Genomic DNA, 57,671 nt, shown 5'->3' with positions numbered 1-57,671 from the left:
CGGTTGGTCATTTATTCAGCTCACCATTACTATCGTTTTAGTCTTTGTTGAATTTGCGGCGATGTCTTTTATTCCGCTGGCTTATCAGATGCCGCTGCGTATCGCGATTGCCGCTATCATTTGGTTGTTTTGGTCATTTATGGTGGCGCGCTGGACAGACGCTTATTACTACCGAATGGCAAGGCGTGAGATCGCCGATGCTTTAGACGATCATCCGCGTGATGAGACAGCGCAAAAAGCCATACTACGGCGTGAAGGCGGCGTCAGCTTATTTGGTTTAGGACTGGGATTCGCTATTTTTGTGTTTGCCTTAACGGTCATCAAGGTGCAGTTTTTACCTATTATCGCAAAGCCAAAAGAAAACGAAGTGCTATTCGATGCTTACGATATCACCAAAACCGCACAAAATCAGGTGGCTCTAGCTTATCAGCAAACAGGCGAGTGTCCTACTCAGCTGCCGATAGCGACTAGCAACCCAAAAATACAAGTGCGCATTGATACGCAAACGCCAAGCGTGCCAGAAACCGACTGTACCGTGACAGGTACTATCCAAAATGTCAGGTTTCCACTGCGCTATTTGAACGGTCAGACACTGGTGTTTTATCATCTACCAAATGAGGAGAATTGGCGCTGCACGAGCTCATTAAATGAAAAGCAAGCGCCGGCCTATTGCGTGGCTGATTAAGCATTAGTTTTTTGAATGGGGCAGAGGGTCTTGATCCTTATCAACTGGCGTGGCTTGGTTTTTAAGCTCTTCATAAAATTCGCTTAAGTCCATTTTGCGCGCTTTATCTATATCTTCATCGAAGAGACTCTCAAGCTCAGCCATCGCCGACTGCGCCGATTCGATAAGGCTTGCTTCATCATCATAGATGGCCTGCTGGCGTTCGATCAAATCATCGTCGTAATCGCGGAAAGTCTGCACCGTTTCGCGCGCTTTTTCAGGGGAGATGCCCAATAACTGCAAGGACTCACGCGACATATCTAAGGAGGATAAATAAGTCTCGCGCCATATATGACGAACCCCAACCTCACGCAGACGGTAGTAATGCTGCCTATCCCGCGCTCGCGCTAAAACAATCAAATCTGGATAATTCTTACGTAAATACTCAGCAGTGGTAATAGAGCGCTCTAGATCATCGATGGCCAAAATAAATAACCTCGCTTTATTGATGCCAGCGGCGCGCAGAATCTCAGGGTTTTTGGGATCGCCATAATAGACTTTATTACCAAATTTACGTACAAAATCCACGCGGTTCGCTGAGCGCTCAATGGCGGTAAATTCGATATTGTGCATGCGCAGTACCCGGCCAATAATCTGACCGATACGGCCGAAACCGGCGATAATGACTTGATGCTCGTGATCAGGAATAGTGTCGTAGTCGCGCTTGGGCTTACTTTTTGCAAATAAAGGTTCGCCTGCTTTTTCGAGTAATAAAAACGCAAATGGCGTAAGCGCCATAGAGATAGTCACTACCAGATTTAGCATATTGGCCAGCTCCGGCCTTAAGACATTCTGCGCACTTGCTACGCTAAAGAGTACAAAGGCAAACTCGCCGCCTTGCGCTAACGTCACCCCAAGCCGGATGCTCGTCGGTAAGCGGTTACCTGATACTTTGGCGATAGCCGTTACCACGCCGAATTTGATGACCATCAATGCCAAAGCACAGCCGACAATAAGCACCGGCTTAGCCAGGATAAGCTTGACATCTGTCAGCATGCCTACCGACATAAAGAACAGACCTAACAGCAGTCCTTTAAACGGCTCAATACTCGCCTCTAACTCGTGACGGTACTCTGAATCTGCTAGCAATACACCGGTCAAAAATGCACCTAAAGCCATGGAAAGACCGATCTGCTCCATTAAAATAGAGACGCCCATTACGATAAATAACGCTACCGCCGTTAACAGCTCGGCTGCGCCGCTAGAGGCCACGAACTTAAAGAAAGGTCTGACAATATAACGACTCGATAAAATCAAACCAGCAAAAACCATAAATACTTTAGCAAAATAAATTAAGTCATAGCTTTGTTCGCGTACCCCTGATAAAAAGGGGATGACAGCGAGCAGTGGAATAACGGCGATATCTTGAAACAGTAAGATAGTAAAGGCTTCGCGGCCATGCGTGCTTGAGAGCTGCTGCTTTTCGGTCAATATTTGCAGCACAAATGCGGTAGAGGAAAGCGCTAAACCAAAGCCAACGATAAAAGCTGTATCAAGCTGTAATGCAAAAAACTGATATAAAATCGCCATTAACACGATACCAGTCATGCCGACTTGCAAACCGCCTAACACAAAAATAGAGCGGCGTAGCGCCCACAGACGCGAAGGCTGTAGTTCTAGACCGATGATGAACAGTAGCATCACCACGCCAAATTCAGAAAAATGCAACAAACTCTCAGCGTCGCCTGCGACGTCTAGCGCGCTTGGGCCTAATATCAAACCAGTAATCAGGTAGCCCAAAACGGTTGCAATACCGAAGCGCTTACCAAGCGGCACAAACAGTAGCGCTGCCCCCAAAAAGATAGTCGCTTGTAGCATTAAGTTTGGAGAGCCGGCGGCGGCTGCGAACATAGTAAATCCTTATCAATCAGTCTCAAGCGTATAAGGTTAAGCACAATAGCAAAAAGGCGACTTATTTTTTGCGATAAATTTTCCAGACGTCATTATTGGCAATAGGATTGCTATAAGCATCATTGCGGCGTTTGCGCGGGGTCTGCCGACTATCCACAATTTTAAAATCAGGCAACGCATGCACAATCAGACCGGTACGATAAAAACGAACGCGCTCCGGCTCTAGCATCTCACCTTTATTATCGCGGCAGAACACATAAGCGCGCAAATCAATAAACTCTCGATGCGCAACCAACCTAGCTTCATCATCTGTCTCAAATACGGCAGTCATACGCTCAATCTCTTGCGCAGTATACTCACCGCATTTATTCATCAAGGCGCTGACTGAGCCAAAGCTTTTAGATTCTTTGGCGCGGGTTTTGGTCAGATGTAAGCGCTGCACATTAAAGATAAACTGCGGTATCTCTAGGCTGGCAGGTAGTGGCAGATGGTCAGGGGGCATATCTGCGGCAGGATAAAACTCCTTAGCACGGTCCAATAAGCTCTGCCAGCGCTGCTGATAAGCTTGCACCTCGCTAAGATTACCCTCAAAGATAGGCATATCGCGAATTTGCCGTAGAATATCAGGCGGAAACTGCTCATCACGGAAGCTGGCGATATCTTCTTGTAGCGTTGATAGCAGCACTTTGGCGTGCTTCTTACCGTCCTTTGAAGCAGGATCATCGATGTAGTCGGGAGCAACAAAAGGTGCTGAGCGTCTAGACATGGCAATAGCTCATTATTAAAAATTAATCGTTGATAAAGCTGCGATCTCTACTAAATAATAGCAAAAAGCGGCTCATTATAGATAAAATTATCGTCATTATAACCGCATAAGCGGCTACAGGTTTCATTTATCTACATTAAAACCTTTATAATGAATCATATAGTCATTTTACTTTTACTCTGAACTGACTATATTGCAAGATAACGTTTGTGAAGCGCTATGCCTAAAAAGAGGCTTTATTCAAACATCGACAACGCTACTCTGGTTTAGCAAGCGTTTCTGGTTTAGCAAGCGTTGGTAAAATCATCATGAATATCATCCGTATCATACTCATATCTATACTGGCATTCGCGTTTGGGTTTTGGCTCATTATGGTATCGAATATGGGGCCCGCTTATTGGCCACAAGTTATGAATGGAAGCTTAGATATTTGGATAAGGGGGCTCTTATTAGTATCTGGCTTATTTATTTGGCTAGCCATTATCATTTGGTGGTTAAGCATGATTTACCGCTATTTTTCAAATCCATAAAAATAATTGGACCCTTAAACTAAAATCTTTAGTTAATGATTGTGGCCGATATGTCCGCTATCACTGACGGCTCGCTCGGAGATATCACAAACAAGCGTATCACTGTGAGCCATCGTCTGCGGATGCGATAGGCTCTCCACCTGAATAGTGGCATGACTAATGCCTAAGTCTTGCAAGCGCTGTTCAAGCTCGCTAATCAGCACACTAGCCTCCGTAATACTCATCTCGCCATCGACCACCACGTGACAAGATAAAGCGTTTAGGCCACTAGTAATACTCCAAATATGGAGGTCATGAATCTTTTCGACTTGCTTATGATCGAGCAGACGCTCTTTGACTGCGTCTAATGAGATATCTTTTGGCGTGCCCTCCATCAAGACATGTACCGAATCACGTACAACGCGGTAACCACTTACTAAGATAAGTACCGCGACGATCACCGACGCTGCGGCATCGGCCCAAACCCAGCCAAACCCCATCATCAGTAAAGCGGCGACAATAGCGGCCACTGAGCCCATCAAGTCACTTAAGACATGTAGATAGGCGCTTTGCATATTGAGGTTAACAGGCTCTTTAGCGTCAGAGGAGTTTTGTTTTTCTCCATGACTGTGTCCGCTATCGCCACTACGGCTACCTCGGTGCATCAGCCAAGCCACTAGGATATTAATAAGCATGCCGATAGTAGCGATGATCAGCATACCTTGGGTAGCAATCTCAGGCGGTGAGTTAAGGCGTTTGATCGCTTCATAAAAAATCATCAAGGCGATAATTACTAGCGTCGCACCATTGACGGTGGCCACGATAATCTCAAAGCGTTTATAGCCAAAGGTCTTTTGATGGGTGGCGGCTTTTTCGCCGATTTTAAATGCCATCAACGTCGCACCAAGGGCGATGGCGTCGCTGAGCATGTGTCCTGCATCAGAGAGTAACGCCAAGCTGCCTGTCAGTAAGCCACCAATCGCCTCGATAAACATATAGCCTGTGATGATCACAAAGCTAATCAGTAACGTACGCTGATAGCCTTTGGTATCTCTCGGCGCGGTGTTTTGCTCTAGGTGAGAGTCATGATCATGAGCGTCTTGATTGCCAGCAGTATAGTTACTATCGTTGTTTTTATAGACATCAATAGGCTCACTTGGAGGCAAATGCTTATTTTGCTTATGACTGGGATCTTCTTGACTCATAACATTACTCAAATTTATTAAGACTTATGGTAAATAACTTCAAGGATTAATGATAAATCTAACATAGCCGAGTATTAGAAGCTGTAACGACGATGTAAAAATGCAGCCAGTAAGCTATAGTCGAGTCACTGCAAAAATGACATCGTGCTACTGGTATGAATTTTCCTTGCATGCTGTTATTACAGAGGCTGCGCAACATTCATTCCAGTAGCACTCTTCAATTTAGCACCATGTTATTTTGAACTGACTATACGTTTAGGAGCCTAAGAATAATAAGAGGAAACGGTGATAGGTTTGAGGTGTCAGCCTACCAGCCGACAGGGTCGATATCTAAAGTCAGTTTTAGATATTTAGCGCTGGGTAGCGCCAGTACGGGTTGCCACCAGTGGTTCAGTACTTGGTGGAGCTGTCCGCGCTCTTTGGCGATGAGGAGTAGCTGGGCATGGTAGCGGCTGTTTTTTTTGCTCATGGGCGCATCGATGGGCCCGAGCACGGCCAAATTGTGGTTAGTGGGCAAGATAGCGATGGCATCTTTGAGCGCTTGCATGGTGGCGGCTAGGGTTTTGCCTTCGCAGCGAATCAGCGCGGCATGGGTATGAGGCGGCAGTCCCATCATTTTGCGCTCTTGTAGTAGATCCCGCGCAAATGACAGGTAGCCGTCTTTTACCAGCTTTAGTAGTAGCGCGTTGTCAGGCTGTAGCGTCTGGATCAGCACGCGTCCTGCCTTGTCGCCGCGTCCAGCACGGCCCGCGACTTGAATCATCAGCTGCGCGGTATGCTCAGGCGAGCGAAAGTCTGCAGATAAAAAACCTCTATCAGCATTAGGCAAGCAGACGAGCGTGACATTAGGAAAGTGATGACCTTTAGCCACCATTTGCGTGCCGACTAGAATCGCCGGCTTACCTTCGTTAATACGCTGATAGATATTCTCCCAGCTGTCTTTACGCCTCGTGGTGTCGCGGTCAATCTGAATAATCGGGTATTGTATTTTACTGGTTTGCGGATTAGCAAACAGCGCATGTAAGTTTTCGCTAAGTCTTGTCGTCCCCATCCCTTTGGTATCTAAGTTTTGACTGGCGCAGTCCGGACAGCTATTTGGAATATAAGCTTGCCAATCACAGTGATGGCATTTTAAATAAGAGCTGCTTTGGTTTTGACGACTATAATGCACCGTTAGATGCGCATCGCAGCGTGGACAGTCTGCTTGCCAGCCACAAGCTTCGCAGAGTAATACCGGCGCATAGCCGCGACGATTTAGAAATATCAATACCTGCTCGCCGGCTTCGAGCGTTTGCCGAATAGCCTTGATGAGATCATCGGTCAGACCTGTGTCATAGTTTGCGCCATCGTCTGCAGTTTGTTGATGAGTGGTTTGCAGGCGGGCATCGATGAGCTGCATAGTCGCAGGCTTGGCACTGCCAGGACGCGTCGTTAGCTGGCACTCTATCAGCTTACCATCTGCTACAAGCTTTAGATGCTCAAGCGTTGGGGTCGCAGTTCCGAGCACGACGGGTATCTTATATTGCAGGCCGCGATATAGCGCCACGTCGCTTGCATGGTAGCGTAGGGTGTCTTGCTGCTTATAAGAGCTATCATGCGCCTCATCAACGATGATCAGACCTAAGTTAGCAAAAGGATACAGCACAGCTGAGCGGGTGCCGATGATGATTTGCGCGTGACCGGTACGGCAGTCTTGCCAACCTTGCAGACGGTAGGTGTTAGTCATACCTGAATGCAGTAGCACGATTTGCGCAGCAAAGCGGCTAGCAAAACGCGCTCGCGTCTGCGGCGTTAGGCCAATCTCTGGCACCAGTATGAGTACTTGCTTGCCAGCTTCTAATACCGCTTGCATCGCTTGCAAATAGACTTCCGTTTTACCACTACCGGTGATACCGTTGAGTAAAACACCTTTATACTGCTCAGCGCTATGAGCAGCAGTAATCGTCGCCACCGCCTGCTGCTGCTCGTCATTGAGATCAAGCGGCATCTTCGCTAAGCTCACAGGCTTAGGCGCTGATTTGTGCTCTATGTAGCGCTCAATTAAGCCCTTGTCTTCTAACGTCTTCAAAAAGCTGCGCTGCATTCCTTCGAGTAATAACACATCTTCGCTCGCACCGCGCTCGCCATGCAACTTGAGCATGTCGAACTGCTGTTTTTGCTTGACCGCATTGGCATGAAAGTCAGCATCGGTGACGTGCGGCAGGATGCGCCAATGAGTAATAAGCAAGTCGAGCGGTTTGCCTTGCCGCACAAGGCTTGGCAGCATCACAGCGAGTACATCGCCTAAAGGGTAATGATAATAACGCGCAAGCCAGTACGCAAGGCGAAGCATAGCGCTATCGACGATAGGTTCATCATCTAAGCACTGATTAATGGCTTTGAGCTTACCCATTGGAACATCGCTTGCGCTTGGCTCAATTTGGGCGATGACGATACCGATCAAAGTCTGCCTACCAAAAGAGACTTCGACGCGGCTACCGATTTTGGGCAAAGATAAGTCTGCAGGCACGCCATAATCAAATACTCGATAAAGCGGAACCGGTAGAGCAACTTGAACTAACATAAATGACGCTCGCAGCCTTATTAAAAGTTAAATTCGGTGATGTTTAAAGTGTAGAGAAACATATTAATAAGTGAAGCATACCAATAGATGAGGGTACTCGTTTTATTATGCGTAATATGAGTAGCACAAATAAGCAAGCCCAAATTGCCGTTATCGATAACCGCGCTTTGGGCTTAAGCTTTTGAGCTTGATAAAGTTGCCTTTGACTTCACGACTGTAGTCTTGAGCTATCAGATTCGATACTCTCAGACTTGACGCTATCCGTTATTCTATATACATAATTGACTCAATCTCTACCACGCCGCCTTTTGGCAAGGCTGCTACTTGTACCGCAGCGCGAGCAGGATACGGCTCACTTAGATTGGCTACAAATACCTCATTTAGTGCCGCAAAATCGCTCAAATCGGTCAAGGAGACGTTAAATTTAACCACATCATTGATAGTACCACCAGCGGCCGCGCAAATGGCTTTAATATTCTCAAATACTTGCTTGGCCTGCGCCTCAAAGCCTTCTTTTAGCTCCATAGTATCAGGATCAAAACCAAGCTGGCCTGAGATATAGACCGTATTACCAACCTTTACTGCTTGTGAGTAAGTGCCAACAGCGGCAGGAGCTTTATCGGTTTGAATAGTTTGACGACTCATAGTTATTCCTTTTAGGAAGTGAATAATAAATAAACAGGGGTTAAGTTATTTTGATAGTTTTATAGCTGATACAGACGCATAATATTGGGGAAGCCTAATAGCGATCTTAGCTCACGGATACCTTGGGCTAAGTGCACCCGGCTGCGAACGACTACATGAACGATCGTATCACTGTGACGTACATCGATCGTCTCTACACCGATATTTAACTGGCGCAGATGATAAACCACTTCGCTGATTTGCTCATCGCTTAGCGAGATGGAGAGTTTGAGATAAGCTGGAAAGCGTATCTTATTACCGGCATCATCAGAGTCGTTTTGTTTAACTGCTTTATCATCGCGCCACTGTAGCTGAATGATTTGGTAAGGATTGTCTTTACGAATATCATCGAGCGAAAAACACTTATGCCGGTGCACGACCAACCCATGCCGTGATAAGTGGCCAACGATTGGGTCGCCATAAATAGGATGACAACAATTGGCAAAATCAAGCTCAACACCCGCAGTATTGACGATGAGCTGCTGCGGCTGCGAGGCTTCACTGACATCCGCTTGCAGACTGCTCATCTCGTCGCTAAATAAGCGTGAAACAACGAGCTGCGGCAATAAAGTGCCAGAGCTTATTTGCTCAAACAGCACGTTTTTATCATCAACACCGCGCCACTCAAGTAGGTTGTTCCACTCAGAATCGTATAAGTCCGCTAGGCTTTTATGGTACGTTTTTAAAGCGCGATCTAGCGCTTGTTGACCATGACGCTGCTTTTCACTCGTAGGTAAGTCTTTAAACCAGCGCAAGATCTCCTTACGGGCTTTATTGGTGACCACAAAGCCAAGCCATTCCGCTTTGGGCTCAGAGTCGCTATCAATTTCAATCTCGACCAGCTGTCCGTTTTTGACAACCGTCCCAAGTTTGGCTTTTTCATTATCAATATTCGCGCCGACAGCGACATTACCCACCATAGGCCCAACCGCATAAGCGAAGTCGAGCGCCGTTGCGCCTTGCGGCAGCTCATAGGCACGGCCCTGCGGACTATAGCAGAGGATTTTGCTTGAATGCAGATAGTCCATCAGCTCGTTAATCGTAGACACCGCCGCGGTAAAGTCAGGACTATTTTCATCTAAGGTCTCTTCATCGACCAGCTCTTTCATATTGCGTAGTGAGGCTTGAATCACTGATTGGCTGACATCAGAGGCATGCTCAGCACCGATCACGCCGAGTCGCGCCGCCTTTTGCATCTTTTTGGTCATAATGACGACTTTGATACAATCATTGTCACGCTCATAAAGTAAAGTCAAAGATTGATTGCCGCCAGGTAGCGGCCGGCGAATATTGTCCTGAATATTCGCATCTTCGATTTGATATTTTTTGATGAAATAGTAAGCCAGCTTATCACAGGCCTCTACCGTATCGAGGACGATCTCAAAAGAGTAGTGACGAAGTAGGGCATTAATCTCGCCGCGGTTGCGAAAGAACTGACGGTACATAGCAACGCGGTTGTCTAAGATTTTAACGTGACCATTTAACTCTAAGTTGTTCAATACCACAATCAGATAGCGATGGATGGCTTCTTTTTGAAAGTTGCGTCCAAGGCCGTGCTGCAACAGCTTATCAGACAGCTTGTTATACATCTCAGAGTTAAGATTGCGGTAGCAGAGCACCTCTATGTAGTCAGCAATGTCATTGATGCCCATCAAGCGGGCGAAGGGCACATAAAAATCTAAAGTCTCTTGCGCGGTGGCGCGCTGCTTTTCAGTGCTGACCGCATCGAGCGTGGACATGTTATGCAGGCGGTCTGATAACTTGATAATCAACACGCGCGGATCTAACAAGGTTGCGGTAAGAATTTTATGAAAGGTTGCCGCTTTGTTTTGCTGCTTATTGTATTTTGAGGACTTAAGCTTGGTGACACCATCAACCAAGCGGGCGACGACTTTGCCATAACGCTGCTCAATCTGCTCGCCAGTGACTTCAGTATCTTCAACCGTATCATGCAAAATTGCGGCGATAATCGTATCACGGTCTAAACGAAAACCGGCCAAAATCTCAGCAACCGCGATAGGATGAGTAATATAGGGCTCACCTGATTTGCGCTTGTCTTTGATATGAGCGATATCACCAAACTCACATGCATCGATAATGTCGCGGCGATCGTCCCGACTTAAATACCCAACCGAGCGCAGCAAGTTATATTGGGCCTCGTCTACTAGACGATGACTGAGCTTAGGAAGGGTTTGGCTCATATAAGATTATCCTATGACTGAGCGCCTACTATGAGGCGCCTATAACTTGGCAATGGATTTAGCGGCTATTATTTAAAAAAACAAGCCAAAAGTAAATAAAATAGACTCTAATACGAGTTTGGTTTTCACTCTCTAATTAATCGTAAATAGCCTACAATGTCAACTACTAAGCACATTCAGTCTGTAAATAGCAAAAAACAGTTTTTTAAATCATAAAAACCACAGCTTAGAACTGTGGTTTTATCGCGCTACTTGAGTGCATCAGTAGCTATTTAAGCTATCTTTTTTTAGAAGCTATCTTTAAAAGCTATGATCACCTGATAGCGCTAAATCCAATGAGCTCGTTGCAAAACTATGCTCAGGCTGGTTTAGGATATCGCGGGTGATTTTACCATCAGCAATTTCGCGCAATGCTAAAACTGTTGGCTTGTCATTGTCAACTTCAACAAGTGGCTCAGCAATACCTTTTGCCAGTTGGCGAGCGCGTTTGCTAGCGACAAGTACCAGCTCAAAACGGTTGTCTACATTCTCTAAGCAATCTTCAATCGTGACACGTGCCATAGTTCATTACCTCAGTGATTTAGGATTAGCAGGTAGTGTGGAGGTGATAAATGATACACCAATAGGGTGCCTGCTAATGTATGGGAGCAAAAATATAGAAAGATATAGGGGGAATAACTGGCTATTATAGCATTTTTTCGCCAGTCGCGTCATGGCTTTTGTACTTGATTACTCAAGCCCCAAAGTCGCTATTAGCACTTTAATAACCCTTAAATGAGTAACGCTCAAGCCACCGATATTTAGAATGTATTTAGACTGTATTCAGACTATGAGCATTTGAGCGCTACTCAAAAGTGAATCTAAAGCTATTCTTCGCTCTCATTCGCCAGTAAAGCGTCGATAATACGGCGATGATGACGCTGCTGACGACTGAGCGTCTGTCTGTCAGCGACGATAATGGCTTTGAGCTCAGTCAGTGCCACCTCAAAGTTATCATTAATAATCACATAGTCGAAATGCACGTATTGCGCCATTTCAGTGACGGCGCCGGCCAGACGCTGCTCGATTACCTCGGCGCTGTCTTGGGCTCGGCCCGCTAAGCGCTGGCGCAACGTTGAGAGGCTAGGCGGCAAGATAAAAATCATAGTGGCATCAGTAAATATCTTTTTGACCTGCAGCGCCCCTTGCCAATCAATCTCCAAAATGACGTCGATACCTGCCTCTAGCTGCGCACGCACGCTAGCTTCTGCAGTACCATAGTAGTTGCCAAAGACCTCAGCGTGCTCTAAAAACTTGCCTTCGCCAATAGCAGAAACAAATACCTCTTTGTCGATAAAATGATAGTGATGACCATCAATCTCACCGGGACGAGGCGCACGAGTGGTGTGAGAGATGCTGACAGTCAAGTCATTAGTGGTCGCCAGTAGCTGCTTGACCAAAGAGGTCTTACCCGTACCAGAGGCCGCGGTAATGATAAACAATGAGCCCGTCATAAGTCTCCCAATAAAGTGATGATAATTGTTTTTTAATAAAGTCGCTGATAGTGCCGGCAATTATAATACTGATGCGATAGCATTTTAAAGCGTAATGAGAATATATTATGATAAAGTAGGGGCGAGGGCGTTGAATCTATGCATTTGTGCCCAGATAACTGATCTAAGCACTGAGTCTAAGTACTGAATTTTTCAGCATTGATTCTTTTAAATGCTGATGAGTAATCATTTAAGTTTAATAGCTCGTTTTTTAAGTACCCTTTTGTAAGTATTCGTTTTTGAGCACTGATCTAAGTATTAAGTGCTAAACTACTGATTCCAAATTATCTAATGATAGGCTGTCTTATGCAAATTTATCTTGCCAATCCACGCGGGTTTTGTGCTGGCGTGGATCGCGCCATTGCGATTGTCAACGAAGCGTTGACTCGTTTTGAGCCGCCCATTTATGTGCGCCATGAGGTGGTGCATAATAAGTTTGTGGTCTCAGACCTTGCCAATCGCGGTGCGGTATTTGTCGAAGAGCTGACCGAGGTGCCAGATGGCGCTATTGTGATATTTTCGGCGCACGGAGTGTCAAAAGCGGTCGAAGATGAAGCCAATCGCCGCGATCTCACCGTGTTTGATGCTACCTGTCCGCTAGTGACAAAAGTACATATCGAGGTGGCAAAGTTCGCCCACGAAGGCATGGATGCGGTACTGATTGGGCATGCCGGCCACCCAGAAGTTGAGGGTACGATGGGCCGTTTTAATCGAGGACATGGCGGCCATATTCATCTAGTAGAAAACGAAGAAGATGTCGCTAAACTTTCAGTAAGAGACGCTGAGCGCTTAGCCTTTGTTACCCAAACGACTCTGTCGATGGACGATACGGCTAAAGTGATAGACGCACTTCGTAGTAAATTCCCAAGCATCCAAGGGCCGCGAAAAGACGATATCTGCTATGCCACCCAAAACCGTCAAGACGCGGTCAAAGACTTGGCAGGTCGCTGTGAGGTGGTATTAGTCGTCGGCTCGCCAAACTCATCAAACTCCAATCGCTTGCGTGAGCTTGCCGAGCGCATGAACTGTAAGGCCTACCTCATTGATAATGCCAGCGAGATCCAGCAATCTTGGTTTGATGGTGTGGAGGCCGTAGGGGTCACAGCGGGCGCATCAGCCCCTGAGGTCCTCATCCAAGAAGTGCTGCAACAATTACAGGACTGGGGCGGCAAACAGCCTGATGAGCTCTCTGGAATTGAAGAGAATGTTACCTTTAGTCTGCCAAAAGCGCTACGTATTCCGGTGACTGAAGTGGGCAAGTAGCGTAGAACTATCTATCATAGGTAAAGTAAGATGAAAAAGCAGAGAAAAAGATTCGTACTAGCAGAGGCGAGTCTTAAGGAAATTGACAAACAATTAAATATCAATATGTTTGTCATTGGCGTATTGGTCATAATACTCTTCTTAGACCTAATGCATTTTATAAAAGAGTACAGCGTTTTTTATGGGGTACTTGTCGCTGTTATGATTGTTTTGCTCTTCTTTACTCTCAAAAGTCGTAGGCTTCTCAAGTTAAGAAAACAACAGCTTAGTCAATAAGGCACTGTCATAGGCATTAAGGGTACTGTAATAGTCACTAAAATACAGGTACCATAATAGCCAAGCAAACTTTAGATAAAATACAAATAAAAATATAGGACCGCTATGTTAGCGTATTATCAGTTTAACAAACGCGAGCAGCAGCCCGATGGCAGTTGTATCGCTTATTATCAGCCTACCAGCAATGTTCAAGGCGCTTGGAACGAGCATGAGCAGCATATGGCGCCAGCGACAGGGCTGCTCACATACGAGCTCAGCCAGTTCGCGCCGCAAGACAATATGCGTATTGCCCGTATTAGTCTTGATATTTTGGGATTAATTCCGCTGAGCGACTTTACCATTACCACACGCTGTATTCGACCTGGCAGAACCATTGAGCTTATCGAAGCGGTGATGACTAGTCGTGGCCGCGACTGTATTATTGCGCGCGCTTGGCGACTGATGACCCAAGACACTAGCGAGATCGCAGGTCTTGAGGATACGCCTGCCAAGCATCAACCCGAAGCGCTGCCAGTTTGGGAAGGCATGAAACAATGGCCGGGCGGGTTTATTGAGTCTGTTCATTTAGTTGCCGAAGCGGATCGACGTTCTGGAAAAGGTATGGTGTGGATCAGTAATGACGTGGACATGATCGAAGGCGAGGCGACCAGCGATCTAGTGAAGCTATTAGGGATGGTCGATACGGCGAATGGCGTGGTACAAAGACTGGGTCTTGGGCTGACAAAGCTTGAGTGGATGTTCCCTAACACTGACTTGCAAATCCATATGCACCGAGCGCCAAAAGGACAGTGGCTTGGTATTGAAGCGGTACAACAGTATGGCAGCGATGGTATTGGCTTAACGAGCGCGGTGCTGCATGATGTGCACGGCCCGTTTGGTCGTAGTGAGCAAATTCTGACCATTCGTCCAATGCCCAGCTAATTTAGCAAATGAGCTACTATTTTTCGCTCTTATTTTTACTCTATTAATACCTTAAAGGACAGCTGTTACGCTGTCCTTTTTTATGCGTTGAAGTAAATGAGTGTTGATACTCATTAGCAAACGATCTCATGTTATGATTATTAAAACAAAACTAAAAGATACAATTAATTTATTATACAAATGAAAGTAGTTCAGGTGTAATAGGCACTAGCAACGAGATCTTAAGCAAGCATGGGAAAGCGCAAGAGCGCTTATACTTCGACTAACTATTTATTTAATTGACCATTTAAAGGAATAACCCGATGAGTGATAATATGAATGACAAGAAATGCCCCTATAGTGCAACGCCGCTGACGATGAGCAATGGCGCGCCTGTTGTTGATAACGAAAATAGCAAAACCGCTGGCAAGCGTGGTCCACTACTAGCAGAAGACTTGTGGCTGAACGAAAAGCTTGCTGATCTCAACCGTGAAATTATTCCTGAACGCCGTATGCATGCCAAAGGTTCGGGCGCGTTTGGTACCTTTACCGTGACCAATGACATCACTCGATATACACGCGCTGGAATCTTTGATGAAGTCGGTAAACAGACTCAGATGTTTGCGCGCTTTAGTACCGTCGCAGGCGAGCGCGGCGCAGCTGACGCGGAGCGCGATATTCGCGGTTTTGCCTTAAAGTTCTATACGGAACAAGGTATCTGGGACTTAGTTGGTAATAATACGCCGGTATTCTTCGTCCGTGATCCGCGTAAGTTCCCTGATCTGAATAAAGCGGTAAAACGTGATCCGCGTACTAATATGCGTTCAGCGACCAATAACTGGGACTTTTGGACACTACTGCCAGAGTCTTTGCATCAAGTGACCATCACCATGAGCGAGCGTGGTATTCCCGCCTCGTATAGACATATGCATGGTTTTGGCTCGCACACTTATAGCTTTATCAATAGTGATAATGAGCGTTTTTGGGTCAAGTTTCACTTTGTCACTCAGCAAGGTATCAAAAACTTAACCGATCAAGAGGCCGCTGATATCATCGCAAGCAATCGTGAAAGCCATCAAGAAGATCTGCTCAATGCTATCGATAATGGCGACTTCCCAAAGTGGAAAATGTACGTGCAAATCATGCCAGAAACAGAGGCCGATAATGTACCGTATCATCCATTTGATTTGACCAAAGTCTGGCCAAAAGGTGACTATCCACTAATCGAAGTTGGCGAGTTTGAGCTTAACAGAAACGCTGAAAACTACCATCTCGATGTTGAGCAAGCGGCGTTTGCTCCGAATAATCTTGTGCCTGGTATCAGCGCCTCTCCAGATCGCATGCTCCAAGCACGTCTGTTTAGCTACGCTGATGCCCAGCGTTACCGCGTTGGCGTCAACCACAAGCAGATACCAGTCAATAAAGCGACTTGCCCTGTGCATAGCAATCACCGTGATGGTCTCATGCGCGTCGGTGACAACTATGGCGGTCGTCCGCACTATACGCCAAACAGCTTTGAGCAGTGGCAAGAGCAGCCGCAGTATGCTGAGCCGCCACTAAAGATCGATGGCTACGCTGAGCATTATGACTTCCGTGAAGATGATAATGACTACTTTAGCCAGCCGCGTGCGCTGTTTAACTTGATGAATGATGAGCAAAAGCAGGCTCTGTTCGATAATACGGCAAGAGCGATGGGCGATGCGCTAGACTTTATTAAGTATCGTCATATCCGTAACTGTCACTGGTGTGAGCCGGCTTACGGTGAAGGCGTGGCCAAAGCGCTAGGCTTGAGCGTCGAAGATGCGATGGCCGCTCGCGATAGCGATCCGGCTCGTGACTTGCCGAGCTGTTTGTAACTTATCATTCGATTCTGACATAAAACATGTAATACGTCACGATACCGCTTAAGGAAACTTAAGCGGTTTTTTTGTTTAACTTTTTATAGGGCTTTTAAACTTGAAATATTTGACCGCGACCCTATTAGTATAAACAGCCTAGCACTAATTGAGACTCTTAGTTTGAGGCGCTCAGTTAGTGCTACTGTTTTACGTTAATCTCAACTTTCCAATGAAGGAGTTCTTTATGAGTGACAACAACAACCCAGAATTAAAAAAACATAGTTTTGAGGCGGAAGTGGCGCAGTTGCTGCATTTAGTGACCCACTCTTTGTACTCTAATGCCGATATCTTTGTCCGTGAGCTGGTTTCAAACGCCTCTGATGCTTGTGACAAATTGCGTTTTGAAGCGACTAATGATGACAGCTTATATGAAGATGATGGCGAGTTAAAAATCCGTATTGCCGTTGATAGTGATGCCAAAACCATCACCTTTATCGATAACGGTATCGGCATGAATGAAGCCGATGCTATCGAAAATCTAGGTACTATTGCCAAGTCTGGCACTAAAGCCTTCTTGGATAAATTATCTGAATCACAAAAGCAAGACGGTCAATTAATTGGTCAGTTCGGTGTTGGCTTTTACTCTGGGTTTATCGTGGCCGACACCATTACGGTTGAGTCGCGTAAAGCTGGTGAGCCTGCGGAGCAAGGCGTACGCTGGATATCTGATGGCAGCGGTAGCTTCACGGTTGAGACGATCACCAAAGAAACTCGCGGCACATCCATCACCTTGCACCTAAAAGAAGAATACACCGAAGGCGAGGATAACTACCTCGACCGTGCTAAGATTAAGCGCTTAGTCAATAAATACTCAGACCATATCAGCCTGCCGATTCAGATGCGTAAAGAAGTCTGGCAAGAAGATGTTAAAGATGAGAACGACGACAGTGATACGCCTGCGGGCGGCGAGATGGTACTCACCGATGAGTGGGAAACTATCAATAAAGCCAGTGCGCTATGGACACGCTCAGCATCCGAGATCGAAGATGAAGAGTATGTCGATTTTTATAAAAACATCAGCTACGACATGGATGAGCCGCTGACGTGGACGCATAACCGCGTGGAAGGCCGCGTACAGTACACTCAGCTATTATATGTACCCAAAAAAGCGCCGATGGATCTATATACTCGTGAGCAGCAGCATGGGCTTAAGCTGTATGTCAAACGTGTATTTATCATGGATGACGCCGAGCAACTACTGCCTATGTACTTGCGTTTCGTCAAAGGCGTGATTGATTCAGCTGATTTGCCACTCAATGTCAGCCGAGAGTTATTGCAAGAGTCGCGTGATGTCAAATCCATCCGTGATGGTAATGCGCGCCGTATCTTGACTATGCTGGCAAGCCTAGCCAATAGTGAAGACAGCGACAAGCAAGACAAATTCGCGCAGTTTTATAGCGAGTTTGGCGATGTCATCAAAGAAGGTCTTGGCGAGGACATGGGTAACCAAGAGCGTATCGCTAAGCTGCTGCGTTATGCCACTAGCACTAATGACAAAGTTGAGACTAGCTTTGAAGACTACAAAAGCCGCATGATTGAGGGTCAAAAAGCCATCTACTATCTCACCGCGGACAATCTTGCAGCGGCCAAAAACAGCCCGCAGCTTGAACTATTTAAGAAAAAAGGCATCGAGGTCATCTTAATGACCAGCCGTGTTGATGAGTGGGCGATGAACTTCTTAACCTCATTCGATGAGACCCCACTACAAAATATCGCGAAAGGCGCGGTGGACTTAGGCGACTTGCAGGACGAGGAAGAAAAGGCGGAAGCTGAAAAGGCGCAAGAGTCTATGAAGCCTGTGGTTGAAAAGCTAAAGACCGCCCTAGATACACGCGCTAAAGACGTACGCGTATCGAACCGCTTAGTCGATAGTCCTGCGATACTCGTTACTGCAGAGGGTGAGCTGTCACCGCAGATGATTCAGATGCTCAAGCAAATGGGTCAAGAAGTACCAGAGACGCAGCCTATCTTGGAGGTCAACCCAGAGCATCCGCTGATTAAAAAGTTAGAGTCCAGCGAGCAGTTCGACGACCTTGCTCAAGTGATCTTTGATCAAGCGCTGCTGGCAGATGGTGGTCAACTCGATGATCCAGCCGCTTATCTCAAACGCGTTAATGAGTTATTGATGCGCTAGTATAAGATTGCTTGAATCTATAGTGTTAAGCTACAGAGGAGATCTAGTAATAGGTCTCCTTTTTTTAGGTATAAATCGGAGCAGCGACTTATTGTATAGCGGTTTTACAAATCAGCCTTATCGCCTGAAGCGACAATCCGTTACAATTGTTTTAGTTTAACGGGCAAAACGAATAGACTTTGATTTTGCTTACTATGGTCTTGCTTGCCTTTTATTTAGTATATTTTTATTCAATACTGTTTTATTTAATATGGTTTTGCTAATGATTAGCTGCTAGTACACCATGCCTTCATTTTCTTGGCTCGATAGAGGTTTAAGTCTTTGTCACTCTCGTCCCTAAAAACCGTCTCCCTTCAGCGCTTCTCTCTTAATTTTGCAGCCAATATCATTGCCGCTATTTGGATGCTGATTGGCTCTACGCGTGCCTTTTCTTGGGTAAAGCCTACCTTTGTACAGTTTGCTTGTTTTGCTCTAATAGCGCTTGGAAGCAATGTACTTTTTTCTTGGCTAGCGGCAGAAAGTGGTAGCGTTTTTAATGAGCAAGGCTTAGTCAGTTACCTGATATGGCCGGTGATTATTCTGCTAGCAGGTATTATTCTAGCGCGGCGATCTGGCAATCAAAGCTTATTGTTTGTGCCAGCGGTATTATGGTTAGTGGCAGATAGTATCTCGGCGTTACTACAAAGCTTAGTGCAGTTTTTTGGCACTCAAAACTGGCTGCCAGATTGGAGTTACTCGTTTTTACCGGTATTATTTTTAGTACTGTTTTTATGGCAAACTCTCGCACTGTTATGGATCTTCTCGCAGCGCTTGCGAACGCCTTGGTGGGAGCGCATTATCGTGCTGATAGGAGCTGTGGCCCTGCTGACTATTTGGCAAAAAAACGTCGCCGATCAGCCTATTTTCAAACCCATACCCGTAGAGCCAATACTAGAAGAAGCGGCTATTTATAAGCAGCCTGAGCTGCTACAAAACGCCTTAGCGAGTATTGATGCTAGCATCTTAGGTAAGACGGAATGGTACTTTATGGGCGTTGCAGGGTTCGCCGGGCAAGAGGTTTTTCGCTCTGAGATCAATCATGCTCGCGAGCTGTTTGATGTGCGTTTTGGTATAAGTGGGCGCTCGTTGTCTTTAATTAATAACCGCTATAGCTGGCTGGATGAGCCGATAGCGACGAAGACCAGTATTTTACGAGGGCTAAAAAAGATCGGTGAGCAAATGAATAGCGATGAAGATGTGTTGCTGCTCACCTTATCGTCACACGGTAACGAAGATATTCTGCAATTGGCAAACGCACCTGTAGCAATGGATAATTTAGAGTCGGCGTGGCTGCGCGAGGCTTTGGACGAGGCCGGTATTCGCTGGCGGGTTATTATCGTATCGGCTTGCTATTCAGGCTCTTTTATTGACGAGCTGACCTCACCAACCACAGTCGTTATTACCGCATCTGCAGCGGATAAGATGTCATTTGGCTGTACCAATAGCGCTGAGATGACTTATTTTGGTCAAGCGTTCTTCGCGGAGAGCCTACGTAAAAACACCAGCTTTGCCGCTGCCTTTAAAGATGCAAGCTTACGCATACAAGAGCGCGAAAGTATGATGGGGTTTGAGCCGTCAGAGCCGCAGATGGTTGTGGGCAGCTTAATGAAAACGGCGTTGCCCGCTTTTGAGCAGGTGTTATTTGATCAGCAGCGCGCACTGCCGCCATCTGCTATAGTTGACACAAACTAAAAGGGTCGCGCTTTAATGGGCTACGATATCACCACCCCTTAACAAAGCGCTAAACAAAGCCAATGGATAGTCGGCGGATAGTTTGTATAATAGAGATCAAGTCTGCTGTAACTTGCTATATGAATAATAATAAGCTATGTGAATAATAAGTCTGCTTTTAACGGCATTTGCATAACACGATAAATATAACGTATTTTTTAATGAACAATATAACGATAACAACGGTAAATCTAAAAGGATATCAATGATGAGTCAGTATTCTAAGCAAAAGTTATCTGTCAGCTCAAAATTGACACAAATCAGTGCTAATCGCTGCTTTGATGGCGAGCAGCACTATTATCGCCATGAGTCATTAGCGACTAACACGCCCATGACCTTTAGTATTTATTTGCCAGATGAGGCATTAGCCGGTCAGCGTTGTCCGGCGATACTATATTTATCAGGATTGACTTGTAATGCTGATAACGTCACCCATAAAGCGCACTTCCAACAAAAATGCAGCGAGCTTGGTGTCATCTTTATCGCCCCAGACACCTCTCCTCGTAGTAGCGACGATATTGATGTGGCAGATGATGAGCGTTACTTTGTCGGGCAGGGCGCAAGCTACTATGTCGACGCGATAGAGGCGCCATGGTCAGAGCATTTTAATATGCAAAGTTACATCGTTGATGAGTTTTATGACTTAGTGCGTCAAGAGTTTCCGGTGAATAGTATCGGTATTACGGGTCATTCTATGGGCGGTCATGGTGCATTACTATTAGGCTTTAAATATCCTAGTAAGTTCGTTAGTGTCTCAGCGTTGTCGCCGGTGTGCGCTGCGAGCGAATCGGATTGGGGACAAGCGGCCTATACCCAGTATTTCGGTGACGATAAGTCATTATGGCAACAAGCTGATGCCGCTAAGGTTATAGCAAAGGCAGGACAGCAGTACGCCAGCTTATTGGTAGACCAAGGCGCTGCCGATAACTTTTTGAGTGAGGGGCAACTACAAACCGAAAAGCTGCAACAGGCTTGTAAAGACGCGCAGCAGCCTTTGACCCTACGTTATCAAGCGGGTCACGATCACAGTTACTATTTTATCCAAACGGTCATCGAAGATCACATTTGGCACCATTATCGTCAAGCGCAGCTAAGCTAAACTCATATCAAGCGCCTCACATTATACCGAGCAAGCGGTGCTAGCTGAGCCGCCAGTCTATGCAGACGGCAATATCGTATTAGACGAAGTACAGACGTCAAGAGTCATCGAGATGGCATGGGAAGATAGAACGCCATTTGCCGCGATAGAGCATAGCTATGGTCTTGATGAGACGGCGGTAATTAAGCTGATGCGTCATGAGCTAAAGCCGTCATCTTTTCGATTGTGGCGTGAGCGGGTAACGGGCCGTAACACTAAGCATGAAGCCAAACGCGACTTTGAAGTGGGCCGCGCTTATAGCAAGACTCAGTATAAACCGCGTTAGTGCTTCTCAAATTATTTCTTATTTTAATACCCATTAAAGAGGTAGCTCTCCTATGATTTGTCCTGATAAGCAGTACTTAATCGCCCCTTCTATTTTATCCGCTGACTTTGCTCGATTAGGCGAGGAGGTCGAAAACGTCTTGGCAGCAGGGGCCGATGTTATTCATTTCGATGTCATGGACAATCACTACGTACCGAACTTAACTTTTGGTAGCATGATCTGTCAGGCGCTGCGTGATTATGGTATCGACGCGCCTATCGACGTGCACTTAATGGTAGCGCCTGTCGATGGTATGATTGAGCAGTTCCTACACGCCAATCCTAGCGTTATTACCTTTCATCCTGAAGCCAGCGATCATATCGATCGCTCATTGCAGCTGATCAAAGACGGCGGCGCGAAATGCGGCTTAGTGTTCAATCCAGCGACACCACTGCATTATCTAGATTATGTGATGGACAAGGTCGATCAAATTTTGCTTATGAGTGTCAATCCTGGCTTTGGCGGACAGTCATTTATCGAAGGCACGTTGGATAAGGTACGACAAGTACGTCAGCGTATCGATGCAAGCGGCCGCGATATCAGGCTAGAGGTCGATGGCGGTATCAAAGCCAATAATATCCGCGCTATCGCGGAGGCAGGCGCTGATATGTTTGTTGCCGGCTCAGCTATTTTTAACCAAGACGATTATAAAGTCGCTATTGATGCTATGCGTGCTGAGCTTGCAAAAGCAGGCGAGTAGTCGCGGCTCGCTCTGTCTCTTGTTTTTAGGCCTATAAGCCTCCATCTAGATAAGACGAAATAAAAGGTCGTACCAGCTGATTTGAGCGCACTATACTATCAATTGATATGACTATTAATTGAGATGACTATTAATTGAGATGACTGTTAATTGAGGTGACTTATGACTACGCCAATCAATAGCCAAAACCCGAGTTTAAAGGCTGACGCTCCTGCGTCTAAGCCGCGTAGCTTAGTGCCCAAAGGCATTACTATTGGTTTAGCTGTTTTTGCTTTAATACTAAGCTCAGCAGGCTACGGCTTTCGCCTGATAGTAGGTCACGATATTAGCGAGGTTATGCTTCATGCGGCAGTGCTAGTTCCTGCTTTTATCATTGGTATTCCCTTACTGTTTTGGCTTGGCTCAAAGATCTTTAATAAGCTTAATGGCACGCAGATAGAGGGCTGGAATGCGATAAGTTTAGGCTATCTGACCTCTTGCATCTCATTATTATGGATCATGGGCACTTATAGCTGATCTTGTCTTATGCCATAATTCTCCTACCTTTAATAAGCTATTACTAGCTTAGATCATAAAAACGACTGAGTTTTTGTATGCAAATTATGCCCACTCGCATTGCCAATGTTATCTACCCTAAAGAGTTACCGAATGGTCTATTTACCAGTCTTATTATTGCCTGCTTATTATTAGGGCTTGCAGGATTAAGTAAAGGCACGGGCCAAGAGGGTTGGCTCAATGTGATAGAGAACTGGCTGCTAATGCTGCTAATATTGCCAACGGCGACCGCTGTGGTGGCTTTACCTTTTAAATACCGCGATCCGACTTTAGAGCTCAAGCTCATGTATTACCTAGGGATGTTTGTAGCTTTCTTATTTACCATCGCCAAACTGCGCTACTGGCGTTGAATATTAGCCCTTGAAATTGAGAGCTAAAGCGTCCATTGTATGAAGTAACGAAGACTTTTCTCGAGCGCTGTAGAGGATTAAATCATTAGTTCTCAAGACAGCAAGCTACGGGATAATAAGGAAACACGAGATGCCATACGATATTGATAATGAGATAGAAGTGGAGACTGATAATACTGATCCGTTTTCAGGATTTGCCAAAGAGACGACGCTTGAGCTGATTGAGGCTGATGATGGTACGCTATTACTGCGTGATTCGGATAAAAATGAAGAAGCGCTGATGACGATTGATTTCTCCGATAAGCTAAAAGACTTATTGGGCAGCGATACGCAATCTATCGGTCAGCACATGATTCATGCCGCTATTCAGGTCATTATGCAAAAGCAGATGAGCCAGTGGCATGCCCATGTCTACGACAAAGAGCCGACGCATTATAGTTAACGCAATACTGGGTTTGGCTTAGCTAGTATTTATTAGTTAGCATTTAACAGAACAGGTATTAAAAGGAACAGGTAATAAAAGCTAAAACGTGGCGCAAAAAAAGGGTTTATCATGTGATAAACCCTTTTTTTATGCAAATATCAGCGATTAATATAAACGCAGATTATTTGATTTTAGCTTCTTTAAAGATCACATGCTGGCGAACTTTAGGATCAAACTTTTTGATTTCCATTTTGCCAGGCATTGTGCGCTTGTTTTTAGTCGTCGTATAGTAGTATCCAGTACCAGCAGTTGATACTAATTTGATTTTATCTCTCATGATAATTTCCTTTAAAAGTGGCAGAGCACTAAGTTTAAATGGGACTTAAACTTTTTGACCTTGTGCACGCAGATCAGCTAGCACTTTATCAATACCTAATTTATCGATGGTACGCATACCTTTGGTAGACACACGTAGACGTACAAAACGATTTTCAGACTCTACCCAAAAACGATGATGCTTTAGGTTTGGTAGGAAGCGACGACGGGTTTTGTTGTTCGCGTGCGAAACATTATTACCCACCATAGGGCGCTTTCCAGTCACTTGGCAAACTCTAGACATGGCGAACTCCTAATCTATGAGGTATGGGGTTTATCCCATACCAGTCTGGGCAAGTTGCGCGAATATGCGGCATGGACACAGCAGCGGCATCTTTGCACCAAACAAAACTATATGAAGGTTGAGCTGGCATTACTGTTATCTAAAGGCAAATAACAGAGTGACCAATTCAGAAAATTTAAAGGCGACATTTATACCATAAAATAGCTAAATACTCAAACTATTTTACAATAATAGTCGATCTCAATGGAGCTTATTATACCTTGAATTTGCATCTACAGGGGAATGATTAAGTGACTTTAAAATCTAATTATCGATTGTAAGTTTCGACAAAATTCAGTAAAGTTACTGTGATAAAATCAATACAAACTATTAATATGTAGTATATTATTACATTCTTAGTTTATTTTTGCCTATAGCTCATAGGTACCTCATTCTTTGTGTTTGCTTTGTCAAATAAATTGTCGCTCGTGCGGAGTCCCAGATATGTTCTATAGCTCACTACCTCTTAGCTCTAAATTATTTAAGTTCACGGCGCTGTCTGTAGCGTTATCCTTAGCAGGCTGCGGCGGCGGTGGTGACGATGGCGGTACAGATATACTTCCGCCAAAACCAGATTTAGATAATCCAGGTACAGGTGACAATGGTGATAGTGGAAGTAACGATAACGATGGTAGTGATAATGGTGAGCAGACGCCTGCAGAAGACTTTAGTTTACAAAGACTTTATACCGTTCCAACTAATATTAAGCTTACAGACGAGCCTGTCACTTTTATTGTAACTGTAAAAGCGGTCGAAAACACAACCGGAGGCGCTGCCATCGATAAAGCGGTTAGCTTAAGTGTTGATGACACTAGCAATACGGGTGTGACTATTCAAGGCGCGAGCGTTCAAAATACTGATGACAAAGGTGAAGCCACCTATGAGCTAAGGCTCAACCCTTTAGTACTTAATGAGACGCAAAAAGCGGATTTACTTAATAATGGGTTTGGCTTAAAGGCTACGGCCAGTCGTCCCTCAGATGGCTCGACATTCACTCAAGTATTAAATGTTGGCGTCAGCAAAGAGGGTAGCGGCGATGGTACACAAACTGAGGTTAGTAGCTTAAATATAGAGAATAGCATTCAGACAAACTCTGTTTCGAACAATAAGCTCAACCCTTACGGCGATAGTGCTACCTTTAGTGTCATTCTCAAAAATACAGATGGTGCGCGTGCCAGTGATGTTGAAGTTGGAATAGGTATAGCTGATATTAAAGGTATCGCTATTGTCGGTGGCAATAGCAGAACCACTAACGAAAATGGCATTGCAACCTTTAATATTAAAATCGACGAAAATTTAACTAAAGCTCAGCGTGATACGCTATTAAATGGCGTAGTTTATGCGATTAATATTATCGAAAAAAATGGTGCTACTAAAGAAGTTACAGGCACACTGGAAGTATCGCTACCTATATCAGATTATAAGCTTGATATCTCAGGTAACGATAATAATCTCAATGCTTATGGCGACAAGCAAACGCTCACTATCAACGCTAACGCTATCAGTAATAAAGTACCAACAGATATTGAAAATACGCAAGTAACCATCAAACTTAACAATAACATCAAAGGGGTCAGTTTAAGTAAAGAGTCTCTGTTCCTTGATGCTAAAGGCCAAGCGCTCGTCGATATCGTAATTGCTCCGACATTGAGCACTGCAGATCGTAGCAAACTTGCACAAGACGGTATCAGCTATACAGTCACTTTATTTGAGCCAAACAAAGCGATTACTGTAGCGAATGGCGAGAGCCAGGTAGAGATACCCGCCGCGCAATATCAAATCAAGGCGGGCAGCGTCAGCAAACCTAGAATCTCAAGCTTTGGCAGTAGCGTGGACATCAGCTTTCGCGTAAGCGATAAAGACGGCGGCGCAGTTGCAGGCGAAACTGTCACCGCGCGCTTGCCTTCATTATTGACCCAAAACGGACTATTAGGCTTAGACAGCAATGCTACGCAAACTACGGATAATAAAGGTATGGTCAGCTATACCGTCAGTATTCCAAAAGGATTATCAGAAAGTAATCGCGCAATCTTAGAAAGCGCAGGTGGTTTTGTACTGAGTGCAAAAGCCACTGAGTCGTCAGGTGCAAGCAGCAACATTGATAGTAAACGCGTACAAATCACCGCAGAGAGTGAAACTATCTTAAGCTCTACGAGCGCTCCAAATGCGGTCAATGTGCTAAAAGATAGCTTCAGTATCCAAGTTGATGCCAAGCGCCCTGATGGTAGCGCCGCAAATGACAAACCGGTCAAACTGACTATCAATAACGTCTCAGGCGTGAGTATCGAAGGCAGCGAGAAGGTCACTAATAGTGCCGGTAAAGCTACCTTCAAAGTCAATATTCAAAACTTGACTGACACGCAGCGTGATAATTTAGTCAAAAATGGTATTCCTTACACCGTGACCTTAACTGACGATGATGGTATCACCAGTGAGTCGGATACCGTATCTGTCATCATGCCTGTCGCCGAATATAAAATAAACACAGGCACAGCAAGCAAAAACAAACTACTCAGTACTGGCGGCGAGACCACTATCAGCTTCCGTGTTAATGATAAAACTGGTGGTATCGTGGCAGGACAACAAGTGGTCGCGAGCTTGCCCAGTACCTTAACGCAAAAAGGGTTGGTCACACTTACTAGCGCCGCCAATCAAACGACAGATGCTCAAGGTATCGTTGACTATACTGTGCGCATCCCTGAAGGGTTGTCCGTTGATCAGCGTAAAGCTATTGAAAGCAGTGGATTTTCATTAACCGCAAGCCTGACAGAAACATCAGGTGTAAGCGTTAAAGCCAACAGTGAAAAAATTAATGTCAATGCGGATCCGACTAGGAGTGATATCGTCGTCAGCGCCAGCACTATGCCAAGCGTAGTCAATGTGTTGAAAGACAGCTTTAGTATTCGCGTGGCCGCCAAGCAGCCTAATGGCAATGCCGCTATCAATAAACCGGTTGAGCTTAATATCTCAGGGGTTAAAGGCATCAGTATCGCAGGCAATAAGCAAACGACAGATGGGTCGGGTAATGCCTCATTTACCATTAACATTGATCCAAGTCTAAGCTTGGCAGATCGCCGTACTATCGCCGCTAGTAATATCGATTATCAAGTTATCTTAACCGATAGTGATAGCAGTGCTATCGAAAGCTTTACCGCTCAGGCTGAGATACCGCAAGCACAGTACCAAATCAAGTTTGGGCAAATCACCAATAGAGAGCTGTCAAGTACTGGCGGCACAACCACAGTCAGCTTTCGCGTCAATGACAAAGATGGCGGCGTGATCGCAGGACAGAGCGTAACCGCAAGCTTACCGCAAGATCTCGTTAACGCTGGCGCCATCACTTTAGATGGAAACAGTAAAAAAGCCACAGATGCAAACGGCATGGTTAGCTTCAATGTGCGTGTGCCGACAGGGCTGACTGCTGAGCAAAGAACATTGCTCGAGGACAACAGCGGCTTCCCACTAAAGGTAATAGCCATTGAAGCGTCAGGGGCCAATAGTACGACTAGTACAGCAATTGGCGTCACCGATGAGGTGCAAAAAAGCCAAACCGTACTGACTGCACAGACTACGCCAAAAACGGTCAATGTCTTAAAAGACAGCTTTATCATCCAAGTCTCAGGCAAGCGTTCTGATGGCAGCGCGGCGACTGATAAAGTAATCAAGCTCACCATCGACAACGTCGAAGGCATGAGCGTTCAAGACAATGAGCAGGCGACCGATAGTGCTGGTAACGCCTCCTTTACTGTCAATATCGACCCAAGCTTAACCAAAGCTCAGCGTGACGCCATCGCAAAATCTGGCATCAGCTATACTGCTGTCTTAACTGACGCTGACGGTGTGAGCACGCAAAGATTTGAATCAGCGGCAGTCGTGCCTGAGGCGCAATACAAAATCAGCTTTGGTCAGATCAGTAGTGCGCAGTTATCAAGCGCTGGCAGCACAACCACGGTCAGCTTCCGTGTCAATGACAGAAATGGCGGTGTCATCGCAGGTCAAAAGGTGGTTGCCGAACTGCCAGCTGCACTGGTTAAAGCCGGCTTGATAACGCTAGACGGTAGCGCGACGCAAACCACTGACAATAACGGTATGGTCAGCTTTAATGTGCGCATACCAACAGGGTTGAGTGCTAATCAGAAAAAACAGCTTGAAGATAATACTGGCTTTCCATTAAAAGTCAAAGCTATTGAGGCATCAGGCGCTAGTAGCACAGCCAGTACGACAATTGGCGTAACTGATAAAGCCCAAGTCAGCAAAACCATCCTACGCACTCAAGTAACGCCAAGAACTGTCAATATTTTAAAAGATAGCTTTACCATTCAAGTCTCAGGTAAGCGTCCTGATGGTAGTGCGGCGGCATATAAAGTGGCGAAGCTCACAATCAATGCCACTGGTATCAGCGTCGAAGACGATGAGCGAGCGACAGACGATGCCGGTAATGCCACGTTTACTGTCAATATCGATCCAAATCTTAGCAAGGCTGAGCGTGAGGCGCTAGTGACCTCAGGTATTGATTATACTGTCAGCCTAACTGACGATGATGGTGTGGCCAGCAGTAAGTCTAATGTGTCTGTAATGATCCCTGCTGCAGAGTATCAGATCAATTTCGGTCAGCTTAGCAACACGCAATTGTCAAGCTCAGGCGGCAGCACTGTCGTCAGCTTCCGCGTTAATGATAAAAGAGGCGGCGTGATTGCAGGGCAAGAGGTGACTGCCGAATTGCCTGAAAAGCTGGTCGGACTTCTTATCCTAGATGGTCAAGCGACCAAAGCGACCAATGAGAGTGGTGTGGTCAGTTATACGGTTCGCGTTCCTGCCGGACTCAATGCCGATCAGAAGAAAACGCTTGAATCTGCTAATCAGTTTGTATTGATGGCAAGTATGGTTGAAGCGTCAGGGGCCCGCAGTGAACAGCCAAGTGCTAGCATTAGTATTAGCAGTAAGGTTGCCGTGAGTAAAACCCGTGTCCGCTCAAATACTATCCCCAGTGTGGTCAATATTCTAAAAGACCAGTTTAAGATCCAAGTATCTGGTAAGCGCGTTGATGGTAGCGCCGTGTCTGATAAAGCCGTTAAGCTGATTATCAAAGATGCGCCTGGTATTAGCATCGAAGGCAATGAGCAGATCACAGATGCTGCGGGTAATGCCGTCTTTACTATTAATATTGACCCAAGCCTCACTCAAGAACAGCGTGAAAAACTGGCAGCAAGTGGTATCAATTACACGGCTGTATTGACAGATACCGATGGAATCTCTGAAGAGAGCTTTACCGTGGCGGCATCTGTTCCTGATGCCGAGTATAATATCAAGGCAAGCCCAAGCAGCACTACTCAGCTGCCAAGCTCAGGCGGCTCAGTGGTCGTCAGCTTCCGCGTGACGGACAAGTCAGGCGGCGTTATCGCCGATCAAAGCGTCACTGCAAGCTTACCCAAAGCATTGGCAGAGGCAGGGTTATTGGCCTTTAGCGGCAGTGCGGCGCAGACGACCAATGCTCAAGGTGTGGTCAATTATACGATCAACGTCCCTAGCAATCTAAATGCCGCTCAAAAAGCGCAGCTAGAGGGTGTCAAAGGCTTTAAGGTTAAAGCGATTCTAGCAGAAACCTCAGGCGCGCGCACGCCAGTTGAGAGTCAATCAATTACCATTAGTGCCTCTAGTAAGACCACCTTGACATCAAATAGTACGCCAAGTGTCATCAATATTCTAAAAGACAGCTTTGTTATAAACGTACGCGGCAAACGCCCAGATGGCAGCGCCGCCGCCGGCAAAGCTGTCAAACTGGTTATTGATAGCACACCTGGCCTGAGTATCGAAAATAGTGAAGGGCGCACCAATGCCTCAGGTACAGCCAGCTTCACTGTCAACATCGACCCAAGCCTCACTCGCAAACAACGTGAGGCCATTGCCGCCAATGGCATTGCTTATACCGCCATCCTAACCGATGACGACGGTATCGAAGAGCAAAGTTTCACGGCAAATGCTGAAGCACCTGAAGCACAGTACCAAATCAACTTTGGCACGAGCAGTCAAACCCAGCTACCAAGCTCAGGTGGCAGCACCGTCATCACCTTCCGCGTCAATGATAAAAACGGCGGCGTGATTGCAGGTACTGATGTTACTGCCAAGTTACCGGACAATCTAGCTGGGCTTGTGACGTTAGATGGTAGCGCCGCACAAGTCACCAATGATCAAGGTGAAGTCAGATACACGGTACGCGTGCCTCAAGGTCTAGATGCAGCGCAAAAGCAAACGCTTGAAGATGCCAGTGGTTTTGTATTAACAGCCCGCGTCACCGATGCTCTCGGACGCAGTACAGAGGCCACAAGTAACAATATACTCATCACTGATGATACTGTCCTTAGCGATATCGTGCTCAGTACCAACGCTACCCCTAATGGCGTCAGTGTCTACGATGATCAGTTTATCGTTACTATCACAGGCAAATACCCTGATGGTAGTGCTGCGCTTGGTAAACAGGTCAAATTGAGTATCCAAGACGCGCCAGGTGTGGTCATCGAAGACAGTGAGCAGACGACTGACAAAGCCGGCCGAGTCACCTTTACAGTCAATATCACGCAGCCGCTAACCGAGGCTCAAAAAAGTGCGCTGATTAAAAACGGCATCAACTACGTCGCCACCATCACCGATGACAATAACCTTAAAAAGTCTATCAGCGATAATATAACGGTCAAAGAGCCTGCAACCAGCTTATATTTCGCCTCTATCGTCACCCCAACCATCAGCGAGCTTGGCGGCGAGGGCATCATCAAGGTACAATTGTTAAACAATAAAACCAATAGTGCTGCAGAAGGCCAAGAGGTCAGTATCCTCCTTGGCAAAAAAGCGCAGGACTATGGCGTTACGGTCAATACCGACAGCAGTACCATCGACTTCAACGGTGAAACGACCTTTATCGTAACTATCCCTGAAGGGTTGAGCTATGAAGAGCGTGAAGAGCTCAAAAATGTTGGCATCAATTATCAGCTGTCTTATGTTGAAAAAGGCGGTAAATATACCTCTAATATTGGACAAATTAACATTGTCAGACCAGCAGTTGATCTGAGCGTCTTAAATAACCCAACGCTTATCAACAACCGTCCGTACTATACCTTGAATGGTGAAGGCGATACGGTCGTTGTAGGTGCAGGTATCAGCACAGAGACCACCAATATCCCAATCAGTGGTCAACCGGTGACCATTGACTTTAAGGACAGAGCATTAGCAAAGCTATTGACCGTTAATGGCAAAGCAGGTGATAGTATCACCTCTGTGACCACAGACGCTAGCGGTAATGTCAGCTTTACCGTCACTGTGCCTAATAACTTAACTAAAGAGCAAAAAGCGGCGCTAAAAAACAAAACGCTTGAAGCTGTGTTGCGTGAAACTTTGACAGGTAAAACGCAAGCGATTGAGTTCAATGTACAGTCCACTAAAGCCGCGATTGATCTGATTGATTTGACACCTACGCCACTCAATCTAAACGGTGGTGAAACACAGGTTGAAGTGATTGCTAAAGACAGTCAAGACAATGTGATTGCAGGGCAAAAGGTTTTCTTGGCACTGCCTGCTGCGATTGCAGAGCAAGGCGTGCGTCTGGTCAGCGGTAAAGAGCAGGTCACTAATAATTCAGGGGTAGCTAGTTATACCCTTGCCGTACCAGCAGGGCTGACAGAGGAACAGAAAAAAGCGATTGGTTCAAGCTTTTTTATCGTCTTCTCAGCAGCGGATGCCAATGGTAATATCGCTACCCAAACTAGTACTGTTACTACGACTACGCCTAGTAGTGCTACAGGTACGACAGAAAGTATCGCTATCGGCGCTAATAAGGTAGTTAGTACTAAAGGTGATACCTTTAAAGTCTTTGTACGCGCGACAGATAATGATAAGGCTATTGGTAATCGTGAAGTGCGCCTAAGCGTTGATAATCCGATTCAAACAGGCGTTAGTATAGTTGGTAGTAGTACAGCCAGTACTAATAGTGACGGTGTGGCAACATTTGACCTTAAACTTGAGCCTGGCGCTAATGTCAATCAAGCGATTTTAGAGGCAGGTATCAAGGTCACAGCGACAACTAAAACGACTGGTGGCTTTGATATTGAGTCAGACTATATTGTACCTGTAGATACCGCGACCATTGATGAGTATCAGATCCTTGTCAGCTCTGATAAGTCCACGCTAACTACTGGTGGAGATCAAACCAATGCCACCTTCCGCGTGACTGACAGTAAAGGCGGTATCCTAGCCGGCGTTCCTGTACAGCTGGCTATTACCAATCTAGCGGCGAGTGGAGCGGCACTTACGACACCAAGCATGGTAACCACTGATGCAAATGGTCAAATTGATGTCGGCGTACTTTTAGCCGCCGGCAGTATTAATGCGCGCCTAAATCACACTATTGATATTGAAGCCAAGATAGTTACCCCTGAATATGATGCTAATGGTGTTGTCACATTGACTACCCGTGAAAGTAAAATTCTAAGTCTATCAGCGGTGGGTACAAAAATTAGTATCGAAGCGAGTAATACTAAGCTACAAGATGGTGAGACGATTACCATCACTACTATACTTGTTGATGGTGCAGGGCAGACGATTGGTAATACAGCAATGCAGCTGGTTGACGCGAATGGTGATTTAATTACACCAGCGGCAATAGCAAATACTAATAGCGATGGACAGGCAACTTTTGAAGTCAAAGAGGATCAGCTTACCTTTGACAGTAACGGCAACTTGCAAGTGTTTGCGCGCGCTGTTGGCGAGGATAGTATCAATACTCAGCGTAGTCTTACTAGCATTGATCTGGTCAAAGTCTCGCAAGCAGGCATCAGCTTTATTAACATTGAAAAGCTGTATGATGTCAATGAGCCACAAGAGATTCAAATCCAAATCCGTGCTGATAATGCTAACCAAGCGAATTCACTGATAGGGAAGCAAGTAGAGTTACAAACCTCATTAGGTAGCTTAATTACTAGTTATATCAGTAAATTTAACGGTGAAGTTGTTGTCTCTAAACCCATTAAACCCAGCGATATTCAAGGCAACGTCATTACTGTAAAATTTTGGCTGAAGTCTGAGCTTGCTGGCACAGCGGTACTACAGGCGACAGTATTAGGCGCAACCCTACAAAACGGCGAGCCCCGTTATCAGACCACTGTTGATACACGCTTCCGTGCGACAACCCCTGCAAAAATGCTGTTCCAAGCGGTTAAATCGGTTATCACTCCTGGCACCAGCACCGAAGTTGTCGCGACGGTCAAAGATGAAAATGATGTACCCGTCGAAGGGCAAACGGTCGTATTCAGTCGTGCGTCAGATTCTTCAACGGGCCGCTTATCGGCTGCAACAGCAGTAACAGATAGTAGAGGTGAGGCGCGTGTCGTCTATCAAGCCAATGCCAGCTCACCTATCGGCGGTGTGATTATCAACGCACGCTTATTGCAAGATGATGCCAATATCGGTAGTAAGACCACTAACATTACCGTCTCAGAAGAAGCGGTCTATACTACTTTAGCATTCGCTAATAAGTTATCTTCTGATGATATTTACTATACGGTACGTGGTTCGATATCAGTCATGGATGGCTCTGGTCGTGCTGTAGCGGATCAGGAGGTATCAATTAAGTCTTATGCAACGGAATATGCTCAAGGCGTATATTGTTTATTAAATAGCACAACGACTTATCAAGCTGCTGATATCGATGAGCTTGATGAATTTGGCAATGTGATTCAAACCACTACACCTGAGCCTCAAGTATTCTCTGAAAAAACGCCAGTACCACTACGTTCTGATTGGTATCCTACTGAAGATGCCAACTATAACTACACTTTAGACCAAGACTCAGACCCTATTTCAAATGAAGATAGAAATCTAAATGGTACACTCGAAGCTATCAATCCCGTGACTATCATTGGTGGTACGCTCTCAGATGACGGTTATTCGTTTGTTACAGATGATGAAGGCCGTGCAGACTTTGAGATTCGCTACCCACTACGTTACTCTAACTGGGTAAAAGTACGGTTCGACGCCTCTACCTTTGTCAACGGAAGCGAAAACACCCAGAGTATTAACTTCCAGCTACCGGTAGCAGTAGACGACTTATCCGTTAGTGGTGACGACCTGATAACACCTTGGATTGGTAATACCAGTCCGTTTGGTGATGGTGGCGCAAGATGTGCTAATAGTTTAAGCGTAACAATTAATGAGAACGAGTCACGTACTAGAGTCACTCTATCTCCTTATTCGCCAAACTATAATGTAACAATTAATGGTCAGTCATCAAGTAATCAGCCAAACGCAGGCTTCAATACTTATATTATAGATTTTAACCAAGCGTTCGAACTTGGGTCAACAGTTTCTGTTAATAGAAATGGTTTTGGCTTCTCCAAAGCTATTAAGCTAAGTGATAACTAAAGAGTTATCTAACTGATCTCTCAGTTTGTTTCGCCTAAACCCTCAACCCCGCGTTGGGGGTTTTTTACATTCATAATCTAAATAACCAAATACAAGTAACTCAATCAGCAAAGTTTTGCAAAATCTATTAAAATAGCCGATTTGCTATGCCATTAGAATACTTTTAACTGATGGCAGGCTACGTTTCATTTTTAATTGGGCGCACTATGTCAGACAATACCACGACTGCTACAGCAAGCATAAAGTCGAGCAAAACTTCTCAAAATGTACTATCTACTGATGTTATTGATACCGCGACGCTACTCATTAAGTGCCGCGATCAAGCGGGCATCGTGCAAGCGGTATCTGAATTTATTCATCGCTATGGCGCGAACATCATCACCTTAGATCAGTACTCCACCGCGCATGAGGGCGGGCAGTACTTTATGCGTTTAGAGTTTGCTTTGGCAGGCTTGAGCGAAATTATGGATAACTTTGAGGCCAGTTTTGCGCATACGGTTGCTAAGCGCCACAACATGACGTGGCGGCTACACAACAATGCCATCAAGACCAAAGTCGGTATCTTAGTGTCAAAGTTCGATCATGCATTATTGGACTTATTATGGCGTCATCAGCGCGGCTTGCTCGATTGTGATATTACGTGTGTGGTCAGCAACCATCCTGACCTGCGCCAAGCGGTAGAAAACTTTGGCATCACTTTTCATCATGTACCGGTGATGAAGGACAACAAAGCAGATGCCGAAGAGCAGATTCATACGCTGATGGCAGGCAATGACTTATTGGTATTGGCGCGTTATATGCAGATATTGTCGTCCGATTTTGTCAAACGCTGGCCGATGCAGGTGATTAATATCCATCACTCATTCTTGCCGGCGTTTGTCGGTGCAGATCCGTATCGGCAGGCTTATGAGAAAGGCGTAAAATTGATTGGCGCGACGGCTCATTATGTTACCGCCGAGCTCGATCAAGGTCCTATTATTGAGCAAGATGTGCACCGCGTCACCCACAGACAAGGGGTAACAGAATTACGCGCTATTGGTCGAGATATTGAGCGCAATGTGTTAGCGCGCGCGGTCAATTGGCACGTCCAAAACCGAGTGATAGTCGCTGGTAATAAGACCGTGGTGTTTAATTAAGGTATTTAATTAAATAGTGCTGAAATCACTGTAAGTCAGTAAAAAGGCCGCCAGTCATTTTCTATTATGACTGGCGGCCTTTTTATGTTTGCTGCTTGAAAATACCAACTATAGCAGCATTTCTAATACAAACTTGCTGCCAATAAAGCCAATTGCCAATAAGATAAACGCATAAATGGTCATATTGGCAGCACGTTTGCCGCGTAGGCCGCCGCGCCAATTGCCTATTAATAATAAGCCAAATAGCAACCAAGACAGGACGCTGAATACGGTTTTGTGGGCGATGTGCTGTGCCATCAGGTCTTCAACGTAGATAAACCCGATACCTAGCGCTACGCTCAGCAGTACAAAGCCGACTAAGATCATATCGAATAGTAAACCTTCCATACTTTGTAGGGAGGGTAATTTATTGACCCAAAAGCGATGGATGGTTTTGTGCTTAAGCTCACGAATTTGTAGGCGTAAAAACAGCGCTTGTACCGCAGCCATCAGTAGCACACAGTAAGCAGCAAAGGAGAGGATAATATGTGTCTCTAGGCCTAAGCTGACCTCAGTTAACGGCTGATAGGGCGCGCGGCCGACATAGCCTGCGGTCATACCTAGCAATGCAGTAGGCGCCGCCAAAATCCCTAAACTGATAATAGGGCGGTACAATGAGAACAGCACGTAAAAAAGTAAGAAAAACAAACTGGTTAGACTAAGGACGTTAAATAGATTAAAATTTAAACCATAAAGCGTGACAATATAAGGATATAGCAGCACTGCATGAGCAAGCATCCCGATTAATAGCAGCGCAAGGCTAACGGATTTATGGATAACTCTATTCGTCGTCAACGCCCAGCCGATATAAAGACTGACCACAATATAAGCCGTACTGGCAATCACAAACGCAAGTAACACAGGCATGCCTCATGAAGTAGCAGCGGCGCAAAACTATCGCTATTATGACTTAGCGGCGCTCAAGTGACTGCTAAAATGATATGATTAGAATAATCGTTCAATTTATCATAAAATGGTCTCTAATTGAGAATCATCTCATTTATTATTTTTGCTATAAGTTTTGATACAGCTCATCCTAAAGACAAAGAGTACAGCTACAGTAGCACTGTATTTATCTTATAGTGGATTGGCTATACCTTTATTTTATTCTCGCTTTAGGACTATTATGTCGAGTTAAACTAGCAATGGCTCGTTACCGCTGATATACGAAGCTGGTCTATAAAGTCCAATCCCTATTTAGTAATCATTTATTTGTTATAAGCTACAGAACACAGAACACAGAACACAGAACACAGAACACAGAACACAGAACACGTTAAAACATTCACTGAAATACGAGACATACTTATGTTTGATACCTTAACCGAACGCTTATCATCGAGTTTGCGCAATATCGCTGGTACCGGACAGCTTACCGAAGACAATATCAAAGATACGCTGCGCGAAGTGCGTATGGCATTACTAGAGGCTGACGTGGCGCTACCTGTCACCCGTGACTTTGTCAAACGTGTCAAAGAGCAGGCACTGGGTGCTGAGGTGCTAAAAGAGCTGGCGCCGGGCCAAGCCTTTGTCAAAATCGTCCATGACGAGCTGACCGAGATGATGGGCAGCGCCAATCAGCAACTAGAGATGACGGGTAAGCCGCCAGTCGTTTACTTGCTCGCCGGTCTACAAGGGGCGGGTAAAACCACCACTGCCGGTAAGCTTGCCAAGTACTTACAAGAGCGGCAAAAGAAAAAAGTCATGCTGGTCTCAGCCGACGTCTATCGTCCAGCCGCGATTAAGCAACTTGAGCAAGTCGCCGGGCAAGTGAATGCTAAGTTTGTCAATTCTACGGTGGAAGAAGATCCAATTGAAATTGCCAAGCGCGCTATCGAAGAGGCAAAAATTCAATATCAAGACATCTTGATCATCGATACCGCCGGCCGCCTTGCCATCGATGAGGCGATGATGAACGAAATTAAAGCGCTAACGGCGGCGGTCAATCCGTCTGAGACGCTGTTCGTCGTTGATGCCATGACTGGGCAAGATGCGGCTAATACCGCTAAGGCCTTTAACGATGCGCTGCCATTAACGGGCGTTATCCTCACCAAAACTGATGGTGATGCGCGCGGCGGTGCGGCGTTATCAGTACGCGCTATCACCGGTAAGCCTATCAAGTTCTTAGGACGCGGCGAGCAGTTAGACGCGCTTGAGGCCTTCCATCCTGAGCGTATCGCCCAGCGTATCCTTGGCATGGGTGACGTACTCAGCCTAGTAGAAGAGGTCGAGCAAAAGATTGACCGTGATAAAGCTGAAAAAATGGCGAAAAAGATGCAAAAGGGCGGTGACTTCGACCTTGAGGATCTATTGACCCAGTTTCAGCAAATGAAGAGTATGGGCGGTATGGCAGGGTTTTTAGATAAGATGCCGGGTATGGGCGGCTCTGATATGCAAAAGGCCGTCGAAGACGCTAAGCCTGAAGAAAAAGTGCGTGAGATGGAAGCGCTTATCAATTCGATGACGCCGTTTGAGCGTAAAAACCCAGATAAGATCAACCCAAGCCGCAAGCGCCGTATTGCCGCAGGCTCTGGGCGTGAGATTCAAGACGTCAACCGTTTGCTCAAGCAGCACAAGCAAATGGCAAAGATGATGAAAATGATCTCAAAGCCAGAAGGCATCAGTAAAATGATGAAGTCGATGCAAGGGCTAATGGGCGGTGGCGGCGCAGCGGGTGGCGGTGGTCCGTTATTCGGCGGCGGTAGTGCCAAAGGGCAAGGCGGCATGAAAAATGTCAATCAAGCCGAAATGGCTAAGCAGATGGGTCTCGATCCTAACAATATGCCAAGCGCGGAAGACATGCAAAAGCAAATGGCGGATATGCAAAATCAGATGCCAAAGGGCTTTAAAAAGCGCTTTTAATAAATATTATAGTGATGCATGACAAAGCCTCAAAGCTAGCTTTAGCTTTGAGGCTTTGTGTTATGATAAGCGCTATTTATAACTACCAATTTGCTAGCAAAAAATGAAGTCTTTAACATAAGCCGAGGTCATGATGTTTTTAGCTATGGATACCGTGTTTGATCAGTGTTCGGTCGCCATATTGGATGGCGAAGGGCAAGTTGTCTTTAGCCAAACCGAAAAAGGCAAACGTGAGCAAACGCGGCAAATACTGCCGATGATAGAAGCGGCTTTGCAGGCTAGCGACTTGCCGCTTAGCGATATGCGGGCACTGATATTCAATCGTGGCCCAGGCGCTTTTAGTGGTATTCGTATCAATACTGCGGTGATACAAGCGCTATCGGTGGCGCATGATTTGCCTTGTGTCGGCGTATCGAGTTTGCAGGCTATCGCGCAGAGTGCATATCAGCAATACGGCTTAACGCACGTTTATAGTGCTCTTGATGCGCGTATGCATCAAGTATACTTTGGTGAGTATGCGCTAGCAGATAACGACAGTCGAAGTGCGATTATGCAGCCCATGCTGACTACTGCTAAAGGTAATGCGGATGAAGAGAACGGTACGGAGCGCTTATTAGATTATGAGCGTCAAACGGATAATAATTTGCCGATAGTAGGCAATGGCGCAAGCTTACTCACTTTGCAAGATGAGCAAATCATGCATGACGATATTTGGCCAGATGCGGTGATCATTGGCCAAATTGGTATCGCAAAGTTTATGGCGGAGGGCGGTACAGAGGCGGCAGGCGCATTGCCAAAGTATCTGCGTAATCAGGCTTGGAAGACTCTAAAAGAGCAAGGCAAAGCTTAAGGGGCTTAACGGTTATCTATTTGTTTTTTTTAACAAAAAATATTCAATATAAAAATGTTGTAGCGCTACTGGGATGAATTTTGCGCAGCATCGAATAAAAGCAGCACGCAAGGAGGGCTTATACCAGTAGCGCCCTTCAATTCATGACAACATTGTTTTTAATTAACTATATCATCATATCGAGCAGGCGCTACGTCTGTGGTTAGGAAAGCGTACGTGGACATTATTTTATTTATTCAAGCCGTCATCATGGGTATCGTAGAAGGTATCACTGAGTTTTTACCCATCTCTAGCACCGGCTATCTGATTTTATCTGCTGATATCATGGGCTTTTGGACCAAAGAAAAGGTCGATCTGTTCGTCGTCGTGGTACAGCTAGGCGCTATTCTCGCGGTTATTTACGACTATTGGGGCAGGCTGTGGCAAGCGCTGATAGGGCTGATAACCGGTAAGTCTGAAACGATGGGCAATCCGCGTCAGCTCGGGCTTAGTTTGATTGTCGCCACTATTCCGGTGATGATCGTTGGCTTTACTTTCGCCGATCAGATCAAGGCGTACCTGTTTAATCCTATTGTTGTCGCTATTATGCTCATCATCGGTGGTCTGCTGATATTTTATGTCGAAAAGCGCCCGAAAACGATTATCGCCAAAGAGGCAGAAGAGGTGAGTTTTAAGACCGCGCTAATGATAGGTCTATGTCAATGTTTAGCGTTAATACCAGGCACCTCGCGCTCGGGCGCAACCATTATCGGTGCGCTTTGGCTTGGCGTTTCGCGTAAGGCTTCGGCAGAGTTTTCTTTCTTTTTAGGTATCCCAGTGATCGTTGGTGCAGGCTTGCTTGATTTAGCGAAGCATCATGAGGTACTGGCTAGCAGTGAAGATTGGCTGGTATTAGCGATAGGCACGGTCGTGTCCTTTATCGTAGCGCTGCTATGCATACGCTGGTTGGTTGCTTGGGTAAGTCGCCGCGACTTTACTATTTTTGCTTGGTTACGCATTGTCACCGGCGTTATCGTGTTACTAGCAGCTTGGGTGTTTGGGTATCAGTTTGCCGGATAAAATGATAAAACTACTTTATGTTGACCACTCGCAGCTTGCCGCTGTTGAGCGCCTGCAGACATTAATTGCTGATAATCAACTGCCAATAACGCTCGCTGTAGAGCGCATTAAAGGTAAAATAAAACAGCGGTTAGCAGCACTAAATGCTGAAGGCGAGCAAGCCGCTTTGTTATTGGATAACAAAAATAAACTATCCTTATTAAAGGATGGTCTCAGCGTAGCACCAGAGTGGGATAAATTGCAGCGGCGGGTAGTGAGCGCCGGGCGTAAGTCGGAGCTGATATTAAGGGCGGCAAAAATCAGCGCAGACAGCCAAGTGATAGACGCAACCGCAGGCTTTGGTCATGACAGTTTGATATTGGCCAGCACCGGCGCACAAGTCACCATGCTCGAGCAAGAGCCGCTTATGGCATTATTACTATTCAGTGAGCAGCAGCGCATGAGTGCACAGCCCAACTGGCAAAAACTGATGGCGCGCTTAACTATTATCAACACGGACGCACTAAGTTATTTTGCTCAATTGCAAAAAAACACGACTGACCAAGCCGTAGCCGTTAATGTCGTTTATTTAGATCCGATGTTTCCAGAAGACAGCTATCAAGATAGTAAGACTGGCAAAGGCGCAAAAGTCGGCAAGCAGATGCAAGCGCTGCATCACCTCGCTCATCCGCCGACTTTAGATGAAGAGATGGCATTACTAAATAAAGCGCAGGCCGTGGTGGCCGATAATCAAGAAGGACGAGGACGGGTTATCGTCAAGCGTCCGCAGCAAGCGCCATTTTTGTCTCAGCAAAATCCCGATGAGAGTTGGCATAATGCAGCCGTCCGCTTTGATGGTTATTTCGTTTAGTGGAATATGAGCCATTATGTTTATATTGATCTTTAGTAGCAGTCAGCTTAGGAGAGAGCGATGTTAACCATCATAGTTTGGGCAGTAGGAGCCGCATTATTATTAATAAATATATTTTTGCGCACCCGTATTTTGCGTTTAGAAGGCGAGCTTAAAAAGCTACGCACTCCGCAAGAATATATGACCTATCTACGTCAGCAAAACGTCCAAGACAATAAAGTTGCAGCAATCAAGGCATTACGTAAGCAGTATCCTGAGTTGTCGTTAATCGAAGCCAATAGTCTGTATGAGAACCTATAAAGAGCATCAAAGTTATGAGTAGTACGCCCTTAGAGTTAAGCCTAAAAGACAAGCTGCATGCCTATATGCAGTTGACGCGCTTTGATAAACCAGTCGGTATAGAGCTGCTACTTTGGCCGACGCTGTGGGGTGTGATGCTAGCAGCGATGGGGCAGGCGCAAAAGCAGGGCATGGTGGCCGGCTTGCCTAGTCTAAAAGTATTTATTATCTTTGCGCTTGGGGCGATTTTGATGCGGGCGGCAGGCTGCGCGATTAATGATTTTGCCGATCGTAAAGTCGATGGTCATGTGACGCGCACGAAAGGCAGGCCGCTTGCTGACGGTCGTCTGTCAGGTCGTGAGGCAGTCGCCGCGTTTTTAATATTGGTGACTCTCAGTGCTTGTTTATTGTTTTTTTTACCGATACAAGTGTTCTATTGGTCGCTTGGTGCAGTAGTGCTAGCGTTTATTTATCCGTTTATGAAGCGCTTCACCCATCTGCCGCAAGTGTTCTTAGCTGCCGCCTTTGGTTGGGCGATTCCAATGGCTTATGTGGCGGTACAAGGCGCGCCTGATATTTGGTGTTGGCTGTTGTTTATCGCTTATATGTGCTGGACGGTGGCCTACGATACCCAGTATGCGATGGCAGATCGCGAAGACGATCTAAAGATTGGGGTCAAATCCACCGCGATACTCTTTGGCCGTTTTGATATCGTTATCATCTCTATTCTACAAGTATTGTTTTTGCTGATAATGGGCGTGGTATTGTGGCATTATTTTGCCCCAACGAGCTTAAATATCATTCCTGTCTTTGGCTTAGCCTTAGTAGCAATGATGTTCGCTAAGCAAAACAGCGCCTGCGCTAGCCGTCAGCCGATACCTTGTTTCCAAGCTTTTTTGGCCAATATCTGGGTCGGGCGTTACGTCTTTGTCTTAACCGCTATCTTTTGTCTATGGACGACTTTCAATGGGTAAATTCTCTGAGTCATTAAAGCGACGCTCGACTAAGAAGCCTGTAGTTAATGAAGTACAAACAGCTTACGAGATTAATCTTGCTGAGCATGGCTTGACCCGCGAAGAGGTTATTGCTACTGAGCGTAAGCTTGCCAAATTCGCTAATACTATGGATTCGGTGGTGCGCATACCTTTCACTAAGCAGGGCTTAGGTGCGGATGCGGCGCTATCCACCATTCCACTAGCAGGTGATATAGCCGGACTGATATTGACCAGTTATGCGTTTATTTTAGGCCGGCAATTAGGCGTTCCTGCCAATAAAATGACCCCAGCGGTACAGCTGGCACTGGTTGATACGGTAGTGGGTATCGTGCCCGGTATTGGCACCTTACTCGATATCTTTATTCGCCCAAGTCGTAAGACTTTGACTATCGTTCATCAGCATTTGCAAGACGAGTATGGCATTACTGAGACCACTCATCTAGATCGGCCGTTTTTGCATCAGAGCCTAGAGGATAAGCAGCGGCAGAGTGCGATTTGGCGCAATCCAGTCGTCGCTTGGATATACTTGCATATTCCTGATATTTTGGGGCTTATTATTATTGTCTTTGTGGTGCTGGGACTTTGGACCGTAATCAACGGGTTAATCGGCTTATTTTCTTAGGCTGAAACTATGAGTCTGACTCTTTTTAAGTCAGCCAATCATAAACACTAAGTCTGAGTCACTACTTCCGCCTCAGCGCTAGTCGCTTCATAACTTGTGATATTGCCGTTTTCTATTAGATCTATACTACTACCGCCGCCATGACTGACCAGCTCTATGCTACCATCCTTGGAGCGATAAGTAGGGTTATTACCTTGACCCTCTGGCGCGCTCAAGGTCAGTTTAGGTCTATTAGGTAGGGTAACAATCGCATTCAAAACACCTGTCGCTGATGTCTCAAAAACTACCGATAGGCTCTCACCACTAGCACTGCGATACTCTACATCGGTAATCTGCGTGCCTTTTATCGCCTGCTCTGGGTTTGGGCTGCTGGTCTCTGTGTTAGTCGTCACTCCTGCTGCGCCAAGGTCGTCCTCAAGTGACTCAAGCTCAATATCATGCTCGCTTGACGTCTCTTCTACAATTGTCGCCGATTTTTGCTCATTTTCTTCATTATTGACATCGGTTTCTTCAACTGTTGTTGCTACAGGCGCGGCTGACTCCTCAATGACTACCGTTTCAGTTTCAGGCTCTTGTTGGCAAGCTATCAATGCGAAGCTTGCTATACCTAAAGCCATAATAGGTAGTAGGCGAGTTTTAGGCTGAGTCGTAGATAAGTTTTTCATAATCGATGCCTTATTATTGATATACAAGCGCTGTAACACGTAACAGATGAGTTAAATTTAAGCCCACCCTAAGCTAACCACTTTTTTATTTTGTACAAACTTAACTGCTGACCGTAATAACCACTCGGCGCTTACCACCATAATCTCGGTGCTCGCACAAATAAATTCCTTGCCAAGTACCGAGTCCTAACGCGCCATTCACAAGTGGTATGGTTAAGCTCACCCCAAGCATTATGCTTTTAAAGTGTGCAGGCAAGTCGTCGCTTCCCTCAAGTGTATGACGATAATGGGGCTGATCGGCGGGCGCAACTTTATTAAGCCAATCTTCAGTATCTAAGCGCACATCAGGGTCGGCATTTTCATTGATAGCAAGGCTGGCTGAGGTATGCTGCAAAAATAGATGCACTAAGCCTATTTTTGTATCTCTCGATATCAGCTTGTCGATAGCTTGGTTAATCTGCGGCGTAATAATATGAATACCGCGCGAGTAGGCGGGTAGGGTTAGGGTGGTTTGTTGATAAGGCATCAGTTGCTCTCGCTATGAGGTTAGTGGCGTCTGCAGGCGTTTACGATTCGGCGATAACTTGCTCATCATCTCGCTTGATAAAGGCGCAAACGCTCCTAACATAATATCAGCCAAAGCCTCGGCACATACCGGTGCAAAGGCATAGCCTTTTGCGCCCATCGCACTCATTACCCATAGGCGCTGACTGCCCGTTAGTTGACCAACGATAGGATGATAGTCTGGCGTTTGCGTGCGTACGCCTGCGCGCGCTTGCCAAGACTGCATATCGCTTGGAACAATAGCGTCAAGCTCAGGAATAGCTGTGATTAATTTATCACGGCTAACCTCATGCTCATCTGCTCTTACACTAGTATCAATATCATTACGCACAAAACTTGCACCCAATAAAAACTGCGACTCTCCTTCTGCTACAGGATTTAACTTAGCATCGCCAGTTTTTGGCGTAAATAGACTACAATACCCGCCATATTTAAGCGGTAGTTTCGGTAGACTGCCAAGCTGTTTAGCAGTCGGCGTAAACCAAGACAGCTGCCCACGTATCTTACGACAATCAAAAATACGCTCGTCTAACTGATGACTCTCAAACGCGGCGCAAATTACTACATTTACTGCTTGTAGTGTGATTGTACTAGCGCTTTGTTCTGTATGATTGTGACCGCTAACGCTGATATGGTCTTTTTGCTCGTCTATCTGAGTCACTTCTAAGCGTTTAAAGCGAATCAGTGGATGAGCCAGAATAACGTCCTTTAATGCTTGCGGATTGATTAGACCTGACTGCGGTAGATATAAGTTCTCAGTCAAATCCTGCGCCGTTAATCCTGACAATTCACTTGCTTTGCTAGCTGGCAAGGTTGTCGCTAAATCATCAGGGTAAGCACTAATCTGACTACTGTCGATATTAGCCTTTAGTAGTAAATCAAGCGCCGCTGTCGGCTCGATAATAGGCGCGATATCTAGCTTTTTTGCTTGCTCATTGAGCTGTTTATAGAAGCGGCTGCTATAGAGATAACCGATCGTATGTAGGTGCTCATTAGCGTGATGAAGTGGCGTCATCTTCGGTGCGAGTAGGGCGCGCGGATTGCCCGATGCCCCTGCTAATGGCGCTGTTTTATCCAGTAGAGTCACTTTGATGCCGCGATTAGCCAACGACCAAGCCAGCATTAGCCCTGCAACGCCAGCACCAATAACGATATAGTGATAGTTATCTAAGGTAGAGCTTCGCTTAGAGTTATCTTGAGTAGGAGTTGTCGGCAAACTCTCACTGACTCTGGCAGTCAGCATCTCACGCTTACGGCCAAAGCCTTTGACTTTGTTTATCGTAAAGCCATGCTCTTGTAAGCCGCGTTTGACCACTCCAGCACAGCTATAAGTGGCTGCGGTAGTGACAACAAAGGAGAGACGCTGCAATTGCGCAAAAATCGTCTCTGCCCACAATGACTCATTGCAAGAAGGGGCAAAACCGTCTAAAAACCAAGCATCCACTTGTGGTTTGCTTCCAGTTTCAGTATCCGCAGTGCTAGTAGTTCCAGTATCTGTCGCTAATTTCGCTAGACTACTCTGAGCCTCACCAAGCCAAATATCAACGGTGAGATTATCCTCCTCGAAATGCAAGCGATGACAGCCTTCGATAAGGCTAGGGTATACCGCCAAAAAACTTTCAATATTTTGTGCCAGCTCAGGCGCGCGCATGCTCCACATACCCAAGATTTGCCTTAAGTCTGTCAGGAGGATAGGGTGCTTCTCGGTAGTGATAAAATGCAGTCGCGCAGTGTCTAGATTGGGATGTTCGACTCGTAGCTGTTGCCATAATTGCCAAACCGCTAGCAGATTAAGGCCAGTACCAAAACCTAATTCAGCAATAGTAAAGCACTGATGAGCTCTAAGATTGGCCAAGCGCTCAGCAAGCTGATTGCCCTGAATAAAAACATAACGCGACTCAGCTAAGCCGTCGGCATGAGAAAAATACACATCGCCAAACTCACCAGATACCGGCACTCGGTTACCGCTATCGTCACTCTGCCATGCGATATTGGCAGGGATAATCGGGTTTGCATAAGCGCTAGTGCTAGTGTTGGTAACATTAGTGACAAGAGTAGACATAGAGATCTCAACGGCTAAGAGAGATAAGAAAGGAGGTAGCTGACATAACCGACTATATCAGCTTAATTTATGAAATAACATTGTAAGGTTAGCAAGATTAGTAAGACATAGAACAGCTTAAGGGTATCTAAACTATCAAAATTAGCAAAACTACCAGCGCTCTCGGCGTACAAATACTAGCCAAGAGATAAAAATACCGACCAGTAAGCTAATCAACACTGTAAAAGCACCGTATAAAAACAGCTGACCTTTGCTCTCATAAACCAAGACATTAGCCTGTGTCTGCAAGTCATTGACTTGTCGCTGCAACTGCGCGTTACGGCTGAGTAGCTGTTGGTTGGCGGCCGATAGCGCTTGGTCTGTTGGCTGTAGTTCAGTGGCAAGCGTTGGTTTGCCATCGGCATCGGTAGTCGCCGCTGGTCGCACTGACGTTGACGTCTCAGCCGGCTCGGATTGTGCGGTTGTTGGCTCTGTAGAAGATACGGCTGATGCCGCTTGCACACTAGCAGCGCTGAACAGTAAGGCCATAGCCAGTAGAGCAAACAAAGCGCACTTGATGATATAAGTTGGCACTAAAGAGGTTTGACTCACGATGATAAAACCTTATCGCTAGGTAGGGTGTGGATAAAAGGTCTGACATCGACATGGCTATACACGCCATCGCGTAGATAAGGCTCAGCATCGACCCAAGCTTGCGCTGCTGCTAACGACTCAAAATCCGCGATAATAACACTACCTGACATCGCTGCCGCATCATGTTCAATAGGCGTGGGACCAGCGATAATTAGACGCTTGTCGCGCTCTAGAGCTTGCAAGCGCTCGACGTGTTCTGTCCGCGTGATCTTACGCTGGGCACTGCTATTTGCCACATCGTGACCGATAATTACAAATAAGGGCATTAGGTTTCCTTTAATAAGAATAATGAATAATAACGACTTATTATTATCAAAATTAGCATTTAGTAAAGTGCTGTTATTCGTATATAGTCGGTGCTCATTAACAACCTCTCATAACACGATAAGCTTCAGGGGTTGTATGAGCAAACCATTGAATAATAAGCGCTATTTAGGTTTTTGATCCGTCAAGGCCGGATTAATATGGTTTTTTAATACCGCGAACTGCGCAATAATAAATACCAGCATAATAGGTATCCAGCCGTAGGTTTTAAAATTAATCCAAGCCTCATCAGACATCGTAAATGCCGTGATATAATGAAGCACACCCATTAATACAAAAAACAAAGCCCAAGCGACGGTCAGCTTTTTCCAGCCGCTCATGGTCAGAGTGAAGACCTCTTTCATCGCCAATTGCATTAAGGGTTTATTAATAGCGGCGCTGACAAACAATGTTAAGGCAAAGATGCCATTAATAATAGGGGACTTCCAACGTAAATAAACGTCATCACGCAGCAGCAAGGTGCCGCCACAAAAAACAATGGTCAATAATAACACCACCCATTGCTGCTTATCGAATTTGCCTTTTTGGCGAATAAAGTGAATGGCATAAACGATGACAGTAGCGATAAGCAAAGCGCCCGCCGCTGCCAAAATACCATTTTGCCTAGCAACAACGAAGAAGGCAATTAGGGGAATAAAGTCTAATAAGGCTTTCATAGCAGATGAGATGTCCAACAAAAACGTAGAGTGTAGTTTACACGTCTACTGTACTAAACAAAAGCAGTCAGAGCTGCAATAACCATATATAACCAAGCAGATATGGCTGTTACCTTTACTTTCTTTATTTTGATCTGACGATAACACTTTAAGGCCCGCTTTATGAAGATAGACTTGCATTGTCACAGTACTTGCTCTGATGGCACTTATGCGCCTACTGAGGTGGTACAGCGTGCTCATAGCGCCGGCGTTGAGGTATTGGCTTTGACCGATCACGACACGCTGCTGGGTATCGATGAAGCAAGAGCTGCAGCTACTGCTTGTGGTATGCAGCTGATTAACGGCGTTGAGATCAGTTGTGAGCATACGCTAACGGGCGGTTATGGTAAAAACAAATCCACCAACAAGATCATTCATGTAGTGGGGCTTGATTTTGCTGATCGCGCGCAGATGCATGCCACCTTGCAGCACCTGCAAGACAGCCGTGCGACGCGCGGTCAGCGAATCACCGAAAAACTCAGTGAGCTTTTGGCTATCGATTATGATGAGCTTTGGCAAGATGTACTGACTAAAGCAGGCGGTAATCCGCAAGCAGTAGGGCGCGCCCATATTGGGCAAGTGTTGTTTGAGCGCGGTGAGGTCAAAACGGTACAAAAGGCATTTGACAAGTATCTGGCAGATCACAAGCCAGCTTACGTGGCGATTGAGGCGCTGAGTATGGCACGCGGTATCGAGCTTATTCATGCATGCGGCGGCAAAGCAGTGCTCGCGCATCCTACCCGCTATCATCTCTCAGCCACGCGAGTGCGTAAACTCATCAAAGAGTTTGCCGAGCTTGGCGGCGATGCCTGTGAGTTACCGGCTGATAGTGAGCCGGTCAGCACTCGGCGTATGGTCGATCGCACTATCGCTGAGCATCAGCTAGCCACCTCTATAGGTAGCGACTTTCACGGTAGTAACATGCCTTGGCGACGCCTTGGTGATGTACCTACTTTGCATGAAGAGCAGCGAGGGATTTGGCAATCCTTTGATTCATTATCTTGCTAGGGCGTGTTGAACATTCACAAGACTGACGTATAGAATGACTATACTTACAATTTTTATCTGCAAATCGTCTAAAAAATAGTCTCTGTCAGTGCCACGGTCGAATGCTCAACAAACCCTAAACTTGCGCCTGTTAGTTTTTTGAGCTATTGAGATTTTATTATTGAATCAGCACTTTACATTCGATAATATCAATAAAAAACTCGATTTATTTATACCAACCTGTATACGGCTGCGTATCCATGGCTATTTCGATATATCAATTAGGCTATAAGAAGCTCTCTCAGATTATATTTGAATGGCAAATAGCCGATCGTACCTCGCTACTTGCCTTATTTATTTTTATAGAAGTCGCTCTGCATTGGTTGTGGTTTTTTGTGGTATGGTTGTGCCGAGATACCGTTGAACCTTATGTCGATATGCATCTGTTTTACCCGCTTTGGTTAGGCGTTACGATCACTGGGGTGCTGCTGTGGTGGATGATTGGTTATTTATCACGTATAAAAAGTAACTATAAACAACTACTGCGTTGGCAGCTTACATTAGTGCTGCTCTATACGGTTTATATCACTTCTATTATCATCATGGTCGGCTACAGTAGTCTAGTCGCTGGCGTATCGCTGATTAGCGGTGCTATTTTGGGGATGATGCTTATAAAGCGTCGTTATGCATGGCGTATATTTTTATTACAGATATTTTTAGTGCTACTGGCCATTATCTCTCCTTACTTTGGTATCAGTTTGCCCAATTTGCGGCAAATGCCGGTCATCTCTCCGCTGATTGATATTTATAGTTATCTCACTTATAACGAGATTATGACTATCGAAAACGCTATTGCCGCTTTTATTTTCACAAAAGAGACCTTGGATTGGGATGATATTAGTGAGCTACAGCGCTCATCGACTTTTTTTTGGCGCTCAACTCATGTCTATTTGGCACTTCCTAAAGCGCTTTTTACCGTCTATATTTTTCGTAAGCTGCTATATATCTTGGATGAGAGTAGAAAGGAGATTTTGGAGCATGCCCATAAAGATGAGCTAACGACTTTAGATAACCGCCGTTATGGCTTGACGCAAATGCAGCAGACCTTAGCAGACGCTACAGCCACGCAAGACTATAGTGTGATTTTATTAGATTTAGATCTTTTTAAAGAAATTAACGACAGCTATGGCCACAATGTAGGCGATCAAGTATTACGCGAAGTGGCGCAAGTCTTAATTGATTCGCTAGCGACGACTGACGCTATCATTAGTCGTTATGGGGGTGAGGAGTTTTTGATTGTGCTACCCAATACAGCACATGCTGAGACCCTGAGTATCGCTGAGCAGTTGCGAGTAAGAATCGCTGAACACGTCATCCAAACCGAGGACAAGGATAGTGTCAAAGTGACTGCGAGTTTAGGGATTTATACCTTAACGGCTGATGAGCTCACGGTGATCAAAGACAGGCACTTCTCAAAAGAACGAGCGCTACTCAGCTCACAAGCGAAACCGACGCGCACGCGAGCAGCAGTATTTAGCCAAAACAAACCCAGCGGTTCTGCTAACGCTTTATCCGATATTCAGCAGCAGCTACCAAAGGATATCTGCCAGCACTTGATCAGTAGCGCTGATAAAGCACTATACGAAGCCAAAGATAGAGGGCGCAATGAGGTGGTCAGTGCTAATGATTTATTAGCAGTGGAAGCATAGAGGCGCAGTTGTTAACTTAATGACAGATAAATGTCTATAAGCTAGCGTACCGTTAAATGCTCAACTACACTTGCCAATACGCTAGTGGCAAAGCTGCCTGTCGTCAACGTAAAGCTCAAGACCAGCGTTTGCTCCCCATCTTGCTCATCCGCCCATCGCCAGCTCAAATCCTCAACCGGTAGTCGCAGTGCTCGTCTTTGCGCTTTTACCTCACGCTGCTCAAGTCCTGTTGCTAAGGCCGCCAATAAAGCATCTTGCTTTACGACTGTGTCCTCTAATTTAGCAGCTTCTCCTGCTACTTTATTATTGCCTGCGCCCCACATGACCGCGGTTGGATGAATATCACCGCTGGCCAATCGCGCTTGCAAGGTCTCATCCATGTGCTCGCTGGCAAATATCGAGCCTGAGCCATTTAGATTAAATACCTCGCCATTTAATCCTGTATTCCAGCTGCCGTCTTGCACTCTAGCGGCCAATATCTGATTAAAAATGAGGCTTCGCGCCGCCGATAACTCCATCGAGTTTTGCTCGCGTACGGCACTTTTACGTTTATTTTTCTTTTTAGCTGATGAAGTGCTTTTTAACGGTCTGGCAAATAGGTTTAGCGCTTCGCGGATATTATTACCACCAAAACCAAAGCGCTGCGGACCAAAATAGTTAGGCACGCCGGTCTTGCTGATGGTCTGTAAGTGCTGCTCTACGGATGATTTATCGCCCAGCGTTTGATCTTTTGCAAACTCAATATCACGTAGAGTAATCACAAATTGATTGGCGTTATGCGTACCGCGATTTAATTTTTTATTATGCCAATGCTCAGCGATAATTTTGACCGTCTCATGCTCCTTGATATCTACAGGCGCAAAGTCGCTATCAGGCTTTTGTTTTTTAGGCAGCCGTAGACTAAACCACTGCGTCGTTAGCGCTTGGCGATCTTTAAGTCCTGAATAGCCGACATCGCGCAAAGGTATGTCCGCCCATTCAGAGAGTAATTTAGCTAAATAAGCGGTATTAATCCCTGATTTTTTGATATGTAGCCACAAGTGCTCACCCTCGCCTGTGAAGTCTACCTCTAACCGCTCATTGACCACAAAGTCTTCAGGCTTAGCTTTATAGAGCGCCTGTTTGATAGGTGGCTTCATAGGCTGAGGTAGATCAGCGGAATGGGTTACTGCCGCAAAGTCGATAGTGGCAGGGTCAAGATGTTGATTCTCTATAGCAGTCATAAGAAAGTCATTTAATAAGTGATAAAAGAATTATAGTCAGATCAGACAAAGATTGTTACAAATCTAAGCGCGCTACTGGTATAAATTTTACTTGCGTGCTGTTGTCACAGAGGCTGCGCAAAATTCATTCCAGCAGCGCTATGTCACTCTTAAAGTGAATTGACTATAGTAAGACATTTAGGTTGATTCACTGAGTAAAGTAGCATAAACGCTTAACGCTTAAACTATCGAGTTTTGGATTAACCGCTGAAAAGTTACGATTTGCAACGCGCTAGATATACAAAAAAACATCGCCCGCCAAGTGGTCTTGCTACTATTAAAGATAACGCCATTTTTAATGGTGCTTATTTATCTGCAATATTAAAAAAGTAGTGCTTCACAATCAGCCTAGTAGAAGCAACTAACGATCAATGCCTAATAATGAAATAGCAAACGTTAAGGATAACTTATGACTGACAATAACAAAATTACTATTAGCGCAGAGGGTATAAAAGATGGCGGTATGAAGTCGTTCAAACAAGACGATGATAGTATCATTTTAATCACCCGCGATGGCGATGAGTTTAACGCTTTTGATGGTAAATGTCCTCATGCAGGCGCGGACTTAGGTGAAGGACTACGCTGCGGTAATCGCGTGATTTGTCCTTGGCATCACGGCACTTTTGATAGTATTGATGGCTCGCTGATAGAGCCGGTTGCGATGAAAGGCTTGACGCGCTATAGCGTGACTAGGCAAGGCGACAACTTAATCGTTGATACGACTAGCAATATCAACGAACGAGCAGATAACGATCAGCTCGCTGATACGCATACCATCATCGTCGGCGGCGGCGGTGCAGGCTTTATGACCGCCAATCAGCTACGTCACACGGGTTATGGCGGCAAAATCACCCTAATCAGTGCCGACAATAAAGCGCCTTATAATCGCCCTTTGTTGTCCAAAGCGTTTTTAGCAGGTCAAATGGATGAGAGTAAACTTATTTTAGGCGGCTCAAATTGGGCTGATAGAAACAATATCGACTTGCGTCTGAATCAGCGAGTCAGCGAAGTCTTGCCCAATGAGAACGCCATTATTATCGAAAATAACAATGGCGATAATGAAAAACAAAGCGCAGACTTTTTGGTGGTGGCGACCGGCGCTGAACCTAAGATACCACCGTTTAAAGGTGCTGATCTTGCAGGCGTGTTTACGCTACGTAGCATGAGCGACGCCAAAGCCATCAAAGAGGCCAGCCAAGATAAGCAGGTGGTCATCGTGGGTACTGGGTTTATCGGCATGGAAGCTGCAGCGGCGTTATCGCAAGCAGGCGAGGCCGCCTCAATCACTGTCGTTGGTCGTAGCGCGCGGGTAATGAGCAATATCGTCTCTGAGGCGGTGAGTAATGCGCTCGTCAAACTGCATGAAGAAAATGGGGTGCGCTTTGTGTTTGGTGCAGGTGTTGAGAGCATCGATGGAGACGGCAGTCACGTCAGCAGTATCACACTGTCAGACGGCAGTACGCTGGCAGCGGACGTGGTGATTTTGGGTACAGGAGTAGCACCGCGCACTGATCTGCTTGAGCAGGTAAATGATCCTGATGGCGTACAAGTCGATAACGAGTTGCAGCTGCGCGATGGTGTATATGCGCTAGGCGATATTGCCAAAGCCACCAATCAGATGGGACGTATGCGTATCGAACATTGGCGCGTCGCCTTGCAGCATGGTATCGTAACCGCAGGCGCTATCTTGAATGATGATAACGTTAACACGCTAGAGGAACGTATTCCTTTCTTTTGGACGGCGCAATATGGCAAGAGCCTGCGCTATAGTGGTCATGCCGCGACGCCAGATAAAGGCATTTTATTTGGTACGCCTGACGATTTAGATTACATTGAGTACTATTTTGATGACGAAGGAGAGAATACTCGCGCTAGTGCCGCCAGCTCCCTAGGCCGAGACAAAGAGCTGATTGCTTTTAGCGAATTATTACGCCGTGGTCATGCGCCAACCCGCGCTCAAATCAATGCAGGATTCGATATTATCGAGCAAGCCCATGCGCTATCACCATAGACTAATTAGCGGTTAATAATTATCATAAAGGCTGTCCTAGTATATTAGGTCAGCCCTTTTTATTAGCAGTAATGTTTAGCCCGAGAGAGTACCCAAATGACTGATACCGCGAAAAACAAAAAAACTGACAATGACACTGCTGACAAAGCAGCAAAAGTATTTTTGCGGCAAGCGGATGCTAATGATGTGAGCGCTTTAGAGCAACTCTTAAACCTCTGCTATCGCCAAGATGAAGGCTGGACCAATGAGGCCGATTTGGTGGGCGGTATTCGCACTACGGCAGACGAGCTAGCTGGCGTCATTGCCAATCCTAAGCACTATGTTTTTGTTTATCCACAGACCGATACCGGCGAGCGCGGCGGCAAGGAGATAGGCGAGCTATTGGGCTGCATAGCTGTCGATATAAAGGTCGAGACAGGTTCAGATAAAAAATCTCATAGTAACAAAGCTTATATCGGTATGTTTGCCGTACATCCAAAGCTGCAAGGAGCGGGCATCGGTAACGTGATATTGCAGGCCGCCGAAACTTTCGCTGAAAGACATCTAAAAAGTAACAATCAACCCACCCGTCTTACTATGTCCATCTTAAGTCACCGCCCTGAGCTATTAGCCTACTATCAGCGCCGCGGTTATCAGCTAAATGGTAATAGTATGCCGTTTCCTGTCGATGGCAATAATGGCGAGCCTAAGCGCGATGACTTAGTGCTATTGGAGCTTGAGAAAATCGTTAACGCATAACAGCGGACTTTACTTTATGCGCCCCAAAAGTGACCAAAAGTCATAAACAGCCCAATGCTGAGCAAGATAAACGCCACAATGATTAAGCGCTTGAACCAGTTAAAAGCAGGCAAGCGGGTCGCAGGGTCGTCAGACATCAAAAATGCAAACAAGAACAATAAACTTGCTGCTAAAGTCATAATGCCTAAGCCAACAGGTAAAATATAAAGGTAGACGGCTACCATCTTGCAACTCTCTTATCGTTTATTAGAATACTGGCATAATAACAGCAAGGATATTGAACTGTCTGCAAGTCACTTGAGGCTAAGGCATAAAAAGAGCAAGATACTAGCAAAGATAAAAGGCTATAAAAAGCAGTGCTATTGACAAAGAAATTATGTTGGGTTTTAAAGGGTGTTTAGGTATACTTTGAGCACTACCTAATCGAAACGAGAATATGATGAGACGTATAAAAAAATTAGCAATCATCGCTGTATTGACACCGCTCTTTGCCGCTTGCTCGAGCGGCCCCTCTGATAGTGACGTAGAAGAGCTGATTCAGGCGCAGTATGACAAGGCCAATAGCATCATGGACGATGCAATGGTGCAAGCGGGCGATGATGAGATGGCAAAAGCTGTGAGCGGCATGATGGCAGGTATGATGCCAACGCTTGAGAGCGTAGACAATGTCAGCTGTGATACGACTGAGGATGACAACACTTATCTGTGTACCGCTGATGTCACGCAAACCATCGGTGGCAATAGTCGTACTGATAGCGGCGCTTTTAAGGTCAGTGATGTCAATGGCGAATGGGTATTGACGCCATAGTGGTTGGTATGAGATACAAACGATGAAAAAAAAGGAGTGCCCAAGCGGCACTCCTTTTGTTATTTAACTCTATATGTTTACTCTTTATTGATCAGCTTCTAGTGACAGCAATAACACTTGTTAACGCCTATAACGCTCATCTAGCGCCCATTAACGCTCGTTAACGCCCACTAACGCATTGTCACAAACTCTTCTGCACCGGTTGGATGAATAGCAACGGTATTATCAAAGTCTGCTTTGGTCGCGCCCATCTTCACTGCTACGGCAAACCCTTGCAGCATCTCATCGACACCGTAACCGATGCCATGTAGGCCAATGATTTTCTCCTCATCACCTAAGCACACCAGCTTCATTACGCACTTTTGGCGATGCTGAGTCACGGCGCTATACATCGAGGTAAAGGTCGAGGTGTAGCACTTAATGTTGTCTTTGCCATGTAGCTTGACCGCGTCAATCTCAGATAAACCAATAGTACCGATAGCGGGATGAGTAAATATAACCGTCGGTATCAAATCATAAACCAAATGCTCATTGGTCTTGTTGTTAAACAAGCGCTCAGACAGACGCCTACCAGCGGCGATAGCAACTGGTGTCAGATCAATGCTGTTTTCGATAATGTCACCGACCGCGTAAATACCATCGACATTGGTATTTTGGAATTTATCGACTTTGATTTTACCATTGGCAGTCGTCTCGACTCCGGTCACCTCCAAGTTGATATTGTCAGTAGACGGCGCGCGGCCAATCGCCCAAATCAGACAATCAACCGTATCTAGCGTGCCATCTTTAGTAAATAGCTCTAAGCTGCCATCTTCGTTTTTATTGACCTCAGTGAGCGTAGTGTTGGTATGTAGATGAATACCGTCTTGCTCCATCTCTATCAGCAGCGCCTCGACGATAGTATGATCAAACGAGCGTAGCGGCGAATGCTGACGCACGTATAGATGCACCTCAGCGCCTAAGCTGTTGAGTACGCCTGCGATTTCAACAGCAATATAGCCTGCGCCTGCGATAGCGACGCGTTTGGGCAAATGAGTCAATTCAAAGAAGCCATCAGAATCGATACCGTGCTCTGCGCCTGGGATATCAGGGAAAATAGGATGACCGCCCGTCGCAATCAAAATATGATCAGCAGTGATTTGCTCGCCATTGACCTCTACGGTATTGGTATCGACGAATTTAGCAAAGCCTTTAATCACTTCCACGCCATTTTTGGCTAAGTTATTGTCATAAGAGCGATGGATATTCTCGATGTACTGCTGACGGCTTTGAATGAGTTTTTGAAAATCGAAATTCTTTAACTCAACCTCGAATCCGTAGTCTGGCGCGTACTTCTCAATCGCCTCAGCGACTTGCGCGCCGTACCACATCACCTTTTTGGGTACGCAGCCCCAATTGACGCAAGTGCCGCCTAATTGCTCCGCTTCGATAATCGCGCACTTTTTGCCATAGCTTGCTGCACGGTTAATGGAGGCAATACCGCCGCTACCGCCGCCAATGGAAATATAATCATAATGCTTTGTCATTGTTATGTCTCTTCATTAAGTTTCGGTACAGTTTTGAACTCTATTGTAATGGGTATGGATAATCCATCTTACAAGTTTTTTATCACTTAGATTAACACATGAAGTGCAATACCAAATGCAAGGTGAAAAAAAGACCTAGATGCGCTAGCATCAAAGTTTTTA

The 57,671-nt window shown here is 45.8% G+C and carries 46 protein-coding genes (1 of these 46 running past the window's edge); 26 read left to right on the top strand and 20 right to left on the bottom strand.

Translation table 11 applies throughout. The annotated features are described in order from the left end of the window. Positions 1 to 685: the 3' portion of a DUF2628 domain-containing protein gene (locus AAEY83_RS00940; RefSeq protein ID WP_025644625.1), read on the top strand. It extends 245 nt beyond the left edge of the window; only the last 685 of its 930 coding nucleotides appear in the window; its start codon lies off the left edge, out of view; the stop codon is at positions 683 to 685. Between the two features lie 3 nt (positions 686 to 688). On the opposite strand, the gene AAEY83_RS00935 is transcribed toward AAEY83_RS00940, so the two are convergent. The 8 genes from AAEY83_RS00935 to gmk form a co-directional block, all read right to left on the bottom strand. Beyond that, positions 689 to 2,575 carry a monovalent cation:proton antiporter-2 (CPA2) family protein gene (locus AAEY83_RS00935; RefSeq protein ID WP_025644623.1) on the bottom strand — a complete coding sequence of 629 codons (1,887 nt, stop codon included), beginning with the start codon at positions 2,573 to 2,575 and terminating at the stop codon, positions 689 to 691. Between the two features lie 61 nt (positions 2,576 to 2,636). Further along, positions 2,637 to 3,341 (bottom strand): hypothetical protein, encoded by a 705-nt coding sequence (locus tag AAEY83_RS00930; protein ID WP_025644622.1) that lies wholly within the window; start codon positions 3,339 to 3,341, stop codon positions 2,637 to 2,639. Positions 3,342 to 3,903: 562 nt separating this feature from the next. Further along, positions 3,904 to 5,055 carry a cation diffusion facilitator family transporter gene (locus AAEY83_RS00925; RefSeq protein ID WP_025644619.1) on the bottom strand — a complete coding sequence of 384 codons (1,152 nt, stop codon included), beginning with the start codon at positions 5,053 to 5,055 and terminating at the stop codon, positions 3,904 to 3,906. A gap of 307 nt (positions 5,056 to 5,362) precedes the next feature. Further along, positions 5,363 to 7,618, bottom strand: coding sequence for a primosomal protein N' (locus AAEY83_RS00920; RefSeq protein ID WP_025644617.1), 2,256 nt, complete (start codon positions 7,616 to 7,618; stop codon positions 5,363 to 5,365). A 264-nt stretch (positions 7,619 to 7,882) separates the two neighbouring features. After that, on the bottom strand, positions 7,883 to 8,263 hold the full coding sequence (locus AAEY83_RS00915) for a Rid family detoxifying hydrolase (RefSeq protein WP_025644615.1): 381 nt from the start codon (positions 8,261 to 8,263) through the stop codon (positions 7,883 to 7,885). A 59-nt stretch (positions 8,264 to 8,322) separates the two neighbouring features. After that, positions 8,323 to 10,503 (bottom strand): RelA/SpoT family protein, encoded by a 2,181-nt coding sequence (locus AAEY83_RS00910; RefSeq protein WP_025644614.1) that lies wholly within the window; start codon positions 10,501 to 10,503, stop codon positions 8,323 to 8,325. A gap of 300 nt (positions 10,504 to 10,803) precedes the next feature. Further along, positions 10,804 to 11,064 (bottom strand): DNA-directed RNA polymerase subunit omega, encoded by a 261-nt coding sequence (rpoZ, locus tag AAEY83_RS00905; protein ID WP_025644612.1) that lies wholly within the window; start codon positions 11,062 to 11,064, stop codon positions 10,804 to 10,806. Between the two features lie 305 nt (positions 11,065 to 11,369). Further along, complete coding sequence (gmk, locus tag AAEY83_RS00900) at positions 11,370 to 11,996, bottom strand: guanylate kinase (protein ID WP_025644610.1); 627 nt, start codon at positions 11,994 to 11,996, stop codon at positions 11,370 to 11,372. Between the two features lie 345 nt (positions 11,997 to 12,341). Between gmk and ispH the strand changes: the two genes are divergently transcribed. The 11 genes from ispH to AAEY83_RS00845 all read left to right on the top strand — a co-directional run bounded on the left by ispH (position 12,342) and on the right by AAEY83_RS00845 (position 23,786). After that, positions 12,342 to 13,298 carry a 4-hydroxy-3-methylbut-2-enyl diphosphate reductase gene (ispH, locus tag AAEY83_RS00895; RefSeq protein ID WP_025644608.1) on the top strand — a complete coding sequence of 319 codons (957 nt, stop codon included), beginning with the start codon at positions 12,342 to 12,344 and terminating at the stop codon, positions 13,296 to 13,298. 381 nt (positions 13,299 to 13,679) lie between these two features. Continuing rightward, positions 13,680 to 14,495 carry a thioesterase family protein gene (locus tag AAEY83_RS00890; RefSeq protein ID WP_025644604.1) on the top strand — a complete coding sequence of 272 codons (816 nt, stop codon included), beginning with the start codon at positions 13,680 to 13,682 and terminating at the stop codon, positions 14,493 to 14,495. A gap of 314 nt (positions 14,496 to 14,809) precedes the next feature. After that, positions 14,810 to 16,330 (top strand): catalase, encoded by a 1,521-nt coding sequence (locus AAEY83_RS00885; protein ID WP_025644602.1) that lies wholly within the window; start codon positions 14,810 to 14,812, stop codon positions 16,328 to 16,330. Positions 16,331 to 16,556: 226 nt separating this feature from the next. Then, a complete protein-coding gene (gene htpG / locus AAEY83_RS00880) occupies positions 16,557 to 18,506 on the top strand; it encodes a molecular chaperone HtpG (RefSeq protein ID WP_037058782.1) in 1,950 nt (649 codons plus the stop codon). A gap of 321 nt (positions 18,507 to 18,827) precedes the next feature. Then, entirely contained in the window at positions 18,828 to 20,237 is a 1,410-nt protein-coding gene (locus AAEY83_RS00875) for a C13 family peptidase (RefSeq protein WP_025644598.1), read from the top strand. 247 nt (positions 20,238 to 20,484) lie between these two features. Then, the gene (gene fghA, locus AAEY83_RS00870; protein ID WP_025644597.1) at positions 20,485 to 21,375 is read left to right on the top strand and encodes an S-formylglutathione hydrolase; all 891 of its coding nucleotides are present in this window, start codon (positions 20,485 to 20,487) and stop codon (positions 21,373 to 21,375) included. Between the two features lie 37 nt (positions 21,376 to 21,412). Then, positions 21,413 to 21,700, top strand: a complete 288-nt coding sequence (locus AAEY83_RS00865; protein WP_319802569.1) for a TIGR03643 family protein — start codon at positions 21,413 to 21,415, stop codon at positions 21,698 to 21,700. A gap of 52 nt (positions 21,701 to 21,752) precedes the next feature. Next, entirely contained in the window at positions 21,753 to 22,439 is a 687-nt protein-coding gene (gene rpe / locus AAEY83_RS00860) for a ribulose-phosphate 3-epimerase (protein ID WP_025644593.1), read from the top strand. A 162-nt stretch (positions 22,440 to 22,601) separates the two neighbouring features. After that, positions 22,602 to 22,955: a hypothetical protein gene (locus AAEY83_RS00855; protein ID WP_025644591.1), complete on the top strand. Its 354-nt coding sequence runs from the start codon at positions 22,602 to 22,604 to the stop codon at positions 22,953 to 22,955. Positions 22,956 to 23,032: 77 nt separating this feature from the next. Then, positions 23,033 to 23,344: a hypothetical protein gene (locus tag AAEY83_RS00850; RefSeq protein ID WP_037058780.1), complete on the top strand. Its 312-nt coding sequence runs from the start codon at positions 23,033 to 23,035 to the stop codon at positions 23,342 to 23,344. A 130-nt stretch (positions 23,345 to 23,474) separates the two neighbouring features. Next, on the top strand, positions 23,475 to 23,786 hold the full coding sequence (locus AAEY83_RS00845) for a hypothetical protein (protein ID WP_025644587.1): 312 nt from the start codon (positions 23,475 to 23,477) through the stop codon (positions 23,784 to 23,786). A 163-nt stretch (positions 23,787 to 23,949) separates the two neighbouring features. Here the strand turns inward: AAEY83_RS00845 and rpmG are convergent, their stop codons facing one another. Both rpmG and rpmB read right to left on the bottom strand, forming a co-directional pair. After that, on the bottom strand, positions 23,950 to 24,105 hold the full coding sequence (gene rpmG / locus AAEY83_RS00840) for a 50S ribosomal protein L33 (RefSeq protein WP_010201403.1): 156 nt from the start codon (positions 24,103 to 24,105) through the stop codon (positions 23,950 to 23,952). Between the two features lie 45 nt (positions 24,106 to 24,150). Continuing rightward, positions 24,151 to 24,387: a 50S ribosomal protein L28 gene (rpmB, locus tag AAEY83_RS00835; RefSeq protein ID WP_025644580.1), complete on the bottom strand. Its 237-nt coding sequence runs from the start codon at positions 24,385 to 24,387 to the stop codon at positions 24,151 to 24,153. Between the two features lie 483 nt (positions 24,388 to 24,870). Here rpmB and AAEY83_RS00830 point away from each other — a divergent pair, with 483 nt between their 5' ends. Together AAEY83_RS00830 and purU are read left to right on the top strand one after the other, a co-directional pair. Further along, positions 24,871 to 34,833: a carboxypeptidase regulatory-like domain-containing protein gene (locus AAEY83_RS00830; protein ID WP_025644578.1), complete on the top strand. Its 9,963-nt coding sequence runs from the start codon at positions 24,871 to 24,873 to the stop codon at positions 34,831 to 34,833. A 206-nt stretch (positions 34,834 to 35,039) separates the two neighbouring features. Next, entirely contained in the window at positions 35,040 to 35,969 is a 930-nt protein-coding gene (gene purU, locus AAEY83_RS00825; RefSeq protein WP_084212606.1) for a formyltetrahydrofolate deformylase, read from the top strand. Between the two features lie 108 nt (positions 35,970 to 36,077). Here purU and AAEY83_RS00820 read toward each other — a convergent pair whose 3' ends face one another. Next, positions 36,078 to 36,869, bottom strand: a complete 792-nt coding sequence (locus tag AAEY83_RS00820; RefSeq protein ID WP_025644574.1) for a cytochrome C assembly family protein — start codon at positions 36,867 to 36,869, stop codon at positions 36,078 to 36,080. Between the two features lie 447 nt (positions 36,870 to 37,316). Here AAEY83_RS00820 and ffh point away from each other — a divergent pair, with 447 nt between their 5' ends. The 7 genes from ffh to AAEY83_RS00785 all read left to right on the top strand — a co-directional run bounded on the left by ffh (position 37,317) and on the right by AAEY83_RS00785 (position 43,525). After that, positions 37,317 to 38,870 (top strand): signal recognition particle protein, encoded by a 1,554-nt coding sequence (ffh, locus tag AAEY83_RS00815; RefSeq protein ID WP_025644572.1) that lies wholly within the window; start codon positions 37,317 to 37,319, stop codon positions 38,868 to 38,870. A gap of 133 nt (positions 38,871 to 39,003) precedes the next feature. Continuing rightward, a complete protein-coding gene (gene tsaB / locus AAEY83_RS00810; protein ID WP_051397401.1) occupies positions 39,004 to 39,720 on the top strand; it encodes a tRNA (adenosine(37)-N6)-threonylcarbamoyltransferase complex dimerization subunit type 1 TsaB in 717 nt (238 codons plus the stop codon). A 216-nt stretch (positions 39,721 to 39,936) separates the two neighbouring features. Continuing rightward, positions 39,937 to 40,779 (top strand): undecaprenyl-diphosphate phosphatase, encoded by an 843-nt coding sequence (locus AAEY83_RS00805; RefSeq protein ID WP_025644568.1) that lies wholly within the window; start codon positions 39,937 to 39,939, stop codon positions 40,777 to 40,779. Position 40,780: 1 nt separating this feature from the next. Then, positions 40,781 to 41,629, top strand: a complete 849-nt coding sequence (locus AAEY83_RS00800) for a class I SAM-dependent methyltransferase (RefSeq protein ID WP_025644566.1) — start codon at positions 40,781 to 40,783, stop codon at positions 41,627 to 41,629. A gap of 60 nt (positions 41,630 to 41,689) precedes the next feature. Then, positions 41,690 to 41,929, top strand: coding sequence for a hypothetical protein (locus AAEY83_RS00795; protein ID WP_025644564.1), 240 nt, complete (start codon positions 41,690 to 41,692; stop codon positions 41,927 to 41,929). A gap of 14 nt (positions 41,930 to 41,943) precedes the next feature. Then, positions 41,944 to 42,882, top strand: coding sequence for a 4-hydroxybenzoate octaprenyltransferase (ubiA, locus tag AAEY83_RS00790; RefSeq protein ID WP_037058772.1), 939 nt, complete (start codon positions 41,944 to 41,946; stop codon positions 42,880 to 42,882). Continuing rightward, positions 42,875 to 43,525, top strand: coding sequence for a DUF4112 domain-containing protein (locus AAEY83_RS00785; protein WP_025644560.1), 651 nt, complete (start codon positions 42,875 to 42,877; stop codon positions 43,523 to 43,525). Before ubiA ends, AAEY83_RS00785 begins: the two co-directional genes overlap by 8 nt. Positions 43,526 to 43,572: 47 nt before the next feature. Here AAEY83_RS00785 and AAEY83_RS00780 read toward each other — a convergent pair whose 3' ends face one another. From AAEY83_RS00780 to ispZ, 6 genes are all read right to left on the bottom strand, one after another. Next, entirely contained in the window at positions 43,573 to 44,190 is a 618-nt protein-coding gene (locus AAEY83_RS00780; protein WP_025644558.1) for a hypothetical protein, read from the bottom strand. A 100-nt stretch (positions 44,191 to 44,290) separates the two neighbouring features. Then, positions 44,291 to 44,716, bottom strand: a complete 426-nt coding sequence (locus AAEY83_RS00775; protein WP_025644556.1) for a secondary thiamine-phosphate synthase enzyme YjbQ — start codon at positions 44,714 to 44,716, stop codon at positions 44,291 to 44,293. A 12-nt stretch (positions 44,717 to 44,728) separates the two neighbouring features. After that, the gene (mnmC1, locus tag AAEY83_RS00770; protein ID WP_025644554.1) at positions 44,729 to 46,816 is read right to left on the bottom strand and encodes an FAD-dependent 5-carboxymethylaminomethyl-2-thiouridine(34) oxidoreductase MnmC1; all 2,088 of its coding nucleotides are present in this window, start codon (positions 46,814 to 46,816) and stop codon (positions 44,729 to 44,731) included. A gap of 150 nt (positions 46,817 to 46,966) precedes the next feature. Next, entirely contained in the window at positions 46,967 to 47,407 is a 441-nt protein-coding gene (locus tag AAEY83_RS00765) for an SH3 domain-containing protein (protein ID WP_025644552.1), read from the bottom strand. Then, positions 47,404 to 47,715: a YciI family protein gene (locus tag AAEY83_RS00760; RefSeq protein ID WP_025644550.1), complete on the bottom strand. Its 312-nt coding sequence runs from the start codon at positions 47,713 to 47,715 to the stop codon at positions 47,404 to 47,406. The genes AAEY83_RS00765 and AAEY83_RS00760 overlap by 4 nt, the downstream gene beginning before the upstream one ends. A gap of 162 nt (positions 47,716 to 47,877) precedes the next feature. After that, positions 47,878 to 48,429 (bottom strand): septation protein IspZ, encoded by a 552-nt coding sequence (ispZ, locus tag AAEY83_RS00755; protein ID WP_025644548.1) that lies wholly within the window; start codon positions 48,427 to 48,429, stop codon positions 47,878 to 47,880. Between the two features lie 162 nt (positions 48,430 to 48,591). Between ispZ and AAEY83_RS00750 the strand changes: the two genes are divergently transcribed. Continuing rightward, on the top strand, positions 48,592 to 49,476 hold the full coding sequence (locus AAEY83_RS00750; RefSeq protein WP_025644546.1) for a PHP domain-containing protein: 885 nt from the start codon (positions 48,592 to 48,594) through the stop codon (positions 49,474 to 49,476). 239 nt (positions 49,477 to 49,715) lie between these two features. Further along, positions 49,716 to 51,164, top strand: coding sequence for a GGDEF domain-containing protein (locus AAEY83_RS00745; protein WP_025644545.1), 1,449 nt, complete (start codon positions 49,716 to 49,718; stop codon positions 51,162 to 51,164). Between the two features lie 41 nt (positions 51,165 to 51,205). Here the strand turns inward: AAEY83_RS00745 and truD are convergent, their stop codons facing one another. Then, entirely contained in the window at positions 51,206 to 52,387 is a 1,182-nt protein-coding gene (truD, locus tag AAEY83_RS00740) for a tRNA pseudouridine(13) synthase TruD (RefSeq protein ID WP_025644543.1), read from the bottom strand. Between the two features lie 448 nt (positions 52,388 to 52,835). Here truD and AAEY83_RS00735 point away from each other — a divergent pair, with 448 nt between their 5' ends. Both AAEY83_RS00735 and AAEY83_RS00730 read left to right on the top strand, forming a co-directional pair. Continuing rightward, on the top strand, positions 52,836 to 54,437 hold the full coding sequence (locus AAEY83_RS00735; RefSeq protein ID WP_025644541.1) for an FAD-dependent oxidoreductase: 1,602 nt from the start codon (positions 52,836 to 52,838) through the stop codon (positions 54,435 to 54,437). 96 nt (positions 54,438 to 54,533) lie between these two features. Continuing rightward, positions 54,534 to 55,175 (top strand): GNAT family N-acetyltransferase, encoded by a 642-nt coding sequence (locus AAEY83_RS00730; RefSeq protein ID WP_025644538.1) that lies wholly within the window; start codon positions 54,534 to 54,536, stop codon positions 55,173 to 55,175. A gap of 14 nt (positions 55,176 to 55,189) precedes the next feature. Here AAEY83_RS00730 and AAEY83_RS00725 read toward each other — a convergent pair whose 3' ends face one another. Continuing rightward, entirely contained in the window at positions 55,190 to 55,399 is a 210-nt protein-coding gene (locus AAEY83_RS00725; RefSeq protein WP_025644536.1) for a hypothetical protein, read from the bottom strand. A gap of 215 nt (positions 55,400 to 55,614) precedes the next feature. Here AAEY83_RS00725 and AAEY83_RS00720 point away from each other — a divergent pair, with 215 nt between their 5' ends. Then, positions 55,615 to 55,983 (top strand): hypothetical protein, encoded by a 369-nt coding sequence (locus tag AAEY83_RS00720; protein WP_025644534.1) that lies wholly within the window; start codon positions 55,615 to 55,617, stop codon positions 55,981 to 55,983. A 170-nt stretch (positions 55,984 to 56,153) separates the two neighbouring features. Here AAEY83_RS00720 and gorA read toward each other — a convergent pair whose 3' ends face one another. Beyond that, complete coding sequence (gene gorA / locus AAEY83_RS00715) at positions 56,154 to 57,509, bottom strand: glutathione-disulfide reductase (RefSeq protein ID WP_025644532.1); 1,356 nt, start codon at positions 57,507 to 57,509, stop codon at positions 56,154 to 56,156. Positions 57,510 to 57,671: the final 162 nt, after the last annotated feature.

The sequence above is a fragment of the Psychrobacter sp. TB20-MNA-CIBAN-0197 genome, from assembly GCF_040309765.1.
Taxonomy (GTDB): Bacteria; Pseudomonadota; Gammaproteobacteria; order Pseudomonadales; family Moraxellaceae; genus Psychrobacter; species Psychrobacter submarinus.
The sequence above is the reverse complement of the archived record's forward strand: the minus strand, read 5'-3'. Positions and strand labels throughout refer to the sequence as shown.

Bases quoted from the DNA above. Each gene is read 5' to 3' on its own strand.
- purU (WP_084212606.1), top strand. From the start codon at position 35,040: ATGTCAGACAATACCACGACTGCTACAGCAAGCATAAAGTCGAGCAAA.
- fghA (WP_025644597.1), top strand. From the start codon at position 20,485: ATGAGTCAGTATTCTAAGCAAAAGTTATCTGTCAGCTCAAAATTGACA.
- AAEY83_RS00780 (WP_025644558.1), bottom strand. From the start codon at position 44,190: ATGAAAAACTTATCTACGACTCAGCCTAAAACTCGCCTACTACCTATT.
- AAEY83_RS00935 (WP_025644623.1), bottom strand. From the start codon at position 2,575: ATGTTCGCAGCCGCCGCCGGCTCTCCAAACTTAATGCTACAAGCGACT.
- tsaB (WP_051397401.1), top strand. From the start codon at position 39,004: ATGTTTTTAGCTATGGATACCGTGTTTGATCAGTGTTCGGTCGCCATA.
- mnmC1 (WP_025644554.1), bottom strand. From the start codon at position 46,816: ATGTCTACTCTTGTCACTAATGTTACCAACACTAGCACTAGCGCTTAT.
- ubiA (WP_037058772.1), top strand. From the start codon at position 41,944: ATGAGTAGTACGCCCTTAGAGTTAAGCCTAAAAGACAAGCTGCATGCC.
- AAEY83_RS00720 (WP_025644534.1), top strand. From the start codon at position 55,615: ATGAGACGTATAAAAAAATTAGCAATCATCGCTGTATTGACACCGCTC.
- truD (WP_025644543.1), bottom strand. From the start codon at position 52,387: ATGACTGCTATAGAGAATCAACATCTTGACCCTGCCACTATCGACTTT.
- AAEY83_RS00800 (WP_025644566.1), top strand. From the start codon at position 40,781: ATGATAAAACTACTTTATGTTGACCACTCGCAGCTTGCCGCTGTTGAG.
- gmk (WP_025644610.1), bottom strand. From the start codon at position 11,996: ATGACGGGCTCATTGTTTATCATTACCGCGGCCTCTGGTACGGGTAAG.
- AAEY83_RS00775 (WP_025644556.1), bottom strand. From the start codon at position 44,716: ATGCCTTATCAACAAACCACCCTAACCCTACCCGCCTACTCGCGCGGT.
- AAEY83_RS00735 (WP_025644541.1), top strand. From the start codon at position 52,836: ATGACTGACAATAACAAAATTACTATTAGCGCAGAGGGTATAAAAGAT.
- AAEY83_RS00885 (WP_025644602.1), top strand. From the start codon at position 14,810: ATGAATGACAAGAAATGCCCCTATAGTGCAACGCCGCTGACGATGAGC.
- rpmB (WP_025644580.1), bottom strand. From the start codon at position 24,387: ATGTCTAGAGTTTGCCAAGTGACTGGAAAGCGCCCTATGGTGGGTAAT.
- AAEY83_RS00920 (WP_025644617.1), bottom strand. From the start codon at position 7,618: ATGTTAGTTCAAGTTGCTCTACCGGTTCCGCTTTATCGAGTATTTGAT.
- AAEY83_RS00750 (WP_025644546.1), top strand. From the start codon at position 48,592: ATGAAGATAGACTTGCATTGTCACAGTACTTGCTCTGATGGCACTTAT.
- AAEY83_RS00910 (WP_025644614.1), bottom strand. From the start codon at position 10,503: ATGAGCCAAACCCTTCCTAAGCTCAGTCATCGTCTAGTAGACGAGGCC.
- htpG (WP_037058782.1), top strand. From the start codon at position 16,557: ATGAGTGACAACAACAACCCAGAATTAAAAAAACATAGTTTTGAGGCG.
- AAEY83_RS00830 (WP_025644578.1), top strand. From the start codon at position 24,871: ATGTTCTATAGCTCACTACCTCTTAGCTCTAAATTATTTAAGTTCACG.
- AAEY83_RS00850 (WP_037058780.1), top strand. From the start codon at position 23,033: ATGCAAATTATGCCCACTCGCATTGCCAATGTTATCTACCCTAAAGAG.
- ispZ (WP_025644548.1), bottom strand. From the start codon at position 48,429: ATGAAAGCCTTATTAGACTTTATTCCCCTAATTGCCTTCTTCGTTGTT.
- AAEY83_RS00795 (WP_025644564.1), top strand. From the start codon at position 41,690: ATGTTAACCATCATAGTTTGGGCAGTAGGAGCCGCATTATTATTAATA.
- AAEY83_RS00785 (WP_025644560.1), top strand. From the start codon at position 42,875: ATGGGTAAATTCTCTGAGTCATTAAAGCGACGCTCGACTAAGAAGCCT.
- AAEY83_RS00915 (WP_025644615.1), bottom strand. From the start codon at position 8,263: ATGAGTCGTCAAACTATTCAAACCGATAAAGCTCCTGCCGCTGTTGGC.
- AAEY83_RS00725 (WP_025644536.1), bottom strand. From the start codon at position 55,399: ATGGTAGCCGTCTACCTTTATATTTTACCTGTTGGCTTAGGCATTATG.
- AAEY83_RS00760 (WP_025644550.1), bottom strand. From the start codon at position 47,715: ATGCCCTTATTTGTAATTATCGGTCACGATGTGGCAAATAGCAGTGCC.
- AAEY83_RS00925 (WP_025644619.1), bottom strand. From the start codon at position 5,055: ATGAGTCAAGAAGATCCCAGTCATAAGCAAAATAAGCATTTGCCTCCA.
- ispH (WP_025644608.1), top strand. From the start codon at position 12,342: ATGCAAATTTATCTTGCCAATCCACGCGGGTTTTGTGCTGGCGTGGAT.
- rpe (WP_025644593.1), top strand. From the start codon at position 21,753: ATGATTTGTCCTGATAAGCAGTACTTAATCGCCCCTTCTATTTTATCC.
- AAEY83_RS00730 (WP_025644538.1), top strand. From the start codon at position 54,534: ATGACTGATACCGCGAAAAACAAAAAAACTGACAATGACACTGCTGAC.
- rpmG (WP_010201403.1), bottom strand. From the start codon at position 24,105: ATGAGAGATAAAATCAAATTAGTATCAACTGCTGGTACTGGATACTAC.
- AAEY83_RS00745 (WP_025644545.1), top strand. From the start codon at position 49,716: ATGGCTATTTCGATATATCAATTAGGCTATAAGAAGCTCTCTCAGATT.
- AAEY83_RS00890 (WP_025644604.1), top strand. From the start codon at position 13,680: ATGTTAGCGTATTATCAGTTTAACAAACGCGAGCAGCAGCCCGATGGC.
- AAEY83_RS00845 (WP_025644587.1), top strand. From the start codon at position 23,475: ATGCCATACGATATTGATAATGAGATAGAAGTGGAGACTGATAATACT.
- AAEY83_RS00930 (WP_025644622.1), bottom strand. From the start codon at position 3,341: ATGTCTAGACGCTCAGCACCTTTTGTTGCTCCCGACTACATCGATGAT.
- rpoZ (WP_025644612.1), bottom strand. From the start codon at position 11,064: ATGGCACGTGTCACGATTGAAGATTGCTTAGAGAATGTAGACAACCGT.
- gorA (WP_025644532.1), bottom strand. From the start codon at position 57,509: ATGACAAAGCATTATGATTATATTTCCATTGGCGGCGGTAGCGGCGGT.
- ffh (WP_025644572.1), top strand. From the start codon at position 37,317: ATGTTTGATACCTTAACCGAACGCTTATCATCGAGTTTGCGCAATATC.
- AAEY83_RS00855 (WP_025644591.1), top strand. From the start codon at position 22,602: ATGACTACGCCAATCAATAGCCAAAACCCGAGTTTAAAGGCTGACGCT.